The following is a 57,671-nucleotide window of genomic DNA, read 5'->3' on the forward strand; positions in this document are numbered from 1 at the left end:
TCAAAATCTGTTATAGGACCTAAATTCTTAATTATCAAATTTGACATATTATCTCCAAAATAATTTAAACAGTTTATTATTATATAATAAAAATACTAAAATATCTATAAATCACAATTCATCATTTATTATAGTCATGTGAATATGATCTTCCCATTTACCATTAATCTTTAAATATTTCTTAGCAAGCCCCTCATATTCAAATCCCAATCTTTTAGCCAATTCTAATGAAGGTTTATTATGAGGCATTATATTCGCTTCTACTCTATGAAGTTTAAGTTCTTTAAATACTATTATTATTGCTGCTTTAAGGGCTTCAGTCATGTAGCCTTTACCTTGTTCAAATTCATCTAATTTATAGCCTACTGTAGTTGATAAAAAAACCCCTTTATAAATATTGCTGAAATTAATCATACCTATAATCTTTCTTTTATCTTCTATTTTGTATATCCAAAATTTCAGCATTCTTTCCAGCCTGATTTCCTCAAGCTCTTTTTTTATAATATCTTTATGAGTATTAACCTTATAAAATACTTCAGGTCTTTGAGGATCAAACTCTTTAAAAAACTCTCTATTTCTTCTGTAAAAATCAACTATCTCTGAAGCCATATTTATATTAGGCTGTAATAGAAAAAGCCTATTCGTTTTATAAGTCTTTTTAAGCATATAAAATCAACCTATTATAATCTTATTTTTATATTATAATTTTAGAATTAACTATATTAAAACCTTCATGTCTTAGTAAATATTCTTTTTTATCCAAGCCACCGGCATAGCCTGTTAATTTTTTATTTACTCCTACAACTCTATGACAAGGTATAATAATAGCTATTTTATTTTTTCCTTCAGCTGTTCCAACTGCTCTCGATATGCTTCCTCTTTTATTAGAAATATTTGCTGCTATTTCAGAATATGATACAACATTACCAAAAGGTATCTTTAAAGTTTCTAACCAAACATTATATTGGAAATCTGTACCATATAAAGCTAAAGGAATAGAAAATTTTTTTAAATTATTTGAAAAGTAATTATCTAATTCCTTTTTTGCTTTCTTTATTATAGACGGTTCATCTTGTTTTGATGATATATTAATATTATTTAAGTTAAACTCTAATGATGTGATATATTGAGAAGTTTCATCTGTCATTAATATTATATCGCCGATAGGGCTTTTATAAATATAGGCTTTATTAAAAGTTGTTTTTTTATCAAGCCTAATAATTTTCACAATTTAACCTTTTTAAGATTAATTAGAGGACAAGAAGCATATAATCCCTCTATAACTTCAGGATTAACTGCAGCAGAAGCATATCCAAGTACATTTACGCTTACTAAATACTCAGCATCTATAGAAGCCACATACTCAGCCGTATCTCTCGCTGTAAAAAATATGCAGTAATCAAGAGCAACGCCGACAAAATCAAGCACCAAAGTTTCTTTATTTTCTCTGGCAGCATCTATGAATTCTTTATGCATATAAGAAAAACCGGAATTACCCTCGTCGTCCGGATCAACTCCCTTTTGAACATATATATAATCTTTTTTCTTCCTTAAACCATCAACTATAGCCGAACCATAAGTTCTGGCAACGCAATGACGAGGCCATAAAGTAATAACTTCTTCATCTCCGGTATCCTGATCTATAACTTTTATTTTAGAAAAAGGCTCTTTTTCATGAGTTGAAGCAAAAGATATATGATTAGAAGGATGCCAATCCTGAGTTGCAATTATTGCATCATACTCGCCATTCTTTATAAGATCATTTATGATAGGCACTAATTTAGAAGCACCTTTAACAGCCATAGGACCGCCTTCCATATAATCATTTTGCATATCTACTATTGTAAGTATCTTTATTTTACTCATAACCCAAGTCCGTAAACATTAATATTTAGGAAATTTTATTAAGCCCTATATTCTCCTGCACAGGAATAAGAGCTTCTATCGTTTCTTTTATAAGTTCATCTATATTAATTCCCAACATTTCAGAACCTTTATTTATAACTGCTCTGTCAACTTTGGCTGCAAATGCCTTATCTTTCAATTTCTTCTTAACAGATTTTACTTCCATATCATCTAAACTCTTTGAAGGTCTCACTAAAGCACATGCCGTAATAAAACCGGCAAGCTCATCAACAGCATATAAAGTTTTTTCCATATTGCTTAAAGGCTCTATGTCAGTACAAATTCCATAACCATGACTTTGAATGGCTCTTATAAAACTATCAGGAAGTCCCTCTGCCTCAAGTATTTCCCTAACTTTAATACAATGCTCATCAGGATATTTTTCATAATCCATATCATGCAAAAAACCTACCATACCCCATTCGTCTTCATCTTCTGCGTTTTTTCTGGCAAAATATCTCATAACTGCTTCTACTGATAATGCATGCTTAAATAATGAATGCTCATTGTTATATTTTTTAAATAGTTCAATAGCTTTATCTCTTTCTATGCTAGCCATTTAAAAACCTCCAAATATTATCATAAGTATATATTATATTTGTCTATTTTTCAATATTTTATTCTATTTATATAATATTTTAATAATAAAAAAGTTATAATAAAAATAAATATAAAAACGATGATTATAATATTAGTATACATAATATTAAATTAATAATAAATGGAAATAATATGAAAAAACTTATAATAATAACATTATTTATAAATATTATTACTCTATATGCATTAACAGAAAATGAAAATAAAATGATTAATGCTGTCAAAATAGGAGATATTAGAACTATACAAACTCTATTATCACAAAATGTAAGTCCGAATATTAAAGATGAAAGAGGATATTCACTCATACATATAGCAGCAGAAAATAATCAAACTTCATCTATTAATGTACTTAAAACTTCACCATATACAGATTTAAATATTCTTTTGGAAAGTAATACTAAAATAACAAATAATAATCAATACATAGACGGTTCATACTATTCAGCTATGGATATTGCTGCTGTAAATAAAAATTTTGAAAGTGTAAAATTATTGATAGATTCAGGAGCAAATATCAATTTTAAGATGAAAGAAAAACCTAGAAGTGAATTTCTTGCATCAGAATATTCCAATCCGCAAATATTAGAACTTTATCTTAATAAAAATATATACCTTCTTATGAATAGCGAAGATGTTGTATCATTAATTAAATCAGCAAGCATTGGAAATAATGCAGAAAATATAAACTATTTAGTAAAAAACTTAGGAATAGATGTTGATACTAAAGATACAAATACTATGCTTCATTATGCTGTGGGAAATGGTTCTATAGAGGCGGCAAGCGAACTTATAAAATTGGGGGCTAATATTGATAATACAAATGCCAATTTCAAAACATCTCTGCATTATGTAATAGAAAACAATTCTAATAAACTGCTTGAAAGTGTTAATTTACTTTTATCTAAAAATGCCAATCCTAATATAAAAGATAAAAATGGAAATACTGCTTTGCATTTATCTGTAATGAATGCCCATAAATCAAAAAGTAAATATATAGATGTTATAAATGCTTTAATAAAATATAATGCCGACATAAATATATTAAATGAGCAAAATCAATTAGCATTAAATATAGCAGTTATTAATAATGATACTGAAATATCTAATATTTTAATAAATGCAGAATCTGAATTAAATAATATCTATAATGGATATGCTCCTATACATATAGCGGTAAAAAATAATAATATATCTATAGTCGATAATTTATTATTAAACGGTGCTGATGCTGAGATAAAAGACAGCAGAGGATACACTCCATTAGCTATAGCAGTAGAAAATAATAATTTAGAAATGTGCAGAAAACTTATAAGAAATAATGCAGCTGCTGACAGTAAAGCTATAGATTTAGCAAAGAAAATAAATAATAAAGAAATAAAAAAATTGTTAGGATTAGAAGAAGTAAATTAATATTATCTTAACGCACCGTATTTAATTAAAATTTCAGCCATTTTATAATTTTTATTTTCTTCAGACATAGTTAAAGCTGTTTTGTTATAATTATTTCTTTTATTTACATCTGCCCCATTTTCTATTAATATTTCAACTAAATTTCTATAATCAAGTATAGCAGCATACATTAAAGCACTATAACCATGAATATCCTGAATATTGACATCAGCCCCTAAAGAAATAAAAGTTTTCACTATATCAGCATCAGCCTTATTTAAAATATTATACATCAAAGCAGTCTTTCCGTCTAAATTCTGCGCATTAATATCAGCACCTGAATCTGAAAGTAACTTTATTATATTTACATCTCTGCTGGAAGCATACATCAAAGCTGTAGATTTATAATTATCTCTAAGATTAACATCCGCATTATACCATATAAGCATCTGTATAATATCAAAGTCACAAGTATTGCATGCATATATTAAAGCAGTTTTACCGCTGTCATTTTGCATATTAGGGTTTGCATTATTCTTTAATAATAACTCTAGTATATAAATATCTTTATTAAATACAGCATGCATCAAAGGAGTAACACCGTATCTGTCTTGAACATTAATATTAACATCTTTTCTATTAAGTATATTTCTAATTGACATAATATCAGATTTTTCAGCTGCCATAATTAAATCATTTTCATTTTGAGTAAATGAATATATAATATTACAGCAAATGCTTATAAATATGATAATAGATAAAGCCTTCATAATTTATAATTCTATTATTAAATAAAAATATATCAAGAAAAAATAATGCTTATTAGAAAAAAATAAAAAAGGCTTAAATTATGCATAATAAATATACATAATTAAGCCTTGAATATTATAATCAAAAAATATTTAATTATATATTTTTAATTATCTTTTAGCCTGTTCATATTGTTTAGGGAATGGAACATCAATACCTAAAGTTCTGGCAGCCTGTAATGCCCAATAAGGGTTTCTTAAAATCTCTCTTCCAATATATACAGCATCAGCAGCACCGTTTCTTACTATCATATTAGCCATTTTAGGATCTGTTAAAAGTCCTCCGCCTATGCAAGGAACTTTCATATATTGTTTTAACTCTCTGCAGAAAGGTATTTGATAGCCTTCATAAGGTATGATTTTACCGTCAGCAGTAACAGCACCTGTACTAACATTGATAGAATCAAATAATCCTTGTTCTTCTAATGGTTTTAACATATCAACGAAATCTTTTACTGTGTTTCCGCCTTCTTTCCAGTCATATGAAGATATTCTTATTTGTATAGGATAATCTTTACCTACAGCTTCTTTTCCTTTTCTTAAAATCTCTTCTAAAATTTTAGCTCTGTTTTTTCCGTATTCATCAGTTCTTTTATTTGATAATGGTGATAAGAAAGTAGAAACTAAATAACCATGAGCCGCATGAACTTCAATCATATCAAAACCAGCTTTTTTAGCTCTTACAAATGCTTTAACAAATGCATCAACAACTTCATTAATATCTTCTTTAGTCATTTCAACAGGAGTTCTATATTTGTCATTGAATGCTTCAGCACAAGGAGCATATATTTTATCTACTTTTACAGATTCGCATTTTCTTCCTGCATGGTTAATTTGTATTCCAGCCAAAGCTCCGTTATCTTTAATAGATTTAACAAGTTTGCTTAATCCGTCAATATATTTATCGTCCCATATACCCAAATCATTATCAGTGATAGAACTTACATAAGGAAGCACGCCTGTAGCTTCAACAATAATAAGTCCTGTTCCGCCTATAGCTCTTGTAGAATAATGCTGAATATGCCAATCATTAACATATCCGTCTTCTGCACTGTACATACACATTGGAGGCATTACTACACGGTTTTTTATTTCAAGATTACCTATCTTCAAAGGTGTAAAAAGATTGCTTTTTTCTGGTTTCATAAAATAACTCCTTTATAAAAAATTAAATATCAAATATTCTTTATATAGTATTATATAGTATATAACAATTCTTTTAATATTTCAATTTCACAATATAATTAATTTAAATATACTTATAAAATAATTATATGTGAATATCAAAAAAACTAAAAAATATAAAACATATTATACATTTACTATTTTAATAACTCAGAAGCAGTCAAACCTTCATTATTTTTTATGTCAGTTTTAGCTCCTCTTCTAATAAGTAAATCTATAGTAGAAGAATATCCATTTTCACTCGCATAATGCAAAGGAGTATTTCCTTCATTATCCTGAGCATTAATACTTAAAAATGTATTAGATAAATAATATGATATGGCTTCGTCATTTCCATATAGAGCAGCAAAATGCATAACTGTTCTTCCGCTTAATGATTTTTCTCTTGTGAGAGAAGAATCTTTTTCAAGTAAAAAGTGTATCATATAGGGATTAGAAAAAGCTGAAGCATAAAATATACAACAGTACCCATTATAATCTTTTTTTCTTGTGTCAGCTCCATTTTCTATAAGCAGATTTACAGCATTAGTATTACCTTTATATATTGCATATTCTAAAGGAGTTGTACCATTAAATAATACTTCTCCGCTGAAATTTTTTCCTTTTACAGAATATATATTAGTATAATTATTAAGAGGCATTTCTATATCTATAATATTGCTATAGCTTAAAAGAGCCTTCATAACTTCAAGTCTGTCATAATTAATAGCATAAAGCAAAGGAGTAAAACCATCTTCATTTCTTGAGTTTATATTAATACCATTTGAAACAGCCTTTAATACATCAGAAACATTGTTATTATATATAGCTTCAAATAAAGGTCTCATTGCATTGTAATATTCTGAATAATCATCATCGGTATCATCTTCCACATAATCATCAGAATTATCTTCAGTAATACCTTCATCGCTATACTCGTATATTAAGTCATCAGCAAAAGTATTAGCATTAACAGCCATAACATTATCAAATGTGTTTTCATTATTAATGCTGTTAGTATACTGTATATCATTATAAGGTAAAGTTTCTGAATCATAATTGCTGTTTGTGCCAATATTATTATTTTGATTATCATTATAATAATTAGTATTATTATAATCATTATTTGTATTAATTAAATTTGTATTATTTAAGTTTGTATTATTAGTATTTATCTTATTAAATTTATCATTCGTATAGATATTAGTAAATGAATTAGCATCATTACTTATAATGCTTTCTATACTCTCAATACCATCACCATAAAGTAAATCAGAAGCTGTTTTTCCATCATAATTTTTTATAGTATAGTCAGCACCTTTTAAAAGTAAAAATCTGTATGTATTAGTATTATGATTTTTTACAGCCAAATGCAAAGGAGTATTACCATCAATATTTTGTGTATTTATATTTATAGGAGTTCTATTCATAAGGGCAGTCAAAGTATTAGTATTTCCTAATAATGCTGCATTATGTAAAGGAGTATCCCCATATATATCTACAACTCTATAAGAATTACTGCTGTAATTTAAAATCGTATCAATAACTTCTGCACTTCCATAACTCGCTGCATACATTAAAGCATTATTTCCTAAACTGTCTTTTCTGCATATATCAGCTCCGTATTTTAGAAGAGTATTTATTATATTAGTATTACCTTTAAATATAGAATACTGCAAAGGACTTGCATTATACAAATATACATACCCTGTAAACTCTGCTCTGCTTTCATTAAAATATAAATCATCTCTTGGTATAAAACTAGTTTCTATATTAATAATATTTGTATTATCAATTCTATATTTTAAAAGTTCATTAACCATATCATCTTTGCCAAGATGTATAGCATAAGTAAGAGGAGTTTCATAAGCTATAATTACAGAGTTCATATTAAAATTAGAATACATCATTATATTTCTTAAAGCATTAGTATCTGATTCCTGAATAGTTCTAATAATAGACATATTTTCTTCATAAGTATTTGTAAATGAATTATTATTTTCTTCATTGCTATCATCACCTAAATCAACAGCAGAGCTTCCTCCAGATAAAATATATTCAGGCTTTACTCCATAATTATCTCCTATATCTTTATTAGCACCAAGTTTAATAAGAAGATTATAAGCCTCTTTTTTTCCATGATAAGCAGCATAATATAAAGCAGTGCATCCGTTTGAATCTCTGTCATTAATATTCATATCAACATTTTTAATTAAAAAATTAATAGTCTCTAAATTATTGAGAGAAGCAGCATAATGAAGTCCATTAACATCAGAATTTTTATCATTAACTAGGTTTCTATCTTTCACAAGAAGCATTCTTATAATATTGCCATTACCAAAACCGCATGCATATAAAAATACAGAAGTTCCTTCATTATCTCTAGCTTTAACATTGGCATTTTTATCTATTAATTGTTTAACTATTCTAGCATTTCCTTTAAATATAGCAAACATTAAAGGAGTAGCCCCTCCTATATTAAAGCTGTCACCTTCATATTTATTTATATAAGGATAATCAGCAAAATCATCAGGAAGTTTATATTCAATATTAACATCACTGTACTCAAGCAATACTCTTACAGCTCTTTCATTACCGCATTCAATAGCATACAAAAGCGGAGTTAATCCTCTTTCATTTGTGGTATTCAAATTCATTTTATATCTTAAAAGATTTTTTAATTGAGATTCATATTTATTTTCTTTTATGGCATCAAAAAATTCCTGCTCTTTTTGAGTTAAAGCAAATATATTGAAACTAATAGTAAAAAGTAATATAATAAATAAAAATCCTTTTTTAATCATAATAAAAATTTCCTAATATATTTATTTTAATAAGTAAACATAATATTAAAAATTATATAATAATAATTAATTAATGCAATATAACAAAATTGATAATTTAGCGTAAAACATCAGCAGGCTTTAATCCATCATTATTGGCTATATTTTTGTCAGCACCTAATCTTAAAAGCAAGTCATAAGCTTCTTTTTTATTATTAGCAGCTGCATAATACAAAGCCGTCCAGCCGTCATCATCTTGAGCATTAATATCCGCTTTTAAATTTCTAACCAAATATTTTATATTATCTATATTATCATAAACTACAGCCATATGAAGAGGAGTAACATTATCTTTTGTTTTACTATTAATAAGATTTCTATTTTTTAATAAAATATTTCTAAGCATAGAACTATTTCCAAAAGCAGCTGCATATAAAAATGTAGACCAGCCTTCTTCATCTGAAGCATTTACATCAGCACCTTTTCTTATAAGAGCATTTACTATTCTGCCATCTCCGCTGCTTTTAAATATAGCATAAATAAGAGGTGTAGCCTTTCCTATATAAACTGCATCTGAAGAGTTATCTCCTAAATGAGTAAAATACCCCTCAGGAAGGGTAGATTCCAAATCAATATTTCTATTTGCTAAAAGCACATCAACAGATCTAAAACTATTATACTTTATAGCTAAATGTAAAACGCTTAAACCGTATCCGTCTTTAGCATTAATATTAGCACCTCTATTTATTAAAGTTCTTATCTTTCTATAATCATCTTTTTCTACAGCTTTAAATAATTCAATATCAATATCCCTTACCTCATTAATCTCATCTTCAATTTTTCTAGTAAGTATAGTTTCAGGCAATACATTATGATTATCAGCAATATTAGTATCTGCTCCGAGAATTATTAGTAAATTATAAGCCTCAATACTCTTAGAATTTGCAGCATGATAAAGAGCAGTCCAGCCGTCTATATCCTGAGCATTGATATCTATATTAGAATTAGTACATAGATACATCAAAGCATCAAGATTATTATAATCACAAGCTATATGCAAAGGTGTTACATTAAATTCTGTTTTAGTATCAAGCAATGTACTGTCTTTCTCAGCAAGTAATGCAATAGTATCCAAGTCAGAAAAAGCAGCCGCATACATAATGCTATTCCAAGTTTTAAAATCCCTCGCTTTTAAATCAGCTCCATTATCTATTAAAATTTTAGTTATTTCTCCTGCATTCTTATATATAGAATAAAGTAAGAGAGTAGCCCCTCCTAAATTATTTGGATAATCATCTTCAAGTTTTGAATCAATATTTATATTCCCATTACTTATAGCCGTTCTTATATAATCTGCATCATAATTATCTATAGCTTCATATAAATTATCATAACTGATATTTAAATCATAATCCGATATTTCATCAGTTACTATATCTGTAAAATCTTCAGCAAATAAGAATATGCTTAAATAAAACATAATAATTATAATTTTTTTCATAAAAAAACCTAAACAATAATTACTGTGTAGTAGCAGCACTATCTTGCAAATCGGTAATTGTACTATTAAGATTATATTCTTTTTTAGGAAGACCGACACTAGGAAAGTCTGTAAGAGTAAATTCAATCCAAAACTCTTTATTCCAATAAACCCCTTTTACAGAACCCGAAGTAATATCAGACGGAAGTGTTGAAGGTTTAACAGCAAAAGTCGCCTGAATCTGCCACCCATCTAATTCATGCCAAATACTAGCCTCTATGGATTTTAATTTAAATAAACTATCCGTTCTTTTTTGAGAATCAGAAAAATTAAATGAATTTATAATATCCCAAAAAGGATTAACCCAAGTTTGATTTTCTTCTTCTGCATAAGATTTTATATATCTGTAAGTATTTTCATTTGCACTAGTAGTAGATATTCTGAATTTCCATTGTTCTAAAACCTGAAGCTCTATACCAAATGTAAATGAGGCTGTATTATATCTATAATTAATAAAATCATGAGTAAAAGCAAATCCGAAATATAAGTTAAAATCATTAACTATACCATCAAAAAAAGGTTTTTTATTATTTTTTATTAAAATCCAATCTGTGATTTTGCCCAAAGGTATTGGAAAGTGAAAATATGCATTTATTCTATTAGCTGTTAAATTAGTTCCTAATAAATTTCTAGTTACATCATAAGATATATAAGATTCATTATATAAAAGTCTTGCAGAAGCACCTACTTCAGTTGTAAGCATCTTATTTGTGGAAAATTCAACTTGATAAGATTTAGTTTCTACATTATATGTAGGTATAAAGTCATAACCTGTTGTTATAAATGTTTCCATATTAAGATTTAAATCTGGTAAATAAAACAAACTATACCCTGTTCCACCCATAGAAAATCTGGTTGTAAAATTATGATTATTAAATTCCCCAAATTGTGAATTTCCATAATCATTATCAACATACTTTTCTTTAAATCTATATCCCAAAGTATAAGTAGTATCCCATCTTATGGTAGGTTCAAAATATTGAGTAAAATTATAAGGCAGAATACTATAAGGTAAAAACATAGAAAAATTCATACCAGTTCCTAATCCCAAATAAGTATTATCTTTATCATAAATCAAATCTTCAGCTGAAGGATCTATACTATTTTGATATGCATATTCCATATTAATACTAGGCACAAACCTTATAAAATCATTAGTAAAAGTTCTTGATACATCTCCGTATAAATTAAGATTATTCCTCTCAGAAAGCTTATCATTTAATTGTGAGTCAAGCATCGGATTATTGTAAAAGGCTATACCTTCTGATGTCTTATAATTAATAGTATGATTATAATTAGCTCTTAAATTATAGTTAATATTAAGATTCGGAAAGTAATAAGATGTTTCATCTCCAAATACAGAACTATAACTAGCTTCTACAGAAGGAAGAATAAGTTTATATGGTTTAGGCATATAATAATCAAAGTTAGTATTAACATCAACTGATATATTTCTAACAGATTGCAAATCCCATTCTGCTCCTACTTTTAAATTGACGCCATAAATATTATTATTAAAATATACAGAATTTTCAATATAACTTTCAGGATAAGAATCGCCTATATCCTGTAAATCTCCTGTAAGGGAAGTAAAAAATGTTAATATATCAAAATTACCTCTTTGATTGTAGAAGTCGGATCTAAAATATAAATCACTATTTAAATTAAGCTTTCCTGTAACATAACTATTTATATTTTGACTGCTGTATAATTGAATTGTATGATCATATTGAAATTTGTATCTTGGTACAAACTTCCCAGACTCACCTGATGTAAAATAGTTAACATACCTAGTTCCATAACCTATACTTGAAGTAATATAAGAGTCAAGTAAATAATACTGTCTTCCTAAAGCAAACATAGCATCAAGAGCCAAATTCTGATACTGACTTGTATATCTTATTTCATCGCCAATCAAAAAACCTAATTTCTGATAAGCATCAAATCTTACTTTATGCTGAACTCCATACAAATCAAATATTTTATAATTCTGTATATAAACACCTTCTCTTAAAGATTCTCCGAAGGAAGATATTATACCTGTACCGAAATTGTTTTGAATAAATAGAGGAAAATAGAATACAGGCTGTCTTCCTACCCTATAAAGACTATTAAATACCATCATTTTTTTACTATCCCAAAGATAAACTCTGCTGGCTAAAAAATCATGGGCTACAGGAGTAAGACGAGAAAAACTTACACTGCTGTTCTCAGCAAAAAAATCCTGATCATTAAATTTTATAATACGGCCTTCAACTGTAAAACTCATAAATTTCGTGCCGCCGCCGAATAGAATACCTTTTTTATTTTCCCTATTCAGCATAAACCATTCACCATTAAGAGTAGTATCAGATGACTCTACGGTTATATTACCAGAAGCAAAAACTTCGCCAGTCTTCAAACTATAAACAACTTTGTCAGCTATTAATGTATTATTATACATTTTCATAGTAACATTACCGTATAATGATATAAGCTCCTCATCTGCTTCTTCTACTGCATATCTTTCAGCAAAATCCGCACCTACAAGTTCTACTTGAGCTCCGCCTTTGTTTATAGTTGTTCTTGCAATTTCCCTTACCTCTTCATTTCCTCTAATAACTTCCTGCTTTATATTTACTTGCCTTTCTATTATTCTAGCTCTCAAAGTAGATTCTGTATCATAAGGATAAATTTCTATATTATTAACTTTTGCATATTCTTGTAATACATAATACGGAGTAAAATTAACTAAATTAATAAATGACACAGGGTTTCTTCTGGCATCGAATCTATTTATCTGCATTATTGCACCTTCACCTCTATTAGCAGAAATGTTATTATTATTTGTTGCAATAGTATTTGCATTAGTATTATCTGCATTAGTATCCTGAGCATAAAGACACACATTAAATATTAATGTAAATAATAACAAGACAAAGATTCGCATTCTATCCTCTAAAACTCAATCACTAACTTTAAGAAAATTTAATTTTAAAGAAATTGCGTTTGCCTACTTTTAAAATCCCCTCTTTAGAAATCAAAAAATTTATATCATTTATCTTTTCATTATCCAAAGCAACACTTCCTTGAGAAACAAGCCTTTTCAAATTGGATTTACTTTCTGATGACATACAAATGGATAATACATTTAAAATATTATCATCTTTATAAATAATAACTTCTTCTATCTCATCAGGAAGTCCTTTAGAACTGAATATTCTTTTAAACTCTTCTTCAGCATTCAATGCTTCTGATTCTCCATGATATATTTTTACTATCTCTTTTGCTAATATACCTTTTATATTTCTAGGGTTTTCACCATTTTCCATAGCTTTAACATAATTCTTTATATCATCTATAGGTATATCTGTAAGAAGCTCCATATATTTAGATATTAAACTATCCGGTATACTCATAGCTTTACCATACATATCTTTAGGACTGTCATATATTCCTATATAGTTTCCTAATGATTTACTCATCTTCTCAACACCGTCTAAGCCCTCCAATAAAGGAACAGTAATAACAGCCTGAGGAGATAATCCATACTCCTTCATCAATGTTCTTCCTACAAGCAAATTAAATTTCTGATCATTTCCTCCAAGCTCAACATCACATTCCAAAGCAACAGAATCATATCCTTGTGCTAATGGATATAAAAATTCCATAATACTAATAGGCTGTCCGTTTTTATATCTTTTAGAAAAATCATCTCTCTCTATCATCTGAGCTACAGTATATCTTGAAGTAAGTCCTAGCACATCTGCAAAACTCATTTTCTCAAGCCATTTAGAATTAAATTCAACTATAGTTTTTTCAGGATCCAAAATTTTAAAAACCTGCTGCTTATAAGTTTCAGCATTCCTTAAAACATCTTCTAAAGTAAGTCTTGGTCTTGTTTTAGTTTTACCTGAAGGATCTCCTATTCTTCCGGTAAAATCACCTATTAAAAATATAACTTTATGACCTAATAATTGAAAATGTCTCATTTTTCTTAAAAGTACAGTATGTCCCAAGTGTATATCTGGTGCGGTAGGATCAAAGCCGGCTTTTACAGTTAATTGCTTACCGCTTTTTAATTTTTCTTTTATTTCTTCTAAACCTATAACTTCGCTGATTCCTCTTGTAATTAACTCTATAGATTCTTCAATACTGTATTTTTTATCTTCCATTTTACTATCCCTTTAATAAAAATTATTATAACAAAAATATAATTATAGTAGAATATTAATAATAATGTAAATTTCAATTAAAGTCAAATAAAGAATTTTTATTATGTTAATTATAAATAAAATAGAATAATTTTTTAATATTAATTCAATATTTTTTAATATATAATCTTATTACTTTATTATCATTTCTTTTGTGAAACTATTCAAGTTTTTATGTCCTTCCTTAGTTACAAGTATCAAATCCTCTATTCTTACACCCACTTTCTTATCAGCATAATAAATACCTGGTTCTATTGAGAATATCATGCCCTCTTTTAATAATGCCTGATGAACAGAACTAACATCTCCATATTCATGAACATCCATACCTATGCAATGCCCTGTTCTATGAGTAAAATATTCTCCATATCCATTTCCTGTTATATATGAACGTGCCTCATTATCTATATCTGAAAATTTTAATCCTTCCTTTACTTTATCAATAGCTCTTTCATTAGCAGTTTTTACTATATTATATATTTTTTTAGCCTCATCATCAGGCTCGCCAAAAAATATAGTTCTAGTCATGTCAGAACAATATCCATCATGCATGCAGCCCATATCTATAACCAAACAGCCATTATCTCCTATTATATTATTGCCTGTAGAATAATGAGGATTAGCAGCATTCTCTGCAAAAGCTATTATAGGTGTAAAAGAAAATCCTCCGTCTGCTCCGTTTCTTTTATATATAAGTTTTAATTCCTCTAAGATGTCAAGCTCTTTCATGCCAGATCTTATAAAATTAATAATATCATTCATACTTTTATCATTAATCTCTGATGCTTTTATCATCTTTTTTATTTCTTCTTCGTCCTTTTGCATTCTTACATAGTCTATACAGCTTGACGCATTTAAATAACTTTCTGCAATATTAAGCTCCATCATCTCAAGCAAAAAATTTGATGTCATTACCTTATCTATTCCTATATTTTTATCTTTACGGACAAATTTTGATAATTTCTTTACAGCACTTTCTGTATCTGAATAGTATAAAATATCTATATCATTATTATTTAATGGAAAAAGCTGATTATTAATAAGATGAACTTCATTATCCTGATTAATATAAAGTCCTAAAAATCTTTCTCCTGAATGTATATTAATATTTGTAAGATAATATATTGACATTCTATCTGTTATAACAAATTGATAAATATTTTTTTCTTTCATAGAATCAATAACTCTGTTTAATCTATTAGCATTCATAAGAATAATTCCTTTAAAACTCAAAAATTATTAAAATGCATTATATACTGTAATATATTATTTGTATATAAATTATTTGTTTTTTTCAGGTAAACTAAGCAAAGTCAAAGCAGTCAATGTTAATAATACACCTATAACGGAAAGTACAGTAGGAATTTCATGATAAAAGAATATGCCAAAAAACATTGCCGCTATAGGCTCTCCTGATGCCAATATAGAAGCCTTTCCCGCATCCATATAACCTAAAGCTATAGTAAAAAATGCATAAGGAAATACCGATGTACAAAGAGAATGAAAAAGCATAAAAACTAACATTCCTGAACCATTTTCTATTACAACATTTGAAAGAGCTTTCCAATCGGTAAAAGGAAGTGATATTACGGCTATGCTTATTAATGCATACAATGTAACTGTCAATGTATTATAATTTTTTCTTATAGCAAGTTTAGAGAATATACTGTAAAGTCCGTAGAAAAAAGCACCTAAAAAACCTATAAATATACCGAAATATGTCCAATGCATAGTTTCATTAGTTTCAAGTATTCCGCTTGCAAAGAAACAGCCTAACAATGCTAGTATCATACAAATAATTTTTTTTGATGTGATTTTCTCTTTAAAAAATATATTGGCAAATATTAAAACAAATATAGGTGATAAACTCAAAAGAATAGCAGACAAAGATAATGATAATTGCTTTACAGCCTCATTATAGCAAATATTAAGCCCCAATATTCCAAGTATGCCGGATGCAATAAATATCCATAAATCTTTTAATTTTATTTTTACCAAAGATCTGTCATATAAAAATACACTTATAAAAAATATTATGCTTGCTAAAATAACTCTTGAAGAAACTACAGTAAAACTATTTATATTTAATTCCATAAGTCTTCTGATAAATATTCCGCCGCCGCCCCAAAATATACCAGATAATATAGGAAGAATTGGTATAAACTTTTTCATAATGAAGCAAGACTCCATAAAATAATAATTAAAATTTTGAATAGGTATTATATATTAAAAATAATTTTTTTTAATAAGATTTTTTAAATATTTTTTATATTGAATGATTTTCATTAATTATCGATGTTCTAAAGAAGTATAACTTAAAAGCTCAAAAATAATTTACTTGGGAAAGTTGAATATTTAATATATCTATAAAAATGGCTAACCAATTTATAGTATTTTTAATATTAAAGCTTTATTATAAAAAATAGTTAAAAAAATAAACCGCTTTTGTGGGATGAACAAAGCGGCTTATTACAAATATAGTTATTGGGGGGTAGTCCAATCAACTAAATATATTATCGGCCGCTTGGAAATTAACTTTAATATTTTTATAAAAAAGAGAAAAATTATTAAAAAAATATAATATACTTGTTTCAAAACTAAATTTATAAATTTTTAATTTAATATTTTTAAATTATAGTTGGGGCTTCACATTTGTGCACCGCTCTGCGTACTTACGCAAAACCCCACTTCTTTTGTGAGGCTGTCCGCCTCGTTGTGCGTGCCTTTAGCAGACGAAAGACTGCATGTTTATATACTAAAATAATAGTTTATACAACATGTAAAATATCATATTTATAATTTTAAACATTAAATAATTTCATATTTAATGTTTTCAAGTAGTTTTGAAACAAGTCTAATATAAATAAACATGTATTTTTAATTTAAAAAAAATTATATTAAAATTTTCAAATTATAATAAAACATATAAATACTTGAAATTTATATTTATATAATATATATTTGTATATAAATCATAATTATATATATCTATTTTGATAATTTCATAAAAATCATAAGGAGTAAATATGTCTGATAATAACCCTCCAAAAATATTTGAAATAGCTAAAGATTTATCATCATCATCACTTAACCCTATTAATGCTATAGCAAATGCTACTAATAGTATAATATCATCTATATCAAATGCTAAGAGCAAAATGGTTGAATCTGATAATAATAGAGATATAGAAAATAAAAGAACTGATGCAAAATTAAAGATAGATATCGCTAGCTCTAGCATAACTGGTATAGCAAATGCTGTTTCATCAGTATCAAATGTTATATCGAAATCAAAGGAAACAAAGGCTAAAATAGTTGAATCTGATAATAATAAAGATATAGAAAATAAAAAAACTGATGCTATGATGAAAACAAGTATTACAAATTCTGCTATAAGTGGAGCTGCAAATGTTGGTAATTCAATAATATCTTCTATATCATATGCCTTTGGGAAATCAAAAGAAAGTGAGACTAGAATATCAGAATCTAAAGATAATAAAACAATAAAAATAGCTGAATCTGATAATAATAAAGATATAGAAAATAAAAGAACTGATGCTATAATGAAAGTTGAAATCGTAAAAGAAGGAGTAAATTTAACTTCTGTTGTTCTTAATAATACTGATGCAATAGTTGATGTATTAAATACATTTAAAGAAGCAAAATTAGCAATGGCGGAAATAGAAGCAGATTTAGAAAAAAATCAACTTGAATTTGAAAAATGGAAAATTCAAGCTAATAACGATTTGATAAAATTCCAAGAAGCATCTAATAATACAAAAGAAATTATAAGCTCATATTCAAGAAGATTAGAAAAAATTACAGATACTATTTTATCAATACCTACAGATACATTAAATGTAGAGGAAATAAAAATAAGAACACAATTATTAGAAAAAATGGATAATATAGATGATAAATTAGCTAAGACATTATTTGAATTATTAGGAAGATGAAATGGATATAAAAACTTTAAATGTAGATGCCAATGAGTTATTAAAAATAAAAACAGATTTAGAAAATATACTTAATGAAATGGATAGATTAGCAGGAGAATGGATTAATATATCCGCTTCAATAAAAGATGTTGCAGTTTCTTTCTCTATAATAAATAAAAAATTAGGTATAATAAAAAAAGAAACTTTATTAAAAATAAGTCCGAAAATAGGATTAGCAATAGCAGCTGGTACTTTGATAGTTAAGGGAACAACAAAAATAATTACTGAAATGCAGAAAAACAAAAAAATTAAGGAAACATTGCCTATTTTAAAAGAGACAGCTAATATAAAAATACCAATAATAAAAGAGCATATAGAAACACTGGAACATAAATTAATGAAAGTTAATAAAATATTAACAAGCGATATTCAAATAAAATTATCAGAAAATAATATACAAAATAAAGATCTATTAATAAATGGAATAAATTCATCATTTACTTCTTATTGTACATTAAACCATGTGTATAAAACCTGTCAATATGTTCTTGATACATATTATGCATGGTTAAATGATAAACTCGACTGCGGAAAATCAGTGCCAAATATAAATCAAGTATATTATGAATCTACTTTGTATTTATATAATAACTCCTATTTTAAATCAATTATAACATCAAATCCTAGTTTTGGTTCATTACTAATTATAAATAACAATGATAATCCTGAAATTGAATTTATACCAACTCTACTAACATCGTATGCTTTAACTAATAATAATGAATTATATAATTTTATATTCAATAATAGAAAAAATGAAAATCTTAAAGAAAGTAAATTAATAAATACTTTTAAGAAAGCAAGAAAATTAAAGATAAAAGAAGAAATAAAAAAGAAGTTTATTAATAATCCTATAATTTTATTATTTATTTTTATTGTAACTTCATTAACTACTTTTTTTATAGAAAAAAAATGCATATGGAACTTTATTGCAAACATCTTTATTTACATTGGCAGCAGCATTAATAGCAACAATTATATTCTATGCTTTAACTAAATTATATTCTATATTCCTAATAAATAAAAAATCTAAATTTGATTCTGGTGATATTTTAAAATCTTTGTTTTCATTTATTATTATGATATTATTGATTATTGGAAGTACATTTGGATATAATAAATATTATAATGTAAATTATAAAGAAAATAATATAATAAATATTAAAGATAATGAAAACAATATATTAAAATTGATATCAAATAAAGATTTTGAAAATGCCTACAATAAGAATTCTTCTTTTCAATTATTAAATAAATTTCCTATTGTAGATATTAAAGAAGGAAAAACTTTAAAAAATATAAGAAAAGAACTTTATAATAATATGGCAACAAACTTTTTTAATAATATGGAATATATAGTATTTAATGAAGATATGGATTATGATAATTATAATTATATTTCAACAGCTTACGAAAATAGGAAAAAATATTATACAAAAATTATTGATAAAGATCAAAAAGAATATGCTGATAAATTAATGAAAGATATACCTGAAATTGTTGATAATAAAAGACATCAATATTTATTATCTCAAATTTCAATAATAGAAAATTTAATAGAAGAAGATAAGAAGCTAGAAGCTAGAAAAGCCATATTTCAATTAGAGCATTTATCTGATTCAAAACTTAAAATAAATGATGAAAAGAAATTATTGTTTTTTGGTAATACGATTGAATATAAAAAGTATTGGGAAAAAGAAAGAGAAAGATTATCAGAATTAATAAAATAAATATATAAAATTATTCTTTAATAAAAACCCTTAGCATTCATTAATTTATATACTAACGATAGTTTTTTATTCTATTACGAGTAAAACATTAAATTTAATAACTTTATATATTTATAGTAAATACAATATCATCACTTATATTGAAATACATCATTAAAAAATAAATATTAAAAAAATAAAAACCGCTAATATTAATAAATACTAGCGGCAAGTTTATACATAAGTAAATATTTTTAAGTCTAATTTTTAAGCAAGTGCTTTTTTAGCTACCTCAACTACAGCTTCAAATGCTTTATAATCATCAATAGCCAAATTAGATAAAGCTTTTCTGTCAATTATAACATTAGCTTTTTTAAGTCCGTTAATGAACTTGCTATAAGATATACCTAAAGGTCTGCAAGCTGCATTGATTCTTAAAGTCCATAAGCGTCTCATCATTCTTTTTTTCTGTCTTCTGTCACGATAAGCGTATTTTAAGCCTCTTATTACAGCTTCTTTAGCTTGTTTCATCTGCTTACTATGAGAACCATAGTAACCTTTAGCCATCTTTAATATTTTTTTAACTTTTTTCTTTCTTACTACACCGCTAACTGCTCTCATTTTAGTCTCCTTTATTATCTGCCGTAAGGCATTAATCTTGGCATTTCTAACATATTAGTATCATCAGCTATTCTAGCTTTACGATATTTTCTTTTAGTGTCAGGTCTTTTGCTTAAGAATTTGTGGCTACCAAATGCATGAGCAAATTTAACTTTACCTGTTTTAGAAAATCTAAAACGTTTTTTTGCACCGCTTTTTGTTTTTAATTTTTGTTTCATAAACTAATATCCTTTTAATTATATTTACTGTATGCTCAATCTATATGTATGATAAGTACATATAGCTAGTGGGCTATTTAATATTTTGAAAAATATATTTATTATTCTTCAGTATTTTCAGAAGATTCTTTTTTGGCAGAAGAACCTTCAGAATCAGAAGCAGTTTTTTTTGCTTTTACAGGGTTAAGCACTGCCGATAGATTCTTACCTTCTAATTTAGCAGGTTTTTCTGTAGAAGCTTCATTCTCTAAATCTTGTATAATTTTATTGATAAGTTCATAGCCGAATTCAGTATGGGCCATTTCCCTACCCCTAAACATTATAGTGATTTTTACCTTATTACCTTCATCTAAGAATTCACGAATATGCTTCATTTTAAAGTTATAATCATGTATGCTTATCTGAGGACGCATCTTAATTTCTTTAAGCTGAACTAATTTCTGTTTTTTCTTAGCTTCTTTACTCTTTTTCTGAATATCAAATTTATACTTACCATAATTGATAATCTTACAAACAGGAGGTTCTGCTGTAGGAGCTATCTCCACCAAATCTGAACCTTCGCTTTTTGCTAATGCAAGAGCATCTTTAATACTCATTACACCAAGACTTCCTCTCTCATCATGCACAACTCTAACTTCTGGTGCAGTAATAAATTGATTAATTCTCTCTCCTTCTTTTTTTACTGTTGCCATTATTTAGCTACCTCATTTAGTAGTAAATATAGAATCATTCATTCTCTCCTTAGATTCTTTTTTGAGTTTCTCTATAAACTCATTTAAATCCATATCTTTAATTTCTTGCGAAGAACGAGTTCTAATAGACAATTTACCATTAGACACTTCTTCTGCTCCTATTATAACTGTATACGGAGTTCTTTGCAAGCGGTATTTTTTAATCTTAGTACCTAAATTCTCATTTCCTTCATCCACTTCTACTCTAAAACCTGCATCTTTTAATGCCTTAGCAACTTCATTAACTCTGTCAATCTGAGATTTTTCATCAAGAACATTAACAACAGCCACTTGTAAAGGTGAAAGCCATAATGGGAACTTACCATTATAATGCTCAACTAATATACCTATAAAACGCTCCATAGATCCAAGTATTGCTCTGTGAAGCATTACAGGAGTATGTTTTCTGCCGTCTTTACCTTCATAGCTTATTTCAAATCTCATAGGAAGTGAAAAGTCAACTTGTAAAGTACCGCACTGCCAATTTCTGTCAAGAACATCTTTAATATTAAAATCTATTTTAGGACCATAAAAAGCTCCATCTCCTTCATTAATTTTGTACTTTATACCAAGTTTATCCAAAGCATTAATTAATGATTTAGTAGCAAGCTCCCAAATCTCATCGCTTCCGATTGATTTGGCTGGTCTAGTAGAAACAAATATTTCATAGTTCTCGAAACCGAAGTCTTTATATACAGATAAATAATATTCAATAGTATTAATAATTTCATCGCCTAGCTGCTCTTCTGTACAGAATATATGGGCATCATCTTGAGTGAATGCTCTAACTCTAAAAAGTCCATGCAAAGCTCCGGAAAGCTCATGCCTGTGAACAAAACCTAATTCAGCAACTCTTAAAGGCAAATCTCTATAGCTATGTATATTAGAATTATAAACAATCAAACCGCCGGGACAGTTCATAGGTTTTACAGCGTATTTAGTTTCATCAATCTCTGTAAAATACATATTTTCTTTATAATTATCCCAGTGTCCGCTTCTATGCCATAACTCTTCATTAAGTATAGCAGGAGTTTTTATTTCAACATATCCGCGTTTATCATTTTCATTTCTTATATAAGATTCTACAGCTTTATAAATAACCATTCCCCTAGGATGCCAGAAAGGAAAACCAGGTCCTTCCTCATGAAAACTAAATAAATTAAGTTCTTTACCTAATTTTCTATGATCTCTTTCTTTAGCTTCTTTGAGTTTTTTAAGGTATTTGTCTAAAGCTTCTTTACTTTCAAATGCTGTTCCATATATACGAGAAAGCATTTTATTATTAGAATCCCCTCTCCAATAACTTCCAGCTACAGACATAAGTTTATATGATTTTATATATCCTGTAGAAGGAACATGAGGACCGCGGCAAAGATCTATAAAATCGCCCTGTTCATAAAAAGATACTGTATCAGCATCTATACCTTCTATAATTTCAACTTTATAAGGTTCATTAGCTTTTTTGAAATACTCTATAGCCTCATTTTTATTCATTACTTTTCTTACTACAGGTATATTTTCTTTGATGATTTTTTTCATTTCATCTTCTATTTTTGGAAGATCCTCTTCTGTAAAAGGTTTTTCTGCATCAAAGTCATAGTAAAACCCATCTTTAATAGCAGGTCCTATAGTAACCTGAGTATTAGGATAAAGTCTTCTAACAGCCTGAGCCATTAAGTGGCTTGTAGAGTGTCTTAAAACTTCAAGTCCTTCATCGGTGGTTGTAAGTATCAATTCTAAATCGCCGTCTGTTTCAGGCGTATATGTAAGGTCAACTTCTTTTCCATTAAACTTAGCAGCTATTGCATCTTTGGAATCTTTTTTAGCATTTTGTTTAAGGAAGTCTAGTAAAGACTCTCCATTGGACAAATCATAAGACTGTCCCGAATAATTAATTTTTGACATTATAACACCTCTTGAATTGATACTTGTATTTGCATTTAATAAAAACTTATGCAAATATTTTGAAACATTATAACATATATATAAACAATAGTCAACAAATCATATAAAGCAATTAATAAAATTATACAAAAATAATAAAAATTAATAATAGACTTTTTTAAACTGAGTTAATCAAAGTCTGCTATATTTAATTTTTTATTTGCATAATTGTAATGCAGAATTATATATCTATCATCAGAAATAATACAAAACTCCTAAAAAATTCTCATTTTTATATACAATAAATAATTAATTAAAAAACATATAAAACATTAAAATAATTAATAAACCTGAAAATATTTTTCAATATCTTTTGGACCAAATCTAATATACATTTCATATTGACTTTCGAAATATCTTCAATATACTAAATTTAATAAAAAATACTAAATCATAATCAAGGAAATTCTATGTTCAGCAGCCTAAAAGTACGAATACCATTAATAATTATCTCAACTATAACTATCATGCTGATAGGATTATTATTTACATTAATAAATCTATTCTCAAAATCAATAACCAATATTGCTATAAACGGTTTTGAAAATACATCAGAAGGATATGCAAAAAGTCTGGATAATTGGTTTTCTGATAAGAAATCTAAACTAAAAATGTATTCAAGAAATAAAGCTGTAATTAATTATTTATTAAATCCTACAGAAGAAAATAAAAATACTGCTTATAATGAACTTCAATATGAATTTGATAAAGATATATATAATGATTTTGGTATTTTAGATTTAAATGGAAATACATTAATATCAATAAATAATTCAAATATAAAAGATAACAATGCTTTAAATAATCTTAAAAATAATAATTATGATTTTGCAATAACAGAAAATATAATGATGAATGATTCATCTTCACCTTATATGATAATATATTCAGGAATAAAAAGCGATACTGGAAGCATTCTAGGAGTTTTTGCAGTATCTATAAAATGGGATTACTTTAATAAAAACAATTTTGAAAATGCAGCAAATATTGGAACATCAGCAAGACTATTTTTAATGAATGAATACGATAAAATAATAGCACATAAAGATCCTAGCAGAATAGGAAACGATGTAGGTAAAGAAATAAGAAAAGAAAATAGAGGAAATATGACAAAAGGAAGCATTAGATATACAAGTATAACAACTGGCTCAAAAACTGTAGCAGCATTCAATAAATTATCTGAAGTTCCTTTTATATCTACAATAAGCGTAAATGAATCTGAATTTAATTCTCCTGTAAAAACAATAACTTATATATCAATAATCATTACAATTATAATACTAATCATAACATCATTGATAATAGTATATTATATAACCACAAGAATAACAAATGTATTGAAGGAATTATCCAATTCAATTTTAAGTTTTAGTTCAGGAAATTTATCATCAGAAGTACCATCTTTTATATTATCAAAAAAATATAAAAACAATGAAATTGGAAAGATGTCTAATGATTTTTATAATATGCAAAACAAACTTATAGATATATTAAAAGGTATTAACAGCATATCAGAAGAAATATCTAATAAATCTTCATCTATTTATAGAGAAAATGAAAATTTATTTAAAAGAGTAGAAGAAGAAGCAGCCAGTTTAGAAGAAACAGCTTCTTCTATGGAGGAGTTTGCTTCAGGAATAAAAAATTCCACTCAAAGATCTTCAGATGTATCAAATATAATGTCTGATATACAAGAATCCTTAGAATATGCAGTAGATATTGTTAATGAAACTTCAGAAAATATTGAAACAGTTAATGAGGCTAGCAACAAAATAAAAAATATTACAAAGATGATAGAAGATATATCATTTCAAACTAATATACTTGCTTTAAATGCTGCAGTTGAAGCTGCAAGAGCAGGAGAGCAAGGAAGAGGCTTTGCTGTTGTTGCTTCAGAAGTAAGAAATCTAGCACAAAACTCACAGTCATCTGTAAAAGAAATTACAAGCTTAATAGATGATTCTGTAGAAAAAATAAATAAAGCTACAGATTCTGTTAGAGAATCAAAAGAAATATTTTCTCAGCTCGAAGAAAAAATAAGAAATACTGTAAAACTTATACTTGATATAACTTCAACTATGCAGGAACAAAGTATAGGTGTTGAACAGGTTAATAAAGCAATTTATAATATGGATATTAATACTCAGAAAAATGCCTCATTAGCAAATGAAACTTCAAATTTATCCAGCGAATTGCTAGTAAAATCTGAAGAATTAAATGAAAAAATAAGTTTCTTTAAATTTTAATTTATACTATATATAAAAAATAAGTATTTTTATTGAAAAAATATTATTTTTACTATATTATTAATAAAGTATTTTTGATATCTTTTAATAAATAGAAATTAAGAATTAAAAAAGAATAAGGAGAAAAATATGGTTAAATTCTCAGATTTGGGTCTTGTTAATAGCAGAGACCTTTTTAAAAAAGCTATAAGCGGCGGTTATGCAATACCTGCATTTAACTTTAACAATATGGAACAACTTCAAGCTATAGTTCAGGCTTGTGTAGAAACTAAAAGCCCTGTTATAATTCAGGTTTCTTCAGGTGCTAGAAAATATGCTAATCAAACCCTTTTAAGATATATGGCTCAAGGTGCCGTTGAATATGCTAAAGAATTAGGAGTTAATGTTCCTATAGTTTTACACTTGGATCATGGCGACAGTTTAGAACTTTGCAAAAGCTGTATTGAATATGGTTTCTCATCTGTTATGATAGACGGAAGCCATTATGATTACAATAAAAATGTAGAGCTTACAAGAAGTGTTGTTGAGTATGCTCATAAATATGATGTTACTGTTGAAGGCGAATTGGGAGTTCTTGCTGGTGTTGAAGATGATGTTTCTGCTGAACATCATACTTATACTCAGCCGGAAGAAGTAGAAGATTTCGTTAAAAAAACAGGCGTTGATTCTCTTGCTATTTCTATAGGTACTAGTCATGGTGCTTATAAATTCAAACCTGGTCAAAATCCAGAAATAAGATTAGATATTCTTAAAGAAATTGAGAAAAAAATTCCTGGCTTCCCTATCGTTTTACATGGTTCTTCAAGCGTACCTCAGGAATATGTTAAAATGATTAATGAATACGGCGGTAAATTAGATGATGCTATAGGTATTCCAGAAGAACAATTAAGAGAAGCTTCAAAAAGTGCAGTTTGTAAAATCAATATTGACAGCGATTCAAGACTTGCTATGACTGCAGCTATTAGAAAAGTATTCCATGACAATCCTAAAGAATTCGATCCTAGAAAATATTTAGGACCTGCTCGTGATGAAATGAAAAAACTATACATGCATAAAATTAATAATGTATTAGGTTCTAACGGCAAAATATAATTTTAATAATTTATACAATAAAAAAATTAATAAGGAGATAACATGGGAAAACAGCATAGAAAAGTAGTTAAACGCAAAAGAGCTTTAAGAAGAATTAGAAGAAAAAAAGATGCTCTAAACGCTAAAACTAAATAATTATTAACTTAATAATTATTAACAATAAATATTCAAGGGCATGAGTTCAGTCTTATGCCCTTAATTTTTTAACAAAATATATATATAATTAAAAGGAATAAAAATGAAAAAGTATATATTAATAATATCATTATTTATTATGCTTATGTCATGCGAAAGACAAATTGGTAAATCTCCGCTTGCACTTCAAACAGATTTTGGAAGAAAGGACAATGCTGTTGCAAGTATATATGGCGTAGCTTTAACTGTAGATAAAGATTTAAAAGTTTATGACCTTACACATGAAATACCAGCATTTAATATATGGGAAGCTGCTTTGAGATTAGATCAAACTGCTAGATATTGGCCTGAAGGTACAGTATTTGTTAATGTTGTAGATCCCGGAGTTGGTACAGAAAGAAAGTCAGTTGTTATGAAAACTACTAATAACTATTATTTTGTAACTCCTGATAATGGTTCTTTAACTTTTGTTGCTGAAAGTTTAGGAATAGAAGAAGTGAGAGAAATTGATGAAGCAGTAAACAGACTTACTAACTCTCAGGAATCATACACTTTTCATGGCAGAGATGTATATGTATATACAGGAGCAAGATTAGCCTCAAAACAAATAACTTTTGAACAGGTTGGAAAATCATTAGGAACTAATATAACAAAAATAGATTATCAAAAGCCAAGATTTGAAAACGGTAAATTCTTTGCTAATATACCTATACTAGATATTCAGTATGGAAATGTATGGTCTTCGCTTCCTCGTCAATTAATGCTTGATAATGGAGTACAGGTTGGAGATATTTTAAATGTTTCTATATACAATGAAGGAAATTTAATATGGAATGGTGATGTTAAACTTGTTAATACTTTCGGAGATGTAGCTGAAGGTGATAATATGGCATATTTCAATTCAGAACTTAATTTCTCTGTTGCTGTTAATATGGGAAATTTCTCTGATAAGTATAAAGTTTACAGCGGACCTAATTGGAGTATGGAAATAATAAAAAAATAATATATAGCTAAAGAACTATATTTTCTCAATCTATATATTTTATAAATATATTATCAACTTTTTTGTCGCTCAAAAAAGTTGAAAAAATGCACATACTACAGCTTAATATTTTAAGAAAATTGTGAGCGTCTGTTAAGTTTACTTGACAGACGCTTATGACGAAGGCACGCATAGCAGTGAACAATTTTTATTAGCAGCAATAGGAGCAACTATGGCAAGAAGAAAAAAGAAAAAATCATCTCCTTTATTTATATTATTTATTTTATTAATAGCAGCAGGATACTATTATTATAATAATATATACAATAAAAAAGAAATATCAAAAACAGAAAAGTCACAAAAAGAAACAGTTACAAGATACAACAGAGATGATTGGGGAGATTGGGAAGATGAGGATAATGACGGACTTAATACAAGGCATGAAGTATTAGCAAGGGAATCATTAGTAAAACCTGTAATATCAAATAATAGAGTAATATCCGGAAAATGGTATGACAAGTTCACAGGAAAATATTTTACTAATGCCAGAGATTTAGATATAGATCATTTAGTGCCTTTAAAAAATGCTCATATAAGCGGTGCTAGTAATTGGAGCAAAGAAAAGAAAAATGAATATTATAATTATATGAAAAATGAAAATCACTTGATTGCAGTATCAAAAGGTGCAAATCGTTCAAAAGGCGATAAATCTCCTGTAGAATGGCTTCCTCCTAATGAAGAATATCAATGCGAATATGTAAGAGAATGGTATAAAATCAAAACAGATTGGGGACTTACAATAGAAGAGGGTTTTGATGAAGTGTCAAACAGAGTATGTAAAGGAAAATAATTTTTTATTAATATAATTTTTTAAACTTTACTATAAAATAGTTTGAAGTGTTTATACCTAAACAAATATATTTTGTCAATTTATTTATTTTTATAAATGTATTATCAACTTTTTTGCCGCACAAAAAAGTTGCAAAAAACGCAATTACTATAACTTTATATTAAACATATACTTATTAAATATAGGATATAACCTAAATTTAGACTATAAATGCAGTTCTTTTGGTTCTTTTATACCAATACCGAAAGGTACCTACTCGGTAAAAGAGCTGGGGGCGGGGCAAAGCCCTGCAAATATTTCAATTTACAAAATTCATTTTTGACAAAATATAGTTGTTTAGGTATATACTCAATAACTTGTATATGCTTATCAAATAACAGTATTAAAAAAAATCATACTCATACATAATTGTATCAAAAACTGATAATTTATTTATTATAGTCTTCTATAAGCTGTTCAAAAAATCCTTTTGCAATATCAATAAGTTTTACTCTGCTTGTTTGATTAAATTTTTGTGCATCTGATTTATAATTATAATAATACTCTTCATTGTATGCTTCTGAAAAATTAGTAGCTGATGCTGATATAAGATTAGATTTACCCGTAGAAAATTTATCTAAATATAATTCATTATTTTCTATAATAAATGTGTAATAATATGTTTTACCGCTATCATACTGTTCTGCTGTAATATAATTTCCTGATACAGCAATATTAAAATCGCTTAAATATGTATATTCATAAAATGTATCTTGTAAAGGATAAAACCCTGATACAAATGAAGCTTTATTATCCTCTTTTTTCCATATAGTTATATAATGAAAATATTTATCTTCCTCATTTGTAAAATCATCAGGATAATCTATATATTCCTGATTTAATATAGGAGATGATATAAACATATATTTATTATTAGTATCAGATTTAACAATAGACTCAGAAGTTGGTTCATAATAAAAATAAGTATTAGCTAATTTAAAATTTTGAGCTGTTTTATTTAATATTTTTACAATCAAATCATAATAATTATTTCCTGTAATAACAGTACCATTCAAATTTGTATGACTTAAAACAGGAAAGTTATTTATTATTTCATCTCTTTCATCGCTATAATAACTATAATAATTCCAAATGTTTTCTAATTCTTGATTGTCTTGAAAACAATTAATATTAACATCAGCATTTTTTTCCAATAAATAATCAGCAATATCATAATTTTCTAAAAATGCACTATACATTAAAGGAGTTCCTATAGAACCATCCCTCATTCTATTTAGAGAATTAATATCTGCACCAAGATCCAGAAAATATTTTACTAAATCAATATCCTGATTATATATGGAAGTAAATAATAAATCACTTTGTAAGTTATAATCAACTTTTTCAAAATTATAATCATATAATATATCAAGCATTTTTTTAATAATATCCGAATCACCATTATTAACCATTAAGTCATATACATCTTTATAGTCAAAATATATTCCAGAGTCTATCAAATAATAAACAATATCTGAATATTCTTTACTGCCAATATGATCATAATATGTTTTTTTAAGATAATAATAATAAGATAATGTTTTAAATATTTTTTTACTTGATAAATCAATGCCATGCTCTACAATCCATTTTATTAAATCATAATAAACAATAGAGTCTGTACTGTATTTTATAGCAAGCATTAATGCATTATTACCATCTTCATCTTCAGCATTTATAGTCTTTATAAGTAAATCTCTTATAGGCTTTAATTTTTCTTTTTCTTTTTTTATTAACTCTCCATTTTCTTTATCATTTACATACTCCCCTAATAATTTATTAACTCTAAATAAAAGTATCTTATCAAGTTCTTCTTCTGTATAAGATTTTATAGGGTATATATTTTTTCTTACTATAACATCATTTTTATTATTAACATTATTAGTAACTATATTATTTTGATTTGTAATAATTGTATTCGTATTTTGTGCTAATGCATTTGAATTAGTATTAATATTAGAGTTTATATTGTTTTCTTTCTTTTCTTCACTATTAGAACAGCTCATTAAAACAATTAAACTTATTATAATTGCTGCAAATTTCATAATAACTACCCCATCTATAAAATCTGTCAAAGTATATATTATAATACTTTTATTGTAAATCTATTGATTTTTATTTATATCTTTCAAACTCTTTTCAAGCATTATAAATTTATTATCAAAGAATTTAAACATTCCTATATAATCATCATCTGTCTGCATAGTGTTTCCATCTTCAAGATTAAGATTATTTTCTATAATACCTCTTGATAATATCATAAGTACCCTAATTATACTTTCAGCATATCTTGCGGTTTTATAAGCCATAATCTCATACTTACCAAAATTTTTAAGCCCCTCAGTATAGGCATGATTTCCATTATTATCTGAAAAAACATCAACTCTCACCCATAGACAAGTAGGAAAAAATTTATTATTTTTTATATACTCATTCATCTCAAATAAATATGTACTGTTAGAAATAATAAGATTAATCTCCCCTATTAAAACAGCCGATACATTATTTACTTTTATTATAGAATAGCATACCTTACTAAAAGTTAAAGCAATATCTTTGAAATCAGTATTATTACCATTAACCTTAATTGATAAAAAAGATTTATGATTAAGTATTTTTTCTCTTGTTTCATTATCTATATCATTATAATTTATCAATATTTCAGCTTCTTTATCTGGAACTTTAAAAGGAGCAAGTTCATATTCAAAATCCATTGTTTCAATATTAAATGTATTTTTATTGTTATGACTTACTATAGTTATATCTATATCCCAATATTCTTTTAATTGATTTGAGAAATCATTAAAATTTTTATCATCTAATAAAATAAAAGCTATTACAGAATCATTTTGTATTAAATTATTCATTTTTAAGCCTTTATATATTTTTTATAGAATCTATTATCAAAGCAAAGCCCATACCTAATGAGGCTTTTATTAACATTGCCGTATCATCTTTTAAAAACTCTTTTACTTTATCTACAGCACTTTGAGCATTTTCAAAATAATATTTTTCGCAATTAACAGTATCATAAATATCTTTTGAATGATCCCCAACTGCTATAACAGCATTAATATTTTTTAATTCATTTATAATATTTCCTATGTCCTTATGATAGCTTGAATTTTCAGTTTCTGCCTCAAGCATATCTCCTATTACAGCAATTTTTTTTGATTCATTTCTCTGTGATAAATAATTAATCATATTTTTTAAAGCTGACGGATTAGAATTGTAGCAGTCATTAATAACATTACAGCCTTTTATATTAATTATCTGCATTCTGTTTTTTTGAGACTCATAACTTGGTAAAATATCAGCACATTTTCTTAAATCCGCATCATAAAGTTCAGCTGCTTTTAATGCAGAAAGTACATTATACAAATTAAAATCACCTATTAGATTATGTTTAAAAGTTATGCCTTTATATTCAAATGTATTATTATCTTTTTTTGTTATCTCTTTTATATCAGCTTCTATTATATTTTTTATATTGTTTATTTCAGCTTCTTTTTTTAAAATGTCAAAGCAATTAGTATTTTTGTTTATTACAGCATTAGCATTTTCTCTTGTATGATTAAAAAGTTCTGATTTGGCATAAGCAATATTTTCTATAGAACCAAGATAAGCAATATGCACAGGCTCTACATTATTTATTATAACTGTATTTGCCTCTATAGATTCAGATATTCTTAGTAATTCATTTTTATGATTCATACCAGCTTCAATAACAGCTATTTCATAGCTGCTGTCTAAATTAAATATTGTTTTAGGAACTCCTATTTCATTATTAAAATTACCTTCTGTTTTTAATGCTTTATATTTAGAAGATAAAAATAGATGTGTTAATTCTTTTGTAGTAGTTTTTCCGCAGCTTCCTGTTATTGATATTATAGGTATATTAAATCTTCTTCTGTATTCTCTTGCCAATTTTATAAAGAAAAGTATAGTATCATCAGTATAAAAAACTACTGCATCATCTGGAAGTTTTATATTTTCATCGCTTAAAATAAAATATCTGCATCCTTTATTATAAGTTTCCAATGCAAATTTATTTCCGTCAAATTTTTCTCCCTTTATTGCCAAAAATAATTTAGAGCTGTCAAAATTATCTCTGCTGTCAGTTGATATTTCTAATTCTTTATTTAAATCTAATGATTCTATATTTTTAGAACATTTAGAGTTTAATTCTTTGCTTACTCTTATTATATCATTTAATGAAGTTTTACCCATAATAATATTTCCGATTAATTTATTTTGTTAACATAATAAAACCGTATAAATAAATATTTGTAAATATTATATTTATCTATTAGTAATCATAATAGGCATACTCTCATTATGAAGCCTATCTAAAGCAGTAATATAATAAATATAGGTTTTCTTGGGATTTGCTGTATTATCATTGTATACTACATTAGAATGAGAATCAAAATTTGTTCTTCTTATTTTATCAATTAGAACTATATAATCTTCTGAAACATCTTTTCTGTATATAGAATAATAAACAGATGTACCTTCTACAGCACAGTTATATTTATCAGTTTTATATTCTCCTGAATCCGTGAAAGTAATTTCTATACTTCTAAACTTATTTGTTATATAGATATTAGTTAAACCAAAAGGAGTAGTATTTAAATCTTTCATAGTGTTCATGGTTGGTATTATAGATTTAAAAGGATAGTTATTTTCTTTTAAATAATTTAAAGCCTTATAGCCAAAACCTTTTGTATGAATATCATCTTTATACATATTTCTCATAGTAAAAAATACAGAACCTTTTATATACCCTCTTCCTTTATCTCTAATATAATCAACCTGTTTTGACATTAAATCTATATCCTGCCAAGGTTCAGTATTTGTATCCCTGCCCATTTTATAAAGAGGATGCCCAATATATAAATCAGCCAATTTTCCATTAGCAGATTTTTTAGCCTCATTAATCCACCAATCAGCTATAATATCAAAAGGAGCAGTTTCATGCTTATCACTCCAATATATCTGAGGGATAATAGCATCAACATACATTTTATTAATGCCGTCTTTTTGCGATGCATTTTTTAAAGACTCAGTTTTCTCTCCATTAAGCATCCACAAAAGAACATCAGCATGTAATGCATCGAAATTAGGATTATAAGACTGAGTATCGCTCCCATATTCATATCCATTGTAATCTGAAAGTTTTTCTTTGTTTCTCCAAACTCCAGCAGGCGATATAGTCCATTTTACATAAGGCTTTCTTGATTTTATTTCTTTATATATAGAACTTACAAGCATATTAATATTATTTCTTCTCCAAGCATAAAGCCCATTAACTCCGTAATCATCATAATTTGTATTAGAAGCATCATAACCCTGACTAGAAGCATATTTTGAAGAACTCACTTCATCAGGCCAATATTTATATGTTTTATCTCCAATCATATTCTGATAAAAGTAATCATCAAAATGCACTCCGTCTATATCATAATTTTCAACAACTTCCATAATAGAATCTATCACATATTCTGCACTTATAGGCTCACCTGGATCCAAATAAAGTTTATTATCATACCAATGAATAGGCTTTAAATTATTAGAGTAAGCATATACATGAATAAAATTCTTCTTTGAAAACTGCTCTGCATAACTTTTATTAGTATCATAAGTTACAGCTATTCTATAAGGATTAAACCAAGCATGAACTTCTAAATTTCTTTTATGTGCTTCATCTATAATAAATTTAAGCATATCAGTTTTAAAAGGATAATCATCTATTTCATTTGTACTGTCTTTACCAAAAAAATATCTTGTAGTAGGATTTATTTTTGAAGGAAATATTACTCCTGCATCAGGCTTAACTTGAACAAATACAGCATTAAAATTATTATTATAAAGTGTATCTAAATATTTCAAAGCTAATTTTTTCTGCTCTTCTTCGCTTCCTCCCTCAAGAGGCCAATCCATGTTATTTACAGTTGAAAACCAAGCAGCTCTGAATTCTCTATATAAAGGATTTAAACTTTTATCCTCATTAATATCTTTTATAAGCATGCTTTTTAAATTATCAGGAATAATTATTTCACTTCTTTGACAAGACAATAGATGAAATATTAATATAGAAATAAAAATAAATAACTTTCTCATAAAATCAAACCTTATAATAAATAAAGGGCTGGTAAATTTATAAATTCACTAGCCCAATTAAAATTATATTATTAATAAATAATCATATCAAGAATGAATAATATTTAGTATTTCCATCAGTATCCATTACCTCAATAGTAACAGATCCGGCATTAGCATCTTCTATATTTATAGTAAATATTTCATTCATAGAATCTAACATACCATCATCAGGAACAATATATTTCCATTCCCCTGTTATAGTAGAATATCTTACTGTTTTTATGAAAGATAATTTATCTTCTACTCTGAAAGTAATTTTTCTATTTGCACCGCTTGCTTCCGCATTAAAATCTAAAACTTCCGGAGGATCATTATCATATTTCACATTAAATACTTCCAAAGTTTTAGTTTTAGCAATGCTTATAGGATTATCATAACTGTCGCTTGCTGTTATTCTAAAATCGTAAATACCAGAAGGAAGTAAATAAGATTCAAATTTAAAATATGATGTTGATAAATTGTCAGCTAATTTTCTATAATTTTTCTCACCTTTTAATCTATATTCCAAATTATATGTAAGTTTATCGCCATTAGGATCAGTTCCTTTCCAATAAATCATAGCTTCATTTTCTTCTAATTGAGGACTTTTAGCTGTTTCAGAAGAATCATTTTGCTGAAGATAACGAGTAGTAAGCCCTCCGTTTATTACTTCAGGAGGAAGATTATTTTCAACATAACTAAAATCCATAGAATTAAGTACAGGGGTAGTATTTGTATCAGAAGTTGTCATTGTAACTTTAAACTGCATAAATCTTCCGTCCGGAGCATCTATCTTACCATCATCACCTACCGCATTAAAGCTGCTCCAAGTATTATCAACTCTTGCTACATTTCCTGTTCTAACTTCAATAGATATAGAAGAACCGTTTGGAATAGTTGATATATCACTCAAACTTCCTAATTTACTCAAAAGTTTTAAATCTAATGAATCGCTTGTGAAAGTACCCTGATTAGGATAAGTATGTTTCACTCTGTATATTTCACCTGTCTTTGATATAGCAAAATAAAGTCCGTCATCAGAAACGGCAAATGTTGAAAGTATTTTATTTTTTAAACCGCCTATATATGATAAAAGTCCGTCATTTCCTCCGATTTTATATATATCAGCAGTATCTCCTGTAACAAAATATATATTATTATTATTATCGCTGCTTAATGCCAAAACCAATGTCTGATTCAAGAAAAATAATCTTTGAACTGTGCCGTTAGTATCAGCTTTATATAAAGAGTTTCTGAATTCCTTTTCGCTTTCGTCAGGTCTTTTATCTCCGTCTATTATGGAAGGAAGCAGCAAATAAGCAGGCTGTCTTGTAGAAGTTCCGAAATATAAATTGCCTATATTATCCATAGTTATAGCATAAACTTCATTTTCAGCTGTATCATAAAGTACATTGTATGAAGGATTTTCCAAATTTGTAGATAAATCAACAACTAATACAAGTCCCCTTCCGGCAGTTCCTATATAAAGTTTGTTATTTTTATCATCATATAATAAAGACATAGCATGCTGCTCATCTGTTTTTAATATTTCTTTAATATCACCGTCAGAAGTTATTCTCAATAGCTTGGCATTATTTCCTCCGGCTGCAGCAAATAAATTTCCTTTATCATCAAATTTCATATCCCATATATAAGTATCATTTAAAGTTTTTCTCCAAAGTTCATTTCCCTGACTGTCATATTTTATTATTTTTGCATAAGGACCTGTAGAGGCATATACATTTCCTTCATTATCAGTAATAACTGCAGTAAAAGCATTTTCATTTTTCTCTGAAGCAAATAAAGAAAAGTTAGTATCATCAGCAGTTCTTTTATAAAGTTCAGCACCGCTTCCGCTAATAGCCGCAAACATACTTCCATCATTAGCAGTATACATTTTCCATATATCTTTACCAGCAATTACTCCATTCTGTTCTATTATAGGAGCTAAAGTTAAACTGCCCTGTTCTGTAAGCATTATTCCATCATAAACACCATTATCATAAAATCCTCTTTTAGTGCTTGATAATGTTCTAGTAACAACCCCAAAAACATTAGCAGAAGATAATATTAATATCAGCTGCAAAGCAATTATAATCTTAGTGATTTTCATATTTTATATCCCCTTCTATTCTTATATCTATTTTTTATCATAAACATTTCATCAATAAAAATCATGAAAATTTAACGATTTTCATATTTTCTAGCACCTTCTATTATTATATCCAATTTCATCAATCCTAGTATAGAACTATCCATTTGATAATTTCCATTAATAGGAGTAATAACTGCAGCTTTATCAGATGTAGCATTCTTAGCCATTGTACCATATTTAGAAGGAGGAAGCGTAGGATATAAATCCTTGCCTATTTGAACTCCTCTTGATGAAGAATAAAGCCATACTTTTAAGGCACTGTCATCATAGCTTTTTCCATATATACGCTGAACATCATCTAAACTTCTTATTTCATATTTACTAGGCATAAATAACTGCTCAGCATAATTAAATATATATTCATTAGCAGCATATATAGTATAAACATCCGTTTTCAAATTAACAGGAAGTCTTACAGGTATATCTACATATTGCTTTTCTTTGCCGTAAGGAGTATATCCCAATCTTAAATGTATAGTTTCTCCGGCAACTGCTCTAGGCTCTACCAAAGTTATATCGTTCAAAAAAACATATTCAAGATTGCTTCTTTTTATAGATAGTTTTACAGATTTGATGCCTACCCTATTAAAGTTATTATAAATAAAGAAATCTATAGGAGCTATTAATTGTTTTATAGCAGCTTTGAATGCATCTGTAGAAGAATAATCCAATATTTTATCAGTTACTTTATAAGGCTCTTCAAAATAATCAGTTTCTATTTCATAACTTATACTGAATACTCCCTCTTCAGCTCCGCCTGCCGCAGAACTTACAGCACTGTATATTGACATAGAAAGTATCTCTGTAAAATAGGTAGGATCATTTAATACTCTGAAATTAAAATCTCTAGTAAGGAAAGTCTGATCTTCTATTTCTACTTTTACAGGAACCATTACATTTTCAGGAACTTCTCCATAAACACCAGAAACTCCAAAAGCCCCATCATAAACAGTATATCCTAAATAGTTGGAATAAGCATATCCTAGTTTGAATGAAGAATCTACTGAAGCCACTATATGATTAATATATGCTCTTGACACGGGTGCTCTCAATCTTCCCTTAGACCACATAGAATGCCCAAAAAGAAGGAATTTTTCATCATCTGTATGAGAAACAGTACCAATACCAGCTAAAGAGATATCTCCGTCAGCCAATACTATAGCAACTGAATCCCCAAATAAAAATTTACTTGCCTGATTTGTATCAGAGACAGAACCGCCTGCCTGCATAGGATAAAAACCGCCCTTTTTAAAAGAAGAAGAATATTCATTAAAAGCCTTACTGCTTATACCTGAAAACATTAAAGGAGTTTGAAGCGAATTATCATCTGCAAATCCTAAAAGCGGTGCTTTAGCATTAGTATCTTCATATAGTTTATACATTTCTTCTATAGGCGTAACTCCGGCTATCGGATCCTTAGCATAGTTCCATCCAAAAGCCAATGCTCCGGCTATTCTCCCATTAAAATATATAGGAGAACCGCTCATACCAGCAACAGTTCCTGAATGATCTAAATCAAGACCTTCGCATTGTATAAGTATAGCATCACTATTATGCCATCTCTTTCTTAAAATAGATAATACTTTCACTTTAAACGGCTGCACATTTGTACCATGTATAACTGTGTAGCCTACTCCTTCCATTCCTTCATAAATTTCGCTTATAGGTATAACTTCAGGATTTTCCGGAGGATTAGGAGGTAATTCTTCATTTGTCTGTGAAAATAAATTGAATGTAAATATAAATAATAATGTAAAAATAAAGATTAATTTTTTTCTCATAGTTCCCATCATATTGTGAAATTATTTATTTGAATTTAATAAAAAAACTATATTTTATTATAAATAGTAAAATAATAATACATTAATTTTCGATTATATACAAGCATAATTATTAAATAAATTTTCCTTGACAAATAATATATATATATTAATATTATAGTAAATAGGCATACAAAAGAGGTTTATAAAAGTGGTAGAAGCAAAGATACTTAATTTAGCTATTACAGATAAAGGTTTTGTAGTTATTTTGAAGCCGGAGAAATCTGATAAGGTTGTACCTATATCAATAGCATATTTAGAGGCTCAGTCTATAATGTCCAGCCTTATAGGATATAAAATAGAAAGACCTCTCACTCATGATATAATATACAATATATTTCAAAACTGTAATATAAGATTGATAAATGTAATAATTGATAATGTGCATACAGATACTTTCTTTGCTAAATTAGTCATAGAACATAATGCTAAAAATATATTTATCGATTCAAGACCTTCCGATGCTATAGCACTTTCTCTTAAATCAAAAGCACCTATATTTATAGAAGAACATGTTATAGAAAAAGCAGGAATACTATTAGAAGAAAATGATAATTTAATGAAAGTAAAAGAAGGAATACCTTTTACTTATCAGAAATTTGAAAGAGATGAGCTTAGAGAAAAAAACGGTGAAAATATATTTGTAAAAAAAGAACCGGAAGAAATTAATAATACGGATAATCAGCAATTAAATATAAAAAATAATAAAAAAAATAAAGAAGAATTACAGAAATTGCTGGATCAGGCAGTAAAAGAAGAAAGATATGAAGATGCTGCTAAATATAGAGATGAACTTGATAATTTGACAGAATAAAATAAAATTTTGTTTTCTATATTACTTATATTTTTTATATATTATATAGTAAGTAATAGAATTTATAGAGGATATATGAAACACTGTATTAAAATAATTTTATTTTTAATATTATTTAGTTATTCAGTAGTATATTCAAAGCCATCTGATAAAATAAGATTTGAAGCAGACGAACTTACAGAACTAGAATATGATTTCTTTACAAAAGTAGATAATGGAGAAACTAATGATTTAGAACTTCATTATGACGGATTCATAATAGCTTCAGGAATTACTGATAAAGATGAATTTGTATTCTACAGAGAAAAATTAAATAATATAAGAGATTTTGCTAAAAAAGAATTATCTTCATATACTGAAGAAGGAGCATATTCTTTTGGTAAAAGGCTTTTAAATTGGCTATACACAAGCGGAACATTAAAGCAATATTTTGAAACTTCTACCCTATTTCAGGATTTAATATATAAAGGTGAATATAACTGCTTAAGTTCAAGTATATTATACTCGCTTCTATACAAAGAATTTGGATTTGAGGTTACAGGCGTGCTTACTTCAAGTCATTCATTTTGTACAATATATGCAGATGATAAAGCGGTGGATGTTGAAACTACTCTATCAAGAGGATTCGATCCGGGACAAAAAGAAATAAGAAATACAGGAAACTCTACAATAGTTACTTTCGTGCCTCAAGGAAATTATAGAGATAGAAATAATGTAGATATACTCACATTAATAGCAACATTATATCCTAACTCTATTTCATTAAAAAAAATAGAAAAAGATCTTGAAAAACAATTAGTAATGGCAAAAAAAGCATATTATCTTTCACCTAATACAAAGATGTACAATGATAATTTAGTGAATGCTTATAATAGATTGGCTTTAGATTATCTAAGTAAAAATAACTTTGAAGCTGCTTATAGAACATTAGAAGAAGCATATACTTTCGATTCTAATAACCCTATGACAAAAAATAATAAAATACACTATTATAACACAATAGGCACATCTTATTTAAGTAAGAAAGATTTTCCTAATGCTATAGAAACATATAAAATAGGAATATCTGATATAGGAGAAGGTGCTGATGTATTAAAAAGAAATCTTAAAGTTTCGTATTATAATTATGCTGTTACTGAATATAATCAAAGAAGATATAATAATGCAAGTATTATATCAGAAGAAGCTTTGAAATTATTCCCTAATGATAGAGATTTTATAAGATTATTGTCATCTATACCGAAATAATATAAAAATAATTCCGAATATATTGTATGAGATTTTATTTTACGATAATAATATTTATTCTTATAGCTAGTTCGTATAGTTTTGCACAAAGTAATTATAATCTTAATATAAAATTTAGAGTAATTGAAAAATTTGATAAAATCGTATCATCTGATAATAAAGAATATGTATTCTATATAGATGCCAATTATATTTTTAGCGATGAAGGTAAAAATATATACAGCAATAATATATACAATATTCAAAATACATTAAATGATTTAGAAAGAAAAGAAAAAGAAGCAAAAACTCAATCAGAAAAAAATTCTATAAATCAAAATATCAGAATATACAAAGCATTACTAGCCTACAATAGTCCGCCTAAAAAATTTATAAGCCTATTAATAAATAGACAAATACATCAATATATATCTAAATATCCATCAAGCTATATAGATGATATGATGCAAAATAATTTACAGGCTTTCTATGATGATATAAGAAATAATATAGTATACAATGAAAAATATACAGGAATATTTACTTCTATAAAATTCCTTACAAAAGATAAATTCAAATATTATACAGGAAGAACATAAATTATAAATTAAATTTTGATTTTACATTTTCAATATTATATCTTGCAGTACCGCCTTTTAGCTGAATCATCTCCTCAGACACACTTGAAGCAAATTTCAATACATTATTAATATCAAGTCCCCTCAATATAGCATAGCTCAAAGCAGCACAAAATGAATCCCCAGCCCCAACAGTATCAACAACATCTATTTTATTAGAAGTATTAAAAATATACTCATTATTATATAATACACTAGCACCAGATGCACCAAGTGTAAGAAATATATAATCAATATCAAAATCTTTACTGATAGCTTTAAGCAATGTTTCATTATCATTTTGTAAAGATGGATAAAAAATACCTTTTATCACAGATAGCTCATCATCATTAATCTTTAAGATATTTATAAACTCTAAAGATTCTTTTATCTTTTCTTTAGTGTAATAATTTTTTCTGAATGTTACATCGCATACTTTATATTTAGCATTAATGTTTTTAAATATATTTTTTAATGTACTATAAGATTTATCACTTCTTTGAGATAGTATATTAAAGTAAAATAAATCATAATTTTCTTTCAAAGAATTTTCTATATCTGCATTATATTCTATATGATCCCAAGCAGCATTTTCATGTATTATATAATCAGGTACTTTATTTTCATTAAGAAAAACAGTAGCTTTTCCTGTTTCATAATCTTTTGATATCTGTATTAAAGATTTATATATATTCTCATTATCAATAAAAGATAAAGCATCTTTAGAATAATCATCATCACCCAAAGCGGTTATAAATTTCAGTTTGTCATCTTTATTTAAAAGCCTTGAAAGCTGAAGAGAATAATTAAAAGGAGCCCCTCCTATCACTGAAACATTATCATAAACATCATATAAAAGTTCTCCAAAAGTAAGTATATTTAACATAAACAAGCTCCTATTTATTATCTTGTTCTTTAATAGGTGCTTTTAATGATAATCTTATTATAGAATTATTAGTAACAGATGTACCAGACTGCGGTGAAAAATCAGTTACATATCCTTCGCCTTGTATCATTATCTTAGCATTATTATTTGATACTATATAAGATATACTATTTAAAGCATCTCTCAAAGAAAGCCCTGTCAAATTAGGCATAATGTCATTTGTAATATTATTTGCATGAGGCACTAAGCTTAAAAAATCATTAGTATTTATTGTATATATTTCTCCGTCAATAAGTCCCAAATAAGGTATAATCTGATTGGCTATTTTAGCAAACAGAGGAGCTGCTACCCTGCCCGCTCCCTGAGATCCCTGACCCTGAGGATCATCAAGCAATACCAGTATAGATATTTTAGGATCTTCTAAAGGGAAACCTCCTACAAATATAGATTGATAATACTTCTCAGGCTTTTCAGATTCATTATCTCTATAAACTTCAGTTATTGCAGTACCTGTTTTTCCAACAACATCTATATTAAGCAGATTAGCTCTATGCCCTGTAGAACCAGATTCAACACCTTTTCTAAGTAAAACTCTGGCTATTTGGGAATACTGTTCATCTATTATTCTAGTCTTTTTTAAATTATTTGTTGCACTAATTTTTTCTATGCCGTCATAAAATGAATCAACAACATGCATAGGTACTTTCCAGCCTCCATTCAAAAGAGGTAAATAAGAAGCAGCTATCTGCATAGGAGTAACACTCAAATCATAACCTATTGCTAGATAGCCTTTTGAAAATCTATGCCATTTATTTAAAGAGTGATATATTCCGCTCCATTCATTTTTATAAGGTCCGACCCCTGTAGGCTCTCCAAATCCAAATCTTTTTAAATAATCATAAAAAAACTGATTATCTATTCTTTCGGCTATAGTTACAATAGCAAAGTTGCAGCTGTATTTTAATATATCATTAAATGGTACATCTCCATGCGGATAATCGCAGTGTATTCTTGTCTGTCTGCTGTAATCATAATAACCTTTACAATGAAATATTTCATCACTATTGACTACTCCCTGCTCTATAGCAGCAAGTTCAGCAAATATTTTCATTGTACTTCCCGGATATATGGTACTCATTATACTTCTGTCCATTCTTTCATTATTAACATAAATAAAAGGATTATTCGGATCAAATGATGGATAAGAATAATTTGCAACTATCGCTCCGGTATTTACATCTGATACTATTACTGTAACAGATTGAGGAGATTTTTCAGCCACAGTTTTTAATACTTCATTTCTTACTATAGTCTGCACATCTCTATCTAAAGTCAATACTATATCTTTTGGATTATCATTCTCTGAAGAAAGAATTGCTTCATAGGTTGCCTCAAGTCCTGCATAGCCTTCTGTCTCTGTCCTATTCATATAACCTATAACATGAGCAAATACATCTTTATAAGGATAAAATCTTTTATAACTTTCTATGCCATAAATGCTTTTTACATTATATTTATCTTTTATTTCCTTTATTTTCTTATAGGAATCTAAATTAATGTTCTGAGCCAACATTATGGTTCTTCTCTTAGTATTTAACAATTCAGCAAATTTTTCTTTTGTAATGCCTATAATATTAAATATTTGAGAATAAGCTTCATTGATATCTGTTTTATCATTACCATCTAAAGAAACAGACTCAGTATCCAAATAAACAGTATATGCTGGGATATTTATTGTAAGAGGACGCATTTTCACATCATATATAGTTCCCCTTGGTCTATCAAGTCCGGATAATGATGATAAAGATTTTCTTTCTTTGATAGTTAAATTAAATAACTGAATAAATATTGCGATTGTTCCTATAAAAAAGCAAATAAGGAATAAATATAATCTTTTAACTCGACTGTCATTCATAGTTAGGAAAAATGAGGCGGCGAACGGATTTGAACCGATGATAAGAGTTTTGCAGACTCCTGCCTTACCACTTGGCGACGCCGCCATATTTTAGATGTCATTAATGATATACTAAAATTAATAAAAAGTCAATAGACATAATTTAAAAATAATAGATAATTATTATTCTTAATATATAAAAACAGTAAAATTATATATATTATTTTACAAAAGAAGCTATACAAAAAAATAGCTGACAACTTAATTTATAAGCTGTCAGCTATTAATTTACAGATTTACAAAATTATTCCTCTAAATAAGCATAGAAAAACTTATGGAATCCTAATGGATTATATACAACATCTCTCAATTTAGGATTAACAAGTAAAGGCTCTGTGAAGAAATAAAGAGGTATAGCACCCATATCTTCTTCTATAAGAATTCTCTCAGCTTCATGCATAGCTTTCATTCTTATATTGTTATCATCTGTAGACATAGCCTCACCTATAAGATCATCATATCTTTTATTGCTGTATCCGCCGTTATTTTGAGTATTATAGCTAGTAAATAAACTCATCATAGACATAGGATCACTGTAATCTGCAGACCAATAAAGTCTTCCTATCATAAAGTTTTTTTCAAGCAAAGTCTGACCTAATAATGCATTATCTATTTGAGTGATAGTAGAATCTATATTAAGATGCTCTTTCCACATTTGCTGTACTGCTTCAAATATACCTACATGATTACCTGGATCAGTTTTAAACTCTATTACAGGGAAACCTTCTCCATTAGGATATCCTGCTTCAGCCAAAAGCTGTTTAGCCATTTCTACATTATTAGAATATCCTTCTTTAGATATATCATAAAAATCCCCGCCATTAACTCTAAAATCTCCATCAACATCATTAACAGCATAAGGCACCCATCCGCCGGCAGGTTTTTGTCCGCCTTTAGTAACATTTTCTACTATATAGTTTCTGTCTATAGCTAAAGATAATGCTTTTCTTACTCTAGCATCTTTTAAATACTCATTAGTTACATTTATAGGATAATAATAAGTAGCTATAAGAGGCTTAATCTGTATTAAACCTTCTTCCATAAGTGTAGGTATATCCTGCTGAGGAGGTTCATAAGCCATATGTAAAGATCCATCTTTTATACCAGCAACCGCAGCAGCCCCATTTTGCATAAATACAAATGTTATTTTTTCAGCAACTATAGTGTCTGCATTCCAATAATTAGTATTTTTTATCATTATAATATTTTCATCAATATTGCGTTCAGACATAATATAAGGACCATTGCCTATATAAGTTTCAGGCTTCAAAGTCCAGTCGTCTCCGTATTGTTCTATTATATCTTTTCTTAGAGGGGCAAATGTAGGAAATGCAGCTACTTCCAAGAAATAAGCAGTAGGAGCTTCCAATTCCACAACCAAAGTATGATCATCAATAGCTTTTACTCCCAAGGAATCTACAGGCATTTCTCCTCTAGTAATAGCCATAGCATTTTTCACAGGTTCATGCTGATAACTGTATTCGCTTGCAACTTTAGGATCAACCTGTCTCTGCCAGCTATAAACAAAGTCTTCTGCTACAACAGGTTTTCCATCTGACCAAGTAGAATTAGTTCTTAGATAAAATGTATAAGTTTTTCCGTCTGGACTTATTTCCCACTTTTCAGCTACGCCCGGAACTACTTTATTATTTCTATCTCTTACGGTTAAACCCTCAAATACATGAGAAATATAAATTACTCCGTATATTTGAGCATTTAAACTAGGATCTATAGTCTTTGGTTCTACACTGAGATTAACAATAATTCCATCATTAGTACTTTTGCTTTTAGAACATGAGATTGATGATAGTATTATCAAAAATGCTAAGCTAATACTAATAATAGATGATAAAAATATCCTTTTAGTTTTCATAATAAACTCCATAAAATTAAACTATTTCTTTTTAATTAACTACCCTAAATAATAATTAATCAAAACTATGTAAAAATATTTTATATAATTTTCTAAACTTAGTCAATTAAAAAAAATAAAAAGTTATTATGAATTAAGATTTTGTTATTTGATTTATACATTTCCCTGTATTTTTGAATTCAAATATATTATCAATAGAAGTACTTACCATATTAAGTAATGCCTCATCAGTATAAAAAGCAAAATGAGGAGTTATTATAACATTATCCATTTTGAATAATTCCTCAATAATTTCATCTTTCAAAACAATATTTTTTATATCTTTATTAGCATATTCTATTTCATTAGTATATACATCTAAAGCAGCCCCTCCAATATGTCCGCTTTTTAAACCTTCAAGTAAATCTTTGTTATTAACTATACCGCCTCTGCTTACATTGATAATATAAACACCCTTTTTCATTTTATTTATAGAATCTTTGCAAACCATATTTTCAGTTTCTTTGTTTAACGGTATATGATAAATTATGGCATCACTATTTGCATATAATTCATCTAAACTCACATATTTTGCATAATTTTTTATTTCTTCTTTTTCTGTTCTTGAATATACAAATATGTTTTTAGGAAAAAATCCTTTAAGATGCTTTACAGTCAAAGAACCTATCCTTCCTGTACCTATAACACCAATATTTAAATTTCTAATCTCTTTTGCCACAAGTCCTGTTCTTATATAATTTCTATTATATCCATTAATAAGAACATTATTATAATTCTTAACAATAGAAAGCAATGATAGAACTGTAAACTCACTCACAGAATTAGGGGAATATGAAGGTACATTTGCTATTTTTATTCCTATTTTGTTGGCATAATTAATATCTATATTATCATAACCGACAGATCTTGTACTCATATATTTTACGCCGTATTCTTTCAATATATCAAAAACCTTATCAGTAATAATATCTCTTGCATTAAAAACTATAGAATCAAAACCTTTTGCATCTTCTACATTATCAATATTTAAATGATGTCTGTATAATGTGAATTTAGTATTATATTTTTCTTCCATTAATTTAAAAAATTCCGCTTCATCATCTAAAAACGAATATACAGCTATACTCATAATTTTTACCTTTTAATTTAAAAAATATTATTTTAATAATAAATCAAGTTTGAAAGAAAAATACATATACCATAGCAATAAATACAAATATTATAATAGCACCAAGTCCAAACATCATTAATTTAAAAGTGCTTATCTTAGAAAATATTCTTTCAAATAAACTTTTATTTCCATTATCTTCTTCGCTAGGCTCAGTATACACATCTTTTTCAGGATTGAATAATTTTAATTTAATAGGTTCAATCTCTTCTATTAAACAGCAATATCCGTCTATTAATTTTAATAAAATTTTAATGGATTTTTCTTCTACAGTTTTCTCTAATACCTCAGCAGGAACTAAATATTTGGAATATTTATCCTTTTTTCCTTTAAGCTCAAGATATATTATATTTTCTTCAACAGTATTAGAATTTATACTAACTATAACCTTATCTCCTGGAACTATATCATTTATAGATTTTCCTCCTATTGGGTCAACTACAAATGAGGCATTAATGAGTTTATAATGAGGAGTCTGAACTTCTTCAGAGGCTGCATTTTCATCTTTAGTTTCATCGCCGCTATTTTGATTTGCTGAATGCATAGAAGCTACATCTTCCATTTCCTTATCAACATTCTCTATAGCAGTGCGGACAGAATTAATATCTAAAATACTGCTGTTTATATCAAATGTACCTATATGAAAATCCATAAATTTATTCATGGCACTTGCAAATATATCAATAATAGAAATAATATTATTATTGCCTTGATATATTATAATATTATTAATATTTCTATCTTCACTTAGTATATTTGAAATTACTTCATAAAATTTATCAAAATATGGATTACTTTCATTGTTAAGTCTATTATAAATTTTAATATGTTTATACAATTCTAGTAAATCAGTATAAGCATTTAAAAAAGTTAAAAGTTTACGATCCCCGGAAATAACAAATGCAATATCTATCAAACTGCTATTATATTTATCTATAAAAAAAACAAGATATATGTATTTGTTTAAATCACTATATTCAGCCAATATTTTTATAACTACTACTTCATCGTTTGGATTTATTTTTTGCTGCAACATAAATATATACCTAAAATAAGAAATTATAAGCATTATTATATCATAAGTAATATAATAAACAATACCCCAATCCCATCATACCGAAAAATAATTATTAAAATAAAATACTTGATTTTTTTATGTTTAATTATTATAATTGATTATTCTCAATTAATAGATTTTAAGAGGATTTTTATGTCTGAAAATACAAATAAACTGCAAAAAAATGCTGAATTAATATTCACATATCTATATAATAATAGAATAATATTCATATCCGGCTTTGTCTTAATAGTTGTAATTGCAGCTGGAATTTTACTTTACAGAGCAAATATAGAAAGTCAGGATGCAGCTAATAATGTAGAGTTTGAATCAGCATTGGCTTTATATAATGTCTATCAAAATGCACAATTACCAGCAGAACAATTAAATGATCCTGCTTTAATAATAGATATTACTTCAAGATTTCAAAAAGTATATAATGCAGCTAAAGGAAATAAACTTAAATTAAGAAGTGCTTATGCTTTGGGCTGTGTTTATTATGATATAAATAATCTGAAGGAAGCTGAGAAATACTATCAGGAAGTAGCAAATTCAAGAGGATTCTATTTACAGGAAACTGCAATATATAACTTAGCTAATACTCAAATAGGATTAACTAATTATACTCAGGCTGTATCTACTTTGGAAAATTTTATTAAAGCATATCCTAAAAGCTATTTGATCCCTCAGGCCACTTTAACATTATCCGATGTTTATTTATCACAAAATGATAGAACAAAAGCATTGAATGTGTTAAAGTCTTGGACTACTAAAAATACTAATAATACTGAATATCTTTCTTTATTTAGAGAAACTATTTCATTGATAGAAAATAATGTTTATTAAAAAAATTATACATCATTAAATATCAAAAGGAAAATAAATTGAACAAAAATGCTCCTATTATAGTTCAGGGCGACGGTACTATTCTTTTAGATGTTAGCACAAAACATTTTGAAGAAATTAGAAACTTTATGTTAGTATTTGCAGAATTAGTAAAAAGTCCTGAATATATACATACATATAGAATAACACTAGTATCTTTATGGAATGCTGCTAGTTTAAACTATACATCAGATCAAATACTTAATTTTTTGAAAAAATATACATCTTATGAAATTCCAAAAAATATAGTAAAGCAGATTGAAACTAGTATAGAAAAATACGGCAGAATAAAAATAATAAAAGAAAATGATAAATACTATCTTATAAGCGAAGATAAAAATATTATAGATGAAATTTTGCATTACAAATTAATGACTAAATATATAAAGGCAGAAATTGACAAAAACAAATTAGAGATAGATGCCACATACAGAGGACATATAAAACTTGCACTTATAAATATAGGATATCCCGTTCAGGACTTGGCAGGATATAAAACAGGCGAAGAATATCATTTTAATATGAGAGAAAAATTAGCATCAAGCGGAGATGATTTTGCTTTAAGAGATTATCAAAAAAATTCTGTAGATGCTTTTTATGCTGACGGTAAACCTGAAGGCGGTGCAGGAGTTATAGCTCTTCCATGCGGTACTGGTAAAACTGTTGTAGGAATTGCCGCAATGCATAAAACTCAGACAAAAACACTTATAATAGTTACAGGTGTTACAGCATGCCGTCAATGGAGAGATGAAATACTTGATAAAACTGATATTCCTCCTGAAGATATAGGCGAATATAATGGTCTCAATAAAGAAATAAAACCTATAACGATAGCTACATATAAAATACTCACATATAGAAAAAATAAAGAATCACCATTTGTGCATTTTGAGTTATTCTTTCAGCATAATTGGGGATTAATAATATACGATGAAGTACATTTGCTTCCTGCACCTATAATAAAACTTACAAGCGAAATTCAAAGTATGAGAAGATTAGGGCTTACTGCTACTTTGGTTAGAGAAGACGGACTTGAAAAAGATGTGTTCTGTCTTATAGGACCTAAAAAATTCGATATACCTTGGCGTGAGTTAGAAGAAAAGAAATTTATAGCTGAAGCATACTGTTATGATATAAGAATACCATTAGATGATTCTCATAGATCTGATTATGTTATATCCAGCGATAAAGTTAAATTTAGAATAGCAAGCGAAAATGTTCTTAAATATAAAATAGTAAAAAAAATCATAGAAAAGCTTGAAGGAAAAAATATTCTTATAATAGGTCAGTATTTGGATCAATTAAATGAGATGAAAAGGCTAACAGGATATACTATAATCACAGGAAAAACTCCTCAAAGCGAAAGGGATATAATATACAAAAAATTTAAAACCGGAGAAATAAAAATACTTATAGTAAGTAAAGTTGCCAATTTAGCTGTTGATTTGCCTGATGCTAATGTTTTAATACAAATTTCAGGAACTTTCGGTTCAAGACAAGAGGAAGCTCAAAGATTAGGGAGAGTTCTTCGTCCTAAAAAAGGTGAAAATAAAAGCTACTTCTTTTCAATAATTACCACAGATACAAAAGAAGAAGATTTTGCTCATAAAAGACAATTATTCTTAACAGAACAGGGATATCATTATGAGTTATTGGATAAAGATTCATTTGAAGAATTGGAATTTAATAATTAAAAGTTTAGCTAATAAAAAATAATAGACTTGTTTCAAAAGAACTTGAGAAGATTGTATTAGTTTTGAAACAAGTCTAATATATTAAAATAAATCTGTAAGTCTAAAATCCCAAATCATTAATACTAATAAACTATAAACAAATCTTTTACTCACCTCTTCACCATTTTCATTATCAAAATAAATATCAATTTTTACTCTGTCATGAAAATCAGTATTGGAATCAACATCAGCATCTATAGTAAAAGTATCTCCATTCTTTGTTTTTAATGAATAACTTTTAACTACATCATACCCTATATACTCAGAATACATTTCATATCTTGCACCAAAAGCCTTGAAAGTGCCATAAGCTATTTCTAAATTATCTATTTTTTCTATTTCACTTTTTAGATTATATTTATCTAATTTTATAACTGTTAATTGATTTATTGGCTGTGCTATTTCATAATCTTCAAGCTGTTTTTTCCATTTATCTATAGTGTTATCATCCATTTCTACAGGGCTTGCCAAACCTATAAAAGTATTATCATCAATTTTTACTTCTTCATCTCCACAGTTTGAATAACTTCCGTCTCCTGAATATCTGAAAGTAGTTATAAAATTAGAATCTTTATCATATAGATTCCATATTAAAGATGAAGCAAATCTATTCATCATAGCATTATCAATAAAAATCTCTTTGAATATATCATAACTGTATTTCTCTCCGCTTGCTAATAAAATAGCTAAAGCAGAAGAAGTATCTTTCATAAAAGAAGGAATTTCTTTTCTTAATTTTGTTACCTCTTCTTTTAAGTCTTCATTAAAGTTTTGAGGAATCTTTTTTAATTCTTTATTATTTTTTATATCAAACAAACTCAAAGAATAATCACTATTCAAAATTAATTTATAATCTTCATTTAATACTCTTTCACCTTTAGAATTAAATCCGAAATCAGACGAATATCTTAATTGGAATTCATTATAACTAATATCCATTTTTTTCATCACTTCCTCAATTAAATTATAAGCCTCATAACGAACTTCAGATTTTTTTGTATTTGAATATATTTCATATAATAATCTTAGAGCATATTTACTTTCTATATTTAATTTAATTATTAAAAGTGAAAGTTTAGTATCTTTTTCTTTTTTATATATGTTTTTTAGAGCCTCATCTCCTCCATATATAGCATATATAAAAGCAGCTGTTTCTTTATTAGTTTCATCATAGATATTTTTAGCAAAATTTACAAACGATTCTTTATCAAGTAAATTAACGATATTGTCAACCTGCATTAATTTTTTAACATCTCTTTTAAGAAGTAAATATTCTAAATATATATATTTTAAAACTTTGTTTTCAACTTCTCTAGATTTATCTTTTATTAAAACCTTATAATCATTTATAAAGCTTACTTTTTTATCATCTTTTTTATTATAATTATTTTCCACATACTTTTCTGCTTCTTCTATAGTTTTGAAATTATAATTATCTGTAACAGATGAAAGCTCCTCACTAAACTCGCTTTCTAATCTCTTTTTTAATGACAAAATTTTTTTATTTGTGTCTTTTGATATTAAATCATATACTTCTTTGACATTCTCTTTTGTAATAGTTAAATAATCTTTATAAGAACCATAAAATGCCTGAAGATATGCTTTGATTTTTAAAGGAAGTTCTTCATACTTTCCAAAGCATAAATTACTCATTTCTGATACTTTGTTCAAATCCCAATTTGCTAATGAATCAAAACAATTATAACCTTTAGCAAAATCAAACATTCCAAACATCGTTTTTAGTTTTTTTGTATCCCATTTATTAAGAGGCTGATTAAAAGCTTCAGTACTGCGAAACATAGATTCCATAGTTTTTACATTGGATACATTCCAGCTATTTAAAGGCTGATTAAAGCTGTTACATTGACTAAACATCTCATTCATATTTTCAACCTTTGAAGTATTCCATTTATCGAGAGGCTGATTAAATACAAAAGCACTTCTAAACATACCCTCCATAGTTTTTACTTTAGATACGTCCCAATCATTAAGAGGCTGATTAAAATTAACACATATACTAAACGTATAACCCATATCTTCAACTTTACTAACATTCCAATTATTTATATTCTGATTAAAGGCTTTAGCATAATTAAACATAGCTCTCATAGTTGTAACATTAGAAACGTCCCATTTGTCTAAAGGCTGATTAAAACTTTCCGCTACCTGAAACATACCGCTCATATTTGTTACTTTAGAAACATTCCAGCTATTTAAAGGCTGATTGAATTTTTTACAATTATCAAACATTCTAAACATATCCTCAACATTAGAAACGTCCCATTTATTTAAAGGCTGATTAAAATCATTACAATAATAAAACATGAAACTCATATGCTTAACTTTGGATACATTCCAATTATTAAGATTACGATTAAACTTAGCTTTAGAACGGCTTTCAAAACTATCATAACTCATATATGCAAACATATATGACATATCTTCAACATTAGAAACATCCCAATCTTCTATGCCTTCAAAATCTTTTCTGCTGCTTTTATAAAAAAGTTCGCTCATATCCGTAATAAGACTTGTATCTATATCATAGAGTTTTATTCCGTCAGTATATACTAATTTTTCTAATTCTTCTTTTGTTTCTGGTTTATATTTTTTCATAAATTTAATCCTAAGTAATAATTTATTTACATGACTTTAATATAGATTATAATTTTTCTACATTAAAGAATAATTTTACTTATACTTCTATTTTATAAAATTATTATTTAAATAATAAGTAACAATTAATAATAATTTTTTGCTCATATAAAAGCTAATACTGCTTATTATTAATAATAATAATAATAATAATAATAATTGCTAAATAAAATATATTATTAAATAAATATAAGTTCACAACTTTTTTATTTCTTCTACACTTAAGCCTGTTACTTTACTTATAATATTAATATCTATATTTTCTTTTTTCATATTCTTAGCTAAGGAATGTTTTTCTTGTTCTATGCCTTGTTCTATACCTTTCTCTATGCCTTGTTCTATACCTTCTTTTATACCTTCTTCTTTACCTAATCTTCTTTCCTCATCAAGCATTATTTGATTGCCGTATAAATATGCTTCTTTTTTTTCGTATTCCATCATCATTAATCTGCTTTTTACAAAATTATTATATTTTTTCTGTACTTCTTCCATTATAGGTTTTTCTTTCACTATTTCAGACATAGACGCCTCCAAATTTTTACTTGTAAATATTTTGAGCCAATAATTTAAATCTTTAGATAATACATTTTTTCTAAACTTTTTTAACTCTATTATATGTATTTGTAAATGATCTGTTAGAAGTTTTTTATTATTCATCTCATAAAGCATATAACAGGAATGTATATTTTTAGTTTTATCTAAATTAAAATTGAGAAGATTAATGCTTATTACAGGAGTAAGTTCATCATATCTTTCACCATGCTTTAATAATTTACTGTAATTAGCTGCCCAATAATAAAGTATGCGTTCTGGAAATCTTGAATTACCTTGTAATTGTATCTCTATTATAACAACAGAACCATTTTGAGTAATGCATTTTACATCAACTATTGTTTCCTTCAAATTTCTATTTTTTTTCAAGTTGAACGGAGTTAGTATTTCTACAGAACGAAATGTTTTCATATTAGCATTAAGCATTATAGAATTGATAAAGTCTAAAAGTATAGATTCACTGCTGCCTTTATCGGTAAATAGATATCTTATAAAATAATCATTCAAAGGATTGAAATATTTTATTTGTTTAGTATTTAATTTATTTTCCATATACAAATTATACTAAAAAAGATTAACTTTGTCAAAATTAAATTATTTTTGAATTTATTCCAAAACTTTTTAATTATGATTTAGTATTACAATTTTAGACAATTAAAATAAATCTGTCAGTCTAAAATCTAAAATTATAAATACTAAAAAAGTATAAACAAATCTACTGCTGATTTCTTTTTTATTTTCAGCCTTTTTAAAATCGATAGTGATATCTATTGGCTCATCATATTCTATATCTGCATCGACTTTTGAAGACATAGTAAAAATATCTCCGTCATTTGCAGGAAATGTATATGTTATAGTATCATTATATCCCAATACATCATTAGTATACATATCATATCTTTTAGCAAAAGCCTTAAAAGCTCCGTAACTTGCTTCTATATTTTTTATCTTTTTTATTTCTTTTTTCAAATTCTTTTTATCTAATTTTACAAGTGTTAATTGATTTATTGGCTGTACTAATTCATAATTTTCAAGCTGTTTTATCCATTTATCTATAGTGTTATTATCGATTTCTGTGGGAGCTGCCAAAGCTATAAAATTCTCAGAATTAATTTTTACCTCTTCATCATCACAATTTGAATAACTTCCATCATTTAAATATCTGAAAGTTGTTATAATTTTTTTATCTTTATCATACAAGTTCCATATCAAAGAAGATGCAAATTTATTCATTAAATAATTATCAATAAAAACTTCTTTAAACAAATCATAGCTGTATATATCACCATCTATTAATGTAATACTTAAAATACTAGCAGCATGATTAATAAACTTTAATATTTCTTTTCTTAATTCTTTTATTTCTTCTTTTAATTTTTCATCAAAGTTTTGAGGAATCTTTTTTAATTCTTTATTATTTTTTATATCAAACAAGGCTACAGAATAATCATTATTCAAAATCAATTTATAATCATTATTTAATATTTTTTCACCTTTAGAATTAAATCCGTAATTAGGCGTACATCTTAATCTAAATTCAGTATAACCTATATTCATTTTTTCAAGTAATTCATTAATCATTTTTCCAGCTTCTTTGCTAATTCCAGAATTCTTTGAGGTTATATATATTTCATATAATAAGCCCTGTGCATATCTGCTTTCTATATTGAATTTTATCATTATAAGGAAAACTTTTGAATCAATGCCTGATAATATCAATTCAGATATCTCTTTTAAAGCTTCATCTCCTCCGTACATAGCATAAATAAAACCTGCTATTTCTGTGTTTTGATTTTCTAAATAAATTTCTCTAATAAACTTCAAAAATGATTCAAAGTCAAGTAAATTAACTATATTATCAATTTTTTCTAATCTGTTAATTGTTCTTTTCAAAGATAAATACTCTGAATATATATACTTTATAACTGTAATATTTACTTCTCTTGATTTATCTTTTATTAGTACATGACAATCTTTTATAAATGTAAGTTTTTTATCTTCTTTTTTAGCATTATATTTTTTTTCTGCGTACTTTTCTGCTTTTTCTATAGTTTTGAAATTATAATCTTTTGTAACAAATGAAAGCTCTGATGAAAAATCACTTTCAATTCTTTTTCTTAATCTTACAATTCTTTTATTTTTATCTTTTGCAATAAGATTATATATTTCTTTAACATTAAATTTTGTTATAGTTATATAATCTTCTTTAGGGTAAAATGCCTGCATATATACTTTAAGTCTTGTATGTAATTTATCCTCATCATCGCAAAAAGTACCAACTTCTTCTAAATTATCTAAATTCCAATTTTCTAAAGACTCATAATTATCAAACTTATACGCAAATCTAAATAGTCCAGCAGCAGTAATTAGTTTTTGTGTATCCCATCTATCAAGAGGCTGATTAAAACTTTGTGCCATATAAAACATCATATCCATATTTTCTACATTAGACACATTCCAGCTATTTAAAGGCTTATCAAATTTCATGCATGAGAAAAATGTCTTTTCCATGTTTACCACATTAGAAGTGTCCCATTTATCAAAAGGCTGATTTAATTTTTCGCATTGCCTAAACAAAGAATCCATATTTGTAACATTAGAAACATCCCAATCATTAAGATTCTGATTAAAAACATCGCAATATGCAAACATACTTGATAAATCTTTAACTTTAGAAGTATTCCATTTATTCAAAGGCTTATTAAAAACTTTTGCACGAGTAAACATAAATGACATATCTTCAACATTAGAAGTGTCCCATTTATTCAAAGGCTGATTAAAGTTTTCACATTCCTGAAACATACCTCTCATATTTTTTACTTTAGATACATTCCAATCATTTAAAGGCTGATTAAACTCATTCGCACCATAGAACATAAAGGACATATCTTCAACATTTGAAACATCCCATTTATCAAGAGGCTGATTAAAATTAGAACAATGAGTAAACATATTATTCATGCTTTTTACTTTAGATACATTCCAATTAGTTAAATCAGGATTAAAATCTATAGCTGAATATCTTACCAGCATCTTATAGCCCATATATGCAAACATCATATCCATATTTGTAACATTAGAAACGTCCCAATCTTCTATGCCTTCAAAATCTTTTCTTTTACTTTCATAAAAAAGTTTGCTCATATCTGTAATAAGACTTGTATCAATACAATCAAGTTT

Annotated in this window: 44 protein-coding genes and 1 tRNA gene (2 of these 45 only partly in view); 13 read left to right on the top strand and 32 right to left on the bottom strand. The window is 27.1% G+C overall.

The window, feature by feature from the left end; translation table 11 throughout:
* From A966_RS11765 to A966_RS11785, 5 genes are all read right to left on the bottom strand, one after another.
* Window positions 1–47 carry the start of an AAA family ATPase gene (locus A966_RS11765; protein WP_008725879.1) on the bottom strand. 1,246 nt of this gene lie to the left of the window's left edge, so only the first 47 of its 1,293 coding nucleotides appear in the window; the start codon lies at window positions 45–47; its stop codon lies off the left edge, out of view.
* Window positions 48–111: 64 nt separating this feature from the next.
* A complete protein-coding gene (locus tag A966_RS11770) occupies window positions 112–666 on the bottom strand; it encodes a GNAT family N-acetyltransferase (RefSeq protein ID WP_008725881.1) in 555 nt (184 codons plus the stop codon).
* Window positions 667–694: 28 nt separating this feature from the next.
* Entirely contained in the window at window positions 695–1,228 is a 534-nt protein-coding gene (locus A966_RS11775; protein WP_008725883.1) for a methylated-DNA--[protein]-cysteine S-methyltransferase, read from the bottom strand.
* On the bottom strand, window positions 1,225–1,866 hold the full coding sequence (locus A966_RS11780) for an isochorismatase family protein (RefSeq protein ID WP_008725884.1): 642 nt from the start codon (window positions 1,864–1,866) through the stop codon (window positions 1,225–1,227). The genes A966_RS11775 and A966_RS11780 overlap by 4 nt, the downstream gene beginning before the upstream one ends.
* 25 nt (window positions 1,867–1,891) lie before the next feature.
* A complete protein-coding gene (locus tag A966_RS11785) occupies window positions 1,892–2,464 on the bottom strand; it encodes an HD domain-containing protein (RefSeq protein ID WP_008725886.1) in 573 nt (190 codons plus the stop codon).
* Window positions 2,465–2,637: 173 nt separating this feature from the next.
* On the opposite strand from A966_RS11785, the gene A966_RS11790 reads away from it, so the two are divergent.
* The gene (locus tag A966_RS11790) at window positions 2,638–3,918 is read left to right on the top strand and encodes an ankyrin repeat domain-containing protein (RefSeq protein WP_008725888.1); all 1,281 of its coding nucleotides are present in this window, start codon (window positions 2,638–2,640) and stop codon (window positions 3,916–3,918) included.
* A 2-nt stretch (window positions 3,919–3,920) separates the two neighbouring features.
* Here A966_RS11790 and A966_RS11795 read toward each other — a convergent pair whose 3' ends face one another.
* The 8 genes from A966_RS11795 to A966_RS11830 all read right to left on the bottom strand — a co-directional run bounded on the left by A966_RS11795 (window position 3,921) and on the right by A966_RS11830 (window position 16,558).
* Window positions 3,921–4,667 carry an ankyrin repeat domain-containing protein gene (locus tag A966_RS11795; protein WP_008725890.1) on the bottom strand — a complete coding sequence of 249 codons (747 nt, stop codon included), beginning with the start codon at window positions 4,665–4,667 and terminating at the stop codon, window positions 3,921–3,923.
* A gap of 150 nt (window positions 4,668–4,817) precedes the next feature.
* The gene (locus tag A966_RS11800; protein WP_008725892.1) at window positions 4,818–5,852 is read right to left on the bottom strand and encodes an NADH:flavin oxidoreductase/NADH oxidase; all 1,035 of its coding nucleotides are present in this window, start codon (window positions 5,850–5,852) and stop codon (window positions 4,818–4,820) included.
* A 176-nt stretch (window positions 5,853–6,028) separates the two neighbouring features.
* On the bottom strand, window positions 6,029–8,674 hold the full coding sequence (locus A966_RS11805) for an ankyrin repeat domain-containing protein (protein ID WP_008725894.1): 2,646 nt from the start codon (window positions 8,672–8,674) through the stop codon (window positions 6,029–6,031).
* A 97-nt stretch (window positions 8,675–8,771) separates the two neighbouring features.
* A complete protein-coding gene (locus A966_RS11810) occupies window positions 8,772–10,154 on the bottom strand; it encodes an ankyrin repeat domain-containing protein (protein ID WP_008725897.1) in 1,383 nt (460 codons plus the stop codon).
* Window positions 10,155–10,173: 19 nt separating this feature from the next.
* Window positions 10,174–13,122: an LPS-assembly protein LptD gene (locus tag A966_RS11815; RefSeq protein WP_039955665.1), complete on the bottom strand. Its 2,949-nt coding sequence runs from the start codon at window positions 13,120–13,122 to the stop codon at window positions 10,174–10,176.
* Between the two features lie 28 nt (window positions 13,123–13,150).
* Window positions 13,151–14,347, bottom strand: coding sequence for a tyrosine--tRNA ligase (gene tyrS, locus A966_RS11820; RefSeq protein ID WP_008725900.1), 1,197 nt, complete (start codon window positions 14,345–14,347; stop codon window positions 13,151–13,153).
* Between the two features lie 171 nt (window positions 14,348–14,518).
* Entirely contained in the window at window positions 14,519–15,595 is a 1,077-nt protein-coding gene (locus A966_RS11825; protein ID WP_008725904.1) for a M24 family metallopeptidase, read from the bottom strand.
* Window positions 15,596–15,667: 72 nt separating this feature from the next.
* Complete coding sequence (locus tag A966_RS11830) at window positions 15,668–16,558, bottom strand: DMT family transporter (RefSeq protein WP_008725905.1); 891 nt, start codon at window positions 16,556–16,558, stop codon at window positions 15,668–15,670.
* An 854-nt stretch (window positions 16,559–17,412) separates the two neighbouring features.
* Here A966_RS11830 and A966_RS11835 point away from each other — a divergent pair.
* The 3 genes from A966_RS11835 to A966_RS11845 are packed head-to-tail and all read left to right on the top strand — an operon-like array spanning window position 17,413 to window position 20,114.
* Window positions 17,413–18,342: a hypothetical protein gene (locus tag A966_RS11835; protein ID WP_008725906.1), complete on the top strand. Its 930-nt coding sequence runs from the start codon at window positions 17,413–17,415 to the stop codon at window positions 18,340–18,342.
* Window position 18,343: 1 nt separating this feature from the next.
* On the top strand, window positions 18,344–19,381 hold the full coding sequence (locus A966_RS11840; protein WP_008725907.1) for a hypothetical protein: 1,038 nt from the start codon (window positions 18,344–18,346) through the stop codon (window positions 19,379–19,381).
* Complete coding sequence (locus A966_RS11845; RefSeq protein ID WP_039955666.1) at window positions 19,314–20,114, top strand: hypothetical protein; 801 nt, start codon at window positions 19,314–19,316, stop codon at window positions 20,112–20,114. The genes A966_RS11840 and A966_RS11845 overlap by 68 nt, the downstream gene beginning before the upstream one ends.
* Window positions 20,115–20,360: 246 nt before the next feature.
* On the opposite strand, the gene rplT is transcribed toward A966_RS11845, so the two are convergent.
* From rplT to thrS, 4 genes are all read right to left on the bottom strand, one after another.
* Window positions 20,361–20,714, bottom strand: coding sequence for a 50S ribosomal protein L20 (gene rplT / locus A966_RS11850; RefSeq protein WP_008725909.1), 354 nt, complete (start codon window positions 20,712–20,714; stop codon window positions 20,361–20,363).
* Window positions 20,715–20,728: 14 nt separating this feature from the next.
* Window positions 20,729–20,932: a 50S ribosomal protein L35 gene (gene rpmI, locus A966_RS11855; protein ID WP_008725923.1), complete on the bottom strand. Its 204-nt coding sequence runs from the start codon at window positions 20,930–20,932 to the stop codon at window positions 20,729–20,731.
* 101 nt (window positions 20,933–21,033) lie between these two features.
* Window positions 21,034–21,624 carry a translation initiation factor IF-3 gene (gene infC, locus A966_RS11860; RefSeq protein WP_008725925.1) on the bottom strand — a complete coding sequence of 197 codons (591 nt, stop codon included), beginning with the start codon at window positions 21,622–21,624 and terminating at the stop codon, window positions 21,034–21,036.
* 12 nt (window positions 21,625–21,636) lie between these two features.
* Window positions 21,637–23,568, bottom strand: coding sequence for a threonine--tRNA ligase (thrS, locus tag A966_RS11865; RefSeq protein ID WP_008725928.1), 1,932 nt, complete (start codon window positions 23,566–23,568; stop codon window positions 21,637–21,639).
* Window positions 23,569–24,017: 449 nt separating this feature from the next.
* Here thrS and A966_RS11870 point away from each other — a divergent pair, with 449 nt between their 5' ends.
* The 4 genes from A966_RS11870 (at window position 24,018) to A966_RS11885 (ending at window position 28,912) form a co-directional block, all read left to right on the top strand.
* Entirely contained in the window at window positions 24,018–25,853 is a 1,836-nt protein-coding gene (locus A966_RS11870) for a methyl-accepting chemotaxis protein (RefSeq protein ID WP_008725930.1), read from the top strand.
* 129 nt (window positions 25,854–25,982) lie between these two features.
* The gene (locus A966_RS11875) at window positions 25,983–26,945 is read left to right on the top strand and encodes a class II fructose-bisphosphate aldolase (RefSeq protein WP_008725933.1); all 963 of its coding nucleotides are present in this window, start codon (window positions 25,983–25,985) and stop codon (window positions 26,943–26,945) included.
* Window positions 26,946–27,183: 238 nt separating this feature from the next.
* Window positions 27,184–28,083, top strand: a complete 900-nt coding sequence (locus A966_RS11880) for an SAM hydrolase/SAM-dependent halogenase family protein (RefSeq protein ID WP_008725935.1) — start codon at window positions 27,184–27,186, stop codon at window positions 28,081–28,083.
* A 211-nt stretch (window positions 28,084–28,294) separates the two neighbouring features.
* A complete protein-coding gene (locus tag A966_RS11885) occupies window positions 28,295–28,912 on the top strand; it encodes an HNH endonuclease family protein (RefSeq protein WP_008725938.1) in 618 nt (205 codons plus the stop codon).
* 428 nt (window positions 28,913–29,340) lie between these two features.
* Here A966_RS11885 and A966_RS11890 read toward each other — a convergent pair whose 3' ends face one another.
* From A966_RS11890 to A966_RS11915, 6 genes are all read right to left on the bottom strand, one after another.
* Complete coding sequence (locus A966_RS11890) at window positions 29,341–30,996, bottom strand: ankyrin repeat domain-containing protein (RefSeq protein ID WP_008725940.1); 1,656 nt, start codon at window positions 30,994–30,996, stop codon at window positions 29,341–29,343.
* A gap of 60 nt (window positions 30,997–31,056) precedes the next feature.
* Window positions 31,057–31,818 (bottom strand): DUF4261 domain-containing protein, encoded by a 762-nt coding sequence (locus tag A966_RS11895; RefSeq protein WP_008725942.1) that lies wholly within the window; start codon window positions 31,816–31,818, stop codon window positions 31,057–31,059.
* 10 nt (window positions 31,819–31,828) lie between these two features.
* Entirely contained in the window at window positions 31,829–33,181 is a 1,353-nt protein-coding gene (locus tag A966_RS11900; RefSeq protein ID WP_008725944.1) for a UDP-N-acetylmuramoyl-tripeptide--D-alanyl-D-alanine ligase, read from the bottom strand.
* 72 nt (window positions 33,182–33,253) lie between these two features.
* Window positions 33,254–35,074 carry a glycoside hydrolase family 10 protein gene (locus tag A966_RS11905; RefSeq protein ID WP_008725946.1) on the bottom strand — a complete coding sequence of 607 codons (1,821 nt, stop codon included), beginning with the start codon at window positions 35,072–35,074 and terminating at the stop codon, window positions 33,254–33,256.
* A gap of 82 nt (window positions 35,075–35,156) precedes the next feature.
* Window positions 35,157–37,208 carry a ligand-binding sensor domain-containing protein gene (locus A966_RS11910; RefSeq protein WP_008725948.1) on the bottom strand — a complete coding sequence of 684 codons (2,052 nt, stop codon included), beginning with the start codon at window positions 37,206–37,208 and terminating at the stop codon, window positions 35,157–35,159.
* A gap of 71 nt (window positions 37,209–37,279) precedes the next feature.
* Window positions 37,280–39,040, bottom strand: a complete 1,761-nt coding sequence (locus A966_RS11915) for a SpoIVB peptidase S55 domain-containing protein (RefSeq protein ID WP_039955772.1) — start codon at window positions 39,038–39,040, stop codon at window positions 37,280–37,282.
* 181 nt (window positions 39,041–39,221) lie between these two features.
* Between A966_RS11915 and A966_RS11920 the strand changes: the two genes are divergently transcribed.
* The 3 genes from A966_RS11920 (at window position 39,222) to A966_RS11930 (ending at window position 41,710) form a co-directional block, all read left to right on the top strand.
* Window positions 39,222–39,884: a bifunctional nuclease family protein gene (locus A966_RS11920; protein WP_008725951.1), complete on the top strand. Its 663-nt coding sequence runs from the start codon at window positions 39,222–39,224 to the stop codon at window positions 39,882–39,884.
* A 75-nt stretch (window positions 39,885–39,959) separates the two neighbouring features.
* Window positions 39,960–41,132, top strand: a complete 1,173-nt coding sequence (locus A966_RS11925) for a tetratricopeptide repeat protein (RefSeq protein ID WP_039955667.1) — start codon at window positions 39,960–39,962, stop codon at window positions 41,130–41,132.
* Window positions 41,133–41,158: 26 nt separating this feature from the next.
* Window positions 41,159–41,710, top strand: a complete 552-nt coding sequence (locus A966_RS11930) for a hypothetical protein (RefSeq protein ID WP_008725956.1) — start codon at window positions 41,159–41,161, stop codon at window positions 41,708–41,710.
* A 1-nt stretch (window position 41,711) separates the two neighbouring features.
* Here A966_RS11930 and A966_RS11935 read toward each other — a convergent pair whose 3' ends face one another.
* From A966_RS11935 to A966_RS11960, 6 genes are all read right to left on the bottom strand, one after another.
* Window positions 41,712–42,614 (bottom strand): carbohydrate kinase family protein, encoded by a 903-nt coding sequence (locus A966_RS11935; RefSeq protein WP_008725958.1) that lies wholly within the window; start codon window positions 42,612–42,614, stop codon window positions 41,712–41,714.
* 10 nt (window positions 42,615–42,624) lie between these two features.
* A complete protein-coding gene (locus A966_RS11940) occupies window positions 42,625–44,529 on the bottom strand; it encodes a penicillin-binding protein (protein WP_039955669.1) in 1,905 nt (634 codons plus the stop codon).
* A gap of 14 nt (window positions 44,530–44,543) precedes the next feature.
* A tRNA-Cys gene (locus tag A966_RS11945) sits at window positions 44,544–44,614 on the bottom strand.
* Window positions 44,615–44,812: 198 nt separating this feature from the next.
* Window positions 44,813–46,441 carry a peptide ABC transporter substrate-binding protein gene (locus A966_RS11950; protein WP_008725962.1) on the bottom strand — a complete coding sequence of 543 codons (1,629 nt, stop codon included), beginning with the start codon at window positions 46,439–46,441 and terminating at the stop codon, window positions 44,813–44,815.
* A gap of 133 nt (window positions 46,442–46,574) precedes the next feature.
* A complete protein-coding gene (locus tag A966_RS11955) occupies window positions 46,575–47,570 on the bottom strand; it encodes an NAD(P)-dependent oxidoreductase (protein ID WP_008725964.1) in 996 nt (331 codons plus the stop codon).
* 43 nt (window positions 47,571–47,613) lie between these two features.
* Window positions 47,614–48,645 carry a hypothetical protein gene (locus tag A966_RS11960; protein ID WP_008725967.1) on the bottom strand — a complete coding sequence of 344 codons (1,032 nt, stop codon included), beginning with the start codon at window positions 48,643–48,645 and terminating at the stop codon, window positions 47,614–47,616.
* A gap of 174 nt (window positions 48,646–48,819) precedes the next feature.
* On the opposite strand from A966_RS11960, the gene A966_RS11965 reads away from it, so the two are divergent.
* Both A966_RS11965 and A966_RS11970 read left to right on the top strand, forming a co-directional pair.
* Window positions 48,820–49,512, top strand: a complete 693-nt coding sequence (locus A966_RS11965; RefSeq protein ID WP_008725970.1) for a tetratricopeptide repeat protein — start codon at window positions 48,820–48,822, stop codon at window positions 49,510–49,512.
* 38 nt (window positions 49,513–49,550) lie between these two features.
* Window positions 49,551–51,245, top strand: coding sequence for a DNA repair helicase XPB (locus tag A966_RS11970; protein ID WP_008725973.1), 1,695 nt, complete (start codon window positions 49,551–49,553; stop codon window positions 51,243–51,245).
* Between the two features lie 81 nt (window positions 51,246–51,326).
* On the opposite strand, the gene A966_RS11975 is transcribed toward A966_RS11970, so the two are convergent.
* The 3 genes from A966_RS11975 to A966_RS11985 form a co-directional block, all read right to left on the bottom strand.
* Window positions 51,327–53,900, bottom strand: coding sequence for a BspA family leucine-rich repeat surface protein (locus A966_RS11975; protein WP_008725975.1), 2,574 nt, complete (start codon window positions 53,898–53,900; stop codon window positions 51,327–51,329).
* A 234-nt stretch (window positions 53,901–54,134) separates the two neighbouring features.
* Complete coding sequence (locus A966_RS11980; RefSeq protein WP_008725978.1) at window positions 54,135–55,043, bottom strand: Rpn family recombination-promoting nuclease/putative transposase; 909 nt, start codon at window positions 55,041–55,043, stop codon at window positions 54,135–54,137.
* Window positions 55,044–55,145: 102 nt separating this feature from the next.
* On the bottom strand, window positions 55,146–57,671 hold the 3' portion of the coding sequence (locus tag A966_RS11985) for a BspA family leucine-rich repeat surface protein (protein ID WP_008725979.1). The gene runs 63 nt beyond the window's last position; only the last 2,526 of its 2,589 coding nucleotides appear in the window; its start codon lies beyond the right edge, outside the window; it ends in the stop codon at window positions 55,146–55,148.

This window comes from Brachyspira hampsonii 30446, assembly GCF_000316195.1.
Classification (GTDB): domain Bacteria; phylum Spirochaetota; class Brachyspiria; order Brachyspirales; family Brachyspiraceae; genus Brachyspira; species Brachyspira hampsonii_C.

What these genes read in the sequence shown, in the direction of transcription:
- A966_RS11830 (WP_008725905.1), bottom strand. Translation starts at nt 16,558, where the DNA reads ATGAAAAAGTTTATACCAATTCTTCCTATATTATCTGGTATATTTTGG.
- A966_RS11880 (WP_008725935.1), top strand. Translation starts at nt 27,184, where the DNA reads ATGAAAAAGTATATATTAATAATATCATTATTTATTATGCTTATGTCA.
- A966_RS11800 (WP_008725892.1), bottom strand. Translation starts at nt 5,852, where the DNA reads ATGAAACCAGAAAAAAGCAATCTTTTTACACCTTTGAAGATAGGTAAT.
- A966_RS11785 (WP_008725886.1), bottom strand. Translation starts at nt 2,464, where the DNA reads ATGGCTAGCATAGAAAGAGATAAAGCTATTGAACTATTTAAAAAATAT.
- A966_RS11950 (WP_008725962.1), bottom strand. Translation starts at nt 46,441, where the DNA reads ATGAAAACTAAAAGGATATTTTTATCATCTATTATTAGTATTAGCTTA.
- A966_RS11805 (WP_008725894.1), bottom strand. Translation starts at nt 8,674, where the DNA reads ATGATTAAAAAAGGATTTTTATTTATTATATTACTTTTTACTATTAGT.
- A966_RS11815 (WP_039955665.1), bottom strand. Translation starts at nt 13,122, where the DNA reads ATGCGAATCTTTGTCTTGTTATTATTTACATTAATATTTAATGTGTGT.
- A966_RS11795 (WP_008725890.1), bottom strand. Translation starts at nt 4,667, where the DNA reads ATGAAGGCTTTATCTATTATCATATTTATAAGCATTTGCTGTAATATT.
- A966_RS11955 (WP_008725964.1), bottom strand. Translation starts at nt 47,570, where the DNA reads ATGAGTATAGCTGTATATTCGTTTTTAGATGATGAAGCGGAATTTTTT.
- A966_RS11870 (WP_008725930.1), top strand. Translation starts at nt 24,018, where the DNA reads ATGTTCAGCAGCCTAAAAGTACGAATACCATTAATAATTATCTCAACT.
- A966_RS11940 (WP_039955669.1), bottom strand. Translation starts at nt 44,529, where the DNA reads ATGAATGACAGTCGAGTTAAAAGATTATATTTATTCCTTATTTGCTTT.
- A966_RS11935 (WP_008725958.1), bottom strand. Translation starts at nt 42,614, where the DNA reads ATGTTAAATATACTTACTTTTGGAGAACTTTTATATGATGTTTATGAT.
- infC (WP_008725925.1), bottom strand. Translation starts at nt 21,624, where the DNA reads ATGGCAACAGTAAAAAAAGAAGGAGAGAGAATTAATCAATTTATTACT.
- A966_RS11885 (WP_008725938.1), top strand. Translation starts at nt 28,295, where the DNA reads ATGGCAAGAAGAAAAAAGAAAAAATCATCTCCTTTATTTATATTATTT.
- A966_RS11930 (WP_008725956.1), top strand. Translation starts at nt 41,159, where the DNA reads ATGAGATTTTATTTTACGATAATAATATTTATTCTTATAGCTAGTTCG.
- A966_RS11910 (WP_008725948.1), bottom strand. Translation starts at nt 37,208, where the DNA reads ATGAAAATCACTAAGATTATAATTGCTTTGCAGCTGATATTAATATTA.
- A966_RS11835 (WP_008725906.1), top strand. Translation starts at nt 17,413, where the DNA reads ATGTCTGATAATAACCCTCCAAAAATATTTGAAATAGCTAAAGATTTA.
- A966_RS11780 (WP_008725884.1), bottom strand. Translation starts at nt 1,866, where the DNA reads ATGAGTAAAATAAAGATACTTACAATAGTAGATATGCAAAATGATTAT.
- A966_RS11980 (WP_008725978.1), bottom strand. Translation starts at nt 55,043, where the DNA reads ATGGAAAATAAATTAAATACTAAACAAATAAAATATTTCAATCCTTTG.
- A966_RS11770 (WP_008725881.1), bottom strand. Translation starts at nt 666, where the DNA reads ATGCTTAAAAAGACTTATAAAACGAATAGGCTTTTTCTATTACAGCCT.
- A966_RS11925 (WP_039955667.1), top strand. Translation starts at nt 39,960, where the DNA reads ATGAAACACTGTATTAAAATAATTTTATTTTTAATATTATTTAGTTAT.
- A966_RS11905 (WP_008725946.1), bottom strand. Translation starts at nt 35,074, where the DNA reads ATGAGAAAGTTATTTATTTTTATTTCTATATTAATATTTCATCTATTG.
- A966_RS11965 (WP_008725970.1), top strand. Translation starts at nt 48,820, where the DNA reads ATGTCTGAAAATACAAATAAACTGCAAAAAAATGCTGAATTAATATTC.
- rpmI (WP_008725923.1), bottom strand. Translation starts at nt 20,932, where the DNA reads ATGAAACAAAAATTAAAAACAAAAAGCGGTGCAAAAAAACGTTTTAGA.
- A966_RS11960 (WP_008725967.1), bottom strand. Translation starts at nt 48,645, where the DNA reads ATGTTGCAGCAAAAAATAAATCCAAACGATGAAGTAGTAGTTATAAAA.
- A966_RS11840 (WP_008725907.1), top strand. Translation starts at nt 18,344, where the DNA reads ATGGATATAAAAACTTTAAATGTAGATGCCAATGAGTTATTAAAAATA.
- A966_RS11895 (WP_008725942.1), bottom strand. Translation starts at nt 31,818, where the DNA reads ATGAATAATTTAATACAAAATGATTCTGTAATAGCTTTTATTTTATTA.
- A966_RS11890 (WP_008725940.1), bottom strand. Translation starts at nt 30,996, where the DNA reads ATGAAATTTGCAGCAATTATAATAAGTTTAATTGTTTTAATGAGCTGT.
- A966_RS11810 (WP_008725897.1), bottom strand. Translation starts at nt 10,154, where the DNA reads ATGAAAAAAATTATAATTATTATGTTTTATTTAAGCATATTCTTATTT.
- A966_RS11825 (WP_008725904.1), bottom strand. Translation starts at nt 15,595, where the DNA reads ATGAATGCTAATAGATTAAACAGAGTTATTGATTCTATGAAAGAAAAA.
- A966_RS11975 (WP_008725975.1), bottom strand. Translation starts at nt 53,900, where the DNA reads ATGAAAAAATATAAACCAGAAACAAAAGAAGAATTAGAAAAATTAGTA.
- A966_RS11900 (WP_008725944.1), bottom strand. Translation starts at nt 33,181, where the DNA reads ATGGGTAAAACTTCATTAAATGATATAATAAGAGTAAGCAAAGAATTA.
- rplT (WP_008725909.1), bottom strand. Translation starts at nt 20,714, where the DNA reads ATGAGAGCAGTTAGCGGTGTAGTAAGAAAGAAAAAAGTTAAAAAAATA.
- tyrS (WP_008725900.1), bottom strand. Translation starts at nt 14,347, where the DNA reads ATGGAAGATAAAAAATACAGTATTGAAGAATCTATAGAGTTAATTACA.
- A966_RS11790 (WP_008725888.1), top strand. Translation starts at nt 2,638, where the DNA reads ATGAAAAAACTTATAATAATAACATTATTTATAAATATTATTACTCTA.
- A966_RS11915 (WP_039955772.1), bottom strand. Translation starts at nt 39,040, where the DNA reads ATGGGAACTATGAGAAAAAAATTAATCTTTATTTTTACATTATTATTT.
- A966_RS11875 (WP_008725933.1), top strand. Translation starts at nt 25,983, where the DNA reads ATGGTTAAATTCTCAGATTTGGGTCTTGTTAATAGCAGAGACCTTTTT.
- thrS (WP_008725928.1), bottom strand. Translation starts at nt 23,568, where the DNA reads ATGTCAAAAATTAATTATTCGGGACAGTCTTATGATTTGTCCAATGGA.